At 48.3% G+C, this 57,205-nt stretch carries 56 protein-coding genes and 2 pseudogenes (1 of these 58 running past the window's edge); 32 read left to right on the forward strand and 26 right to left on the reverse strand.

Translation table 11 applies throughout. From position 1 onward, the window contains the following. From AC6I8N_RS26045 to AC6I8N_RS26140, 20 genes are all read left to right on the forward strand, one after another. Nucleotides 1–198, forward strand: the 3' end of a protein-coding gene (locus AC6I8N_RS26045) for a hypothetical protein (protein ID WP_497831708.1). It extends 909 nt beyond the left edge of the window; only the last 198 of its 1,107 coding nucleotides appear in the window; its start codon lies beyond the left edge, outside the window; its stop codon occupies nucleotides 196–198. Between the two features lie 273 nt (nucleotides 199–471). After that, on the forward strand, nucleotides 472–1,479 hold the full coding sequence (locus tag AC6I8N_RS26050; RefSeq protein WP_497831709.1) for an alpha/beta hydrolase: 1,008 nt from the start codon (nucleotides 472–474) through the stop codon (nucleotides 1,477–1,479). Between the two features lie 812 nt (nucleotides 1,480–2,291). Next, nucleotides 2,292–3,005, forward strand: coding sequence for an EAL domain-containing protein (locus AC6I8N_RS26055; protein ID WP_200864676.1), 714 nt, complete (start codon nucleotides 2,292–2,294; stop codon nucleotides 3,003–3,005). Nucleotides 3,006–3,243: 238 nt separating this feature from the next. Beyond that, the gene (yjbE, locus tag AC6I8N_RS26060; protein WP_497831710.1) at nucleotides 3,244–3,519 is read left to right on the forward strand and encodes an exopolysaccharide production protein YjbE; all 276 of its coding nucleotides are present in this window, start codon (nucleotides 3,244–3,246) and stop codon (nucleotides 3,517–3,519) included. 71 nt (nucleotides 3,520–3,590) lie between these two features. Continuing rightward, a complete protein-coding gene (locus tag AC6I8N_RS26065) occupies nucleotides 3,591–4,058 on the forward strand; it encodes a helix-turn-helix domain-containing protein (RefSeq protein WP_497831711.1) in 468 nt (155 codons plus the stop codon). A 98-nt stretch (nucleotides 4,059–4,156) separates the two neighbouring features. Then, on the forward strand, nucleotides 4,157–5,293 hold the full coding sequence (locus AC6I8N_RS26070; RefSeq protein ID WP_497831754.1) for a polysaccharide export protein: 1,137 nt from the start codon (nucleotides 4,157–4,159) through the stop codon (nucleotides 5,291–5,293). Nucleotides 5,294–5,298: 5 nt separating this feature from the next. Beyond that, on the forward strand, nucleotides 5,299–5,730 hold the full coding sequence (locus tag AC6I8N_RS26075; protein ID WP_497831712.1) for a low molecular weight protein-tyrosine-phosphatase: 432 nt from the start codon (nucleotides 5,299–5,301) through the stop codon (nucleotides 5,728–5,730). A gap of 16 nt (nucleotides 5,731–5,746) precedes the next feature. After that, a complete protein-coding gene (locus AC6I8N_RS26080) occupies nucleotides 5,747–7,894 on the forward strand; it encodes a polysaccharide biosynthesis tyrosine autokinase (protein ID WP_497831713.1) in 2,148 nt (715 codons plus the stop codon). A 14-nt stretch (nucleotides 7,895–7,908) separates the two neighbouring features. Further along, nucleotides 7,909–8,850 (forward strand): polysaccharide pyruvyl transferase family protein, encoded by a 942-nt coding sequence (locus AC6I8N_RS26085; protein ID WP_497831714.1) that lies wholly within the window; start codon nucleotides 7,909–7,911, stop codon nucleotides 8,848–8,850. Nucleotides 8,851–8,853: 3 nt separating this feature from the next. Next, nucleotides 8,854–10,020 carry a lipopolysaccharide biosynthesis protein gene (locus AC6I8N_RS26090; protein WP_497831715.1) on the forward strand — a complete coding sequence of 389 codons (1,167 nt, stop codon included), beginning with the start codon at nucleotides 8,854–8,856 and terminating at the stop codon, nucleotides 10,018–10,020. Nucleotides 10,021–10,025: 5 nt separating this feature from the next. Then, nucleotides 10,026–11,174, forward strand: a complete 1,149-nt coding sequence (locus tag AC6I8N_RS26095; protein ID WP_497831716.1) for a glycosyltransferase — start codon at nucleotides 10,026–10,028, stop codon at nucleotides 11,172–11,174. Continuing rightward, nucleotides 11,167–12,420: an O-antigen ligase gene (locus AC6I8N_RS26100; RefSeq protein WP_497831717.1), complete on the forward strand. Its 1,254-nt coding sequence runs from the start codon at nucleotides 11,167–11,169 to the stop codon at nucleotides 12,418–12,420. Before AC6I8N_RS26095 ends, AC6I8N_RS26100 begins: the two co-directional genes overlap by 8 nt. Then, complete coding sequence (locus AC6I8N_RS26105; RefSeq protein WP_497831718.1) at nucleotides 12,417–13,505, forward strand: glycosyltransferase family 4 protein; 1,089 nt, start codon at nucleotides 12,417–12,419, stop codon at nucleotides 13,503–13,505. The genes AC6I8N_RS26100 and AC6I8N_RS26105 overlap by 4 nt, the downstream gene beginning before the upstream one ends. A 6-nt stretch (nucleotides 13,506–13,511) precedes the next feature. Then, complete coding sequence (locus AC6I8N_RS26110) at nucleotides 13,512–14,681, forward strand: glycosyltransferase (protein ID WP_497831719.1); 1,170 nt, start codon at nucleotides 13,512–13,514, stop codon at nucleotides 14,679–14,681. Nucleotides 14,682–14,688: 7 nt separating this feature from the next. Next, on the forward strand, nucleotides 14,689–15,444 hold the full coding sequence (locus tag AC6I8N_RS26115; RefSeq protein WP_497831720.1) for a WecB/TagA/CpsF family glycosyltransferase: 756 nt from the start codon (nucleotides 14,689–14,691) through the stop codon (nucleotides 15,442–15,444). Nucleotides 15,445–15,466: 22 nt separating this feature from the next. Beyond that, complete coding sequence (locus tag AC6I8N_RS26120; protein WP_497831721.1) at nucleotides 15,467–17,140, forward strand: putative phage tail protein; 1,674 nt, start codon at nucleotides 15,467–15,469, stop codon at nucleotides 17,138–17,140. Nucleotides 17,141–17,174: 34 nt separating this feature from the next. Further along, nucleotides 17,175–18,581: a mannose-1-phosphate guanylyltransferase/mannose-6-phosphate isomerase gene (locus AC6I8N_RS26125; RefSeq protein ID WP_497831722.1), complete on the forward strand. Its 1,407-nt coding sequence runs from the start codon at nucleotides 17,175–17,177 to the stop codon at nucleotides 18,579–18,581. Nucleotides 18,582–18,593: 12 nt separating this feature from the next. Continuing rightward, nucleotides 18,594–19,970 carry a phosphohexomutase domain-containing protein gene (locus tag AC6I8N_RS26130; protein WP_497831723.1) on the forward strand — a complete coding sequence of 459 codons (1,377 nt, stop codon included), beginning with the start codon at nucleotides 18,594–18,596 and terminating at the stop codon, nucleotides 19,968–19,970. A gap of 137 nt (nucleotides 19,971–20,107) precedes the next feature. Beyond that, nucleotides 20,108–21,505 carry an undecaprenyl-phosphate glucose phosphotransferase gene (gene wcaJ / locus AC6I8N_RS26135; protein WP_497831724.1) on the forward strand — a complete coding sequence of 466 codons (1,398 nt, stop codon included), beginning with the start codon at nucleotides 20,108–20,110 and terminating at the stop codon, nucleotides 21,503–21,505. A gap of 245 nt (nucleotides 21,506–21,750) precedes the next feature. Further along, complete coding sequence (locus tag AC6I8N_RS26140; protein ID WP_497831725.1) at nucleotides 21,751–22,275, forward strand: hypothetical protein; 525 nt, start codon at nucleotides 21,751–21,753, stop codon at nucleotides 22,273–22,275. A gap of 95 nt (nucleotides 22,276–22,370) precedes the next feature. On the opposite strand, the gene AC6I8N_RS26145 is transcribed toward AC6I8N_RS26140, so the two are convergent. Both AC6I8N_RS26145 and pckA read right to left on the reverse strand, forming a co-directional pair. Next, the gene (locus tag AC6I8N_RS26145; protein WP_497831726.1) at nucleotides 22,371–23,363 is read right to left on the reverse strand and encodes a sugar phosphate isomerase/epimerase family protein; all 993 of its coding nucleotides are present in this window, start codon (nucleotides 23,361–23,363) and stop codon (nucleotides 22,371–22,373) included. A 282-nt stretch (nucleotides 23,364–23,645) separates the two neighbouring features. Next, nucleotides 23,646–25,265 (reverse strand): phosphoenolpyruvate carboxykinase (ATP), encoded by a 1,620-nt coding sequence (pckA, locus tag AC6I8N_RS26150; RefSeq protein ID WP_497831727.1) that lies wholly within the window; start codon nucleotides 25,263–25,265, stop codon nucleotides 23,646–23,648. Between the two features lie 217 nt (nucleotides 25,266–25,482). Between pckA and AC6I8N_RS26155 the strand changes: the two genes are divergently transcribed. Continuing rightward, complete coding sequence (locus AC6I8N_RS26155; RefSeq protein ID WP_497831728.1) at nucleotides 25,483–26,376, forward strand: LysR substrate-binding domain-containing protein; 894 nt, start codon at nucleotides 25,483–25,485, stop codon at nucleotides 26,374–26,376. A 28-nt stretch (nucleotides 26,377–26,404) separates the two neighbouring features. Here AC6I8N_RS26155 and AC6I8N_RS26160 read toward each other — a convergent pair whose 3' ends face one another. The 3 genes and pseudogenes from AC6I8N_RS26160 to AC6I8N_RS26170 all read right to left on the reverse strand — a co-directional run. Next, nucleotides 26,405–27,280, reverse strand: a complete 876-nt coding sequence (locus AC6I8N_RS26160; protein ID WP_497831729.1) for an MBL fold metallo-hydrolase — start codon at nucleotides 27,278–27,280, stop codon at nucleotides 26,405–26,407. Between the two features lie 26 nt (nucleotides 27,281–27,306). Beyond that, nucleotides 27,307–27,606: pseudogene (locus AC6I8N_RS26165) on the reverse strand (zinc-binding dehydrogenase); the annotation flags it as partial. 52 nt (nucleotides 27,607–27,658) lie between these two features. Then, nucleotides 27,659–28,078, reverse strand: a pseudogene (locus AC6I8N_RS26170) (LysR family transcriptional regulator); the annotation flags it as partial. Nucleotides 28,079–28,209: 131 nt separating this feature from the next. On the opposite strand from AC6I8N_RS26170, the gene AC6I8N_RS26175 reads away from it, so the two are divergent. Beyond that, the gene (locus AC6I8N_RS26175) at nucleotides 28,210–28,422 is read left to right on the forward strand and encodes a hypothetical protein (RefSeq protein WP_036627057.1); all 213 of its coding nucleotides are present in this window, start codon (nucleotides 28,210–28,212) and stop codon (nucleotides 28,420–28,422) included. Nucleotides 28,423–28,541: 119 nt separating this feature from the next. Beyond that, nucleotides 28,542–28,688 carry a hypothetical protein gene (locus AC6I8N_RS26180; RefSeq protein WP_497831730.1) on the forward strand — a complete coding sequence of 49 codons (147 nt, stop codon included), beginning with the start codon at nucleotides 28,542–28,544 and terminating at the stop codon, nucleotides 28,686–28,688. A 46-nt stretch (nucleotides 28,689–28,734) separates the two neighbouring features. On the opposite strand, the gene AC6I8N_RS26185 is transcribed toward AC6I8N_RS26180, so the two are convergent. Further along, a complete protein-coding gene (locus AC6I8N_RS26185) occupies nucleotides 28,735–28,923 on the reverse strand; it encodes a hypothetical protein (RefSeq protein WP_497831731.1) in 189 nt (62 codons plus the stop codon). A 514-nt stretch (nucleotides 28,924–29,437) separates the two neighbouring features. On the opposite strand from AC6I8N_RS26185, the gene AC6I8N_RS26190 reads away from it, so the two are divergent. Continuing rightward, complete coding sequence (locus tag AC6I8N_RS26190; protein WP_497831732.1) at nucleotides 29,438–31,051, forward strand: dipeptide ABC transporter ATP-binding protein; 1,614 nt, start codon at nucleotides 29,438–29,440, stop codon at nucleotides 31,049–31,051. 92 nt (nucleotides 31,052–31,143) lie between these two features. Continuing rightward, nucleotides 31,144–32,370 (forward strand): hypothetical protein, encoded by a 1,227-nt coding sequence (locus tag AC6I8N_RS26195; protein WP_497831733.1) that lies wholly within the window; start codon nucleotides 31,144–31,146, stop codon nucleotides 32,368–32,370. A gap of 113 nt (nucleotides 32,371–32,483) precedes the next feature. Here the strand turns inward: AC6I8N_RS26195 and AC6I8N_RS26200 are convergent, their stop codons facing one another. From AC6I8N_RS26200 to AC6I8N_RS26230, 7 genes are read right to left on the reverse strand one after another with little or no spacing between them, the layout of a single operon-like run. Further along, nucleotides 32,484–33,293 carry a sulfurtransferase gene (locus AC6I8N_RS26200; RefSeq protein ID WP_497831734.1) on the reverse strand — a complete coding sequence of 270 codons (810 nt, stop codon included), beginning with the start codon at nucleotides 33,291–33,293 and terminating at the stop codon, nucleotides 32,484–32,486. Then, nucleotides 33,283–34,254, reverse strand: a complete 972-nt coding sequence (locus tag AC6I8N_RS26205) for an ornithine cyclodeaminase (RefSeq protein ID WP_497831735.1) — start codon at nucleotides 34,252–34,254, stop codon at nucleotides 33,283–33,285. Before AC6I8N_RS26205 ends, AC6I8N_RS26200 begins: the two co-directional genes overlap by 11 nt. Further along, entirely contained in the window at nucleotides 34,255–35,253 is a 999-nt protein-coding gene (locus AC6I8N_RS26210) for a 1-aminocyclopropane-1-carboxylate deaminase/D-cysteine desulfhydrase (protein WP_208726820.1), read from the reverse strand. Next, complete coding sequence (locus AC6I8N_RS26215; RefSeq protein WP_497831736.1) at nucleotides 35,237–36,664, reverse strand: M20 family metallopeptidase; 1,428 nt, start codon at nucleotides 36,662–36,664, stop codon at nucleotides 35,237–35,239. Before AC6I8N_RS26215 ends, AC6I8N_RS26210 begins: the two co-directional genes overlap by 17 nt. Next, nucleotides 36,661–37,575: an ABC transporter permease gene (locus AC6I8N_RS26220; RefSeq protein ID WP_497831737.1), complete on the reverse strand. Its 915-nt coding sequence runs from the start codon at nucleotides 37,573–37,575 to the stop codon at nucleotides 36,661–36,663. The genes AC6I8N_RS26215 and AC6I8N_RS26220 overlap by 4 nt, the downstream gene beginning before the upstream one ends. A gap of 1 nt (nucleotide 37,576) precedes the next feature. Next, complete coding sequence (locus AC6I8N_RS26225) at nucleotides 37,577–38,425, reverse strand: ABC transporter permease (protein ID WP_497831738.1); 849 nt, start codon at nucleotides 38,423–38,425, stop codon at nucleotides 37,577–37,579. Further along, nucleotides 38,422–39,915 carry an ABC transporter substrate-binding protein gene (locus AC6I8N_RS26230; RefSeq protein WP_036627143.1) on the reverse strand — a complete coding sequence of 498 codons (1,494 nt, stop codon included), beginning with the start codon at nucleotides 39,913–39,915 and terminating at the stop codon, nucleotides 38,422–38,424. The genes AC6I8N_RS26225 and AC6I8N_RS26230 overlap by 4 nt, the downstream gene beginning before the upstream one ends. Nucleotides 39,916–40,080: 165 nt before the next feature. Here AC6I8N_RS26230 and AC6I8N_RS26235 point away from each other — a divergent pair, with 165 nt between their 5' ends. After that, nucleotides 40,081–40,737 (forward strand): GntR family transcriptional regulator, encoded by a 657-nt coding sequence (locus AC6I8N_RS26235; RefSeq protein WP_497831739.1) that lies wholly within the window; start codon nucleotides 40,081–40,083, stop codon nucleotides 40,735–40,737. Nucleotides 40,738–40,905: 168 nt separating this feature from the next. Here the strand turns inward: AC6I8N_RS26235 and AC6I8N_RS26240 are convergent, their stop codons facing one another. Next, a complete protein-coding gene (locus tag AC6I8N_RS26240) occupies nucleotides 40,906–42,201 on the reverse strand; it encodes a glycoside hydrolase family 10-like protein (protein ID WP_497831755.1) in 1,296 nt (431 codons plus the stop codon). Nucleotides 42,202–42,433: 232 nt separating this feature from the next. On the opposite strand from AC6I8N_RS26240, the gene AC6I8N_RS26245 reads away from it, so the two are divergent. Continuing rightward, nucleotides 42,434–42,742, forward strand: coding sequence for a hypothetical protein (locus tag AC6I8N_RS26245; RefSeq protein WP_497831740.1), 309 nt, complete (start codon nucleotides 42,434–42,436; stop codon nucleotides 42,740–42,742). Here the strand turns inward: AC6I8N_RS26245 and AC6I8N_RS26250 are convergent. Together AC6I8N_RS26250 and AC6I8N_RS26255 are read right to left on the reverse strand one after the other, a co-directional pair. Continuing rightward, nucleotides 42,739–43,398, reverse strand: a complete 660-nt coding sequence (locus AC6I8N_RS26250) for a DUF1345 domain-containing protein (protein WP_497831741.1) — start codon at nucleotides 43,396–43,398, stop codon at nucleotides 42,739–42,741. The two genes, AC6I8N_RS26245 and AC6I8N_RS26250, sit on opposite strands and share 4 nt — an antisense overlap. A gap of 82 nt (nucleotides 43,399–43,480) precedes the next feature. Then, nucleotides 43,481–44,767 carry a methyl-accepting chemotaxis protein gene (locus tag AC6I8N_RS26255; protein ID WP_497831742.1) on the reverse strand — a complete coding sequence of 429 codons (1,287 nt, stop codon included), beginning with the start codon at nucleotides 44,765–44,767 and terminating at the stop codon, nucleotides 43,481–43,483. Nucleotides 44,768–45,057: 290 nt separating this feature from the next. On the opposite strand from AC6I8N_RS26255, the gene AC6I8N_RS26260 reads away from it, so the two are divergent. After that, nucleotides 45,058–45,405, forward strand: coding sequence for a hypothetical protein (locus tag AC6I8N_RS26260; protein ID WP_497831743.1), 348 nt, complete (start codon nucleotides 45,058–45,060; stop codon nucleotides 45,403–45,405). A gap of 510 nt (nucleotides 45,406–45,915) precedes the next feature. Next, the gene (locus tag AC6I8N_RS26265) at nucleotides 45,916–47,088 is read left to right on the forward strand and encodes a hypothetical protein (RefSeq protein WP_497831744.1); all 1,173 of its coding nucleotides are present in this window, start codon (nucleotides 45,916–45,918) and stop codon (nucleotides 47,086–47,088) included. On the opposite strand, the gene AC6I8N_RS26270 is transcribed toward AC6I8N_RS26265, so the two are convergent. Genes AC6I8N_RS26270 through AC6I8N_RS26300 form a run of 7 tightly spaced genes read right to left on the reverse strand, consistent with a single transcriptional unit; the run spans nucleotide 47,029 to nucleotide 53,989 of the window. Then, a complete protein-coding gene (locus AC6I8N_RS26270; protein WP_497831745.1) occupies nucleotides 47,029–47,784 on the reverse strand; it encodes an SDR family NAD(P)-dependent oxidoreductase in 756 nt (251 codons plus the stop codon). The two genes, AC6I8N_RS26265 and AC6I8N_RS26270, sit on opposite strands and share 60 nt — an antisense overlap. Beyond that, the gene (locus tag AC6I8N_RS26275) at nucleotides 47,781–48,746 is read right to left on the reverse strand and encodes a zinc-dependent alcohol dehydrogenase (RefSeq protein ID WP_497831746.1); all 966 of its coding nucleotides are present in this window, start codon (nucleotides 48,744–48,746) and stop codon (nucleotides 47,781–47,783) included. The genes AC6I8N_RS26270 and AC6I8N_RS26275 overlap by 4 nt, the downstream gene beginning before the upstream one ends. Nucleotides 48,747–48,755: 9 nt before the next feature. After that, nucleotides 48,756–50,042: a hypothetical protein gene (locus tag AC6I8N_RS26280; RefSeq protein WP_497831747.1), complete on the reverse strand. Its 1,287-nt coding sequence runs from the start codon at nucleotides 50,040–50,042 to the stop codon at nucleotides 48,756–48,758. After that, entirely contained in the window at nucleotides 50,032–51,360 is a 1,329-nt protein-coding gene (hisD, locus tag AC6I8N_RS26285) for a histidinol dehydrogenase (protein ID WP_497831748.1), read from the reverse strand. The genes AC6I8N_RS26280 and hisD overlap by 11 nt, the downstream gene beginning before the upstream one ends. Before the next feature lie 15 nt (nucleotides 51,361–51,375). Continuing rightward, entirely contained in the window at nucleotides 51,376–52,137 is a 762-nt protein-coding gene (locus tag AC6I8N_RS26290) for an ABC transporter ATP-binding protein (RefSeq protein ID WP_497831749.1), read from the reverse strand. Further along, a complete protein-coding gene (locus tag AC6I8N_RS26295) occupies nucleotides 52,137–52,982 on the reverse strand; it encodes an ABC transporter permease (RefSeq protein ID WP_497831750.1) in 846 nt (281 codons plus the stop codon). The genes AC6I8N_RS26290 and AC6I8N_RS26295 overlap by 1 nt, the downstream gene beginning before the upstream one ends. Before the next feature lie 17 nt (nucleotides 52,983–52,999). After that, on the reverse strand, nucleotides 53,000–53,989 hold the full coding sequence (locus AC6I8N_RS26300; protein ID WP_497831751.1) for an ABC transporter substrate-binding protein: 990 nt from the start codon (nucleotides 53,987–53,989) through the stop codon (nucleotides 53,000–53,002). Nucleotides 53,990–54,598: 609 nt separating this feature from the next. Between AC6I8N_RS26300 and AC6I8N_RS26305 the strand changes: the two genes are divergently transcribed. Then, nucleotides 54,599–54,727 (forward strand): Hok/Gef family protein, encoded by a 129-nt coding sequence (locus tag AC6I8N_RS26305; RefSeq protein ID WP_497831756.1) that lies wholly within the window; start codon nucleotides 54,599–54,601, stop codon nucleotides 54,725–54,727. A gap of 404 nt (nucleotides 54,728–55,131) precedes the next feature. Further along, nucleotides 55,132–55,284, forward strand: a complete 153-nt coding sequence (locus tag AC6I8N_RS26310; RefSeq protein ID WP_497831752.1) for a Hok/Gef family protein — start codon at nucleotides 55,132–55,134, stop codon at nucleotides 55,282–55,284. A gap of 139 nt (nucleotides 55,285–55,423) precedes the next feature. Here AC6I8N_RS26310 and AC6I8N_RS26315 read toward each other — a convergent pair whose 3' ends face one another. Beyond that, nucleotides 55,424–56,095, reverse strand: coding sequence for a FadR/GntR family transcriptional regulator (locus AC6I8N_RS26315; RefSeq protein ID WP_497831550.1), 672 nt, complete (start codon nucleotides 56,093–56,095; stop codon nucleotides 55,424–55,426). An 18-nt stretch (nucleotides 56,096–56,113) separates the two neighbouring features. Between AC6I8N_RS26315 and AC6I8N_RS26320 the strand changes: the two genes are divergently transcribed. Next, on the forward strand, nucleotides 56,114–56,506 hold the full coding sequence (locus AC6I8N_RS26320) for a pyridoxal-phosphate dependent enzyme (RefSeq protein WP_497831551.1): 393 nt from the start codon (nucleotides 56,114–56,116) through the stop codon (nucleotides 56,504–56,506). A 69-nt stretch (nucleotides 56,507–56,575) separates the two neighbouring features. Here AC6I8N_RS26320 and AC6I8N_RS26325 read toward each other — a convergent pair whose 3' ends face one another. Both AC6I8N_RS26325 and relB read right to left on the reverse strand, forming a co-directional pair. Continuing rightward, nucleotides 56,576–56,863, reverse strand: a complete 288-nt coding sequence (locus AC6I8N_RS26325; protein WP_497831552.1) for a type II toxin-antitoxin system RelE family toxin — start codon at nucleotides 56,861–56,863, stop codon at nucleotides 56,576–56,578. After that, nucleotides 56,863–57,102, reverse strand: a complete 240-nt coding sequence (relB, locus tag AC6I8N_RS26330; protein WP_497831553.1) for a type II toxin-antitoxin system antitoxin RelB — start codon at nucleotides 57,100–57,102, stop codon at nucleotides 56,863–56,865. The genes AC6I8N_RS26325 and relB overlap by 1 nt, the downstream gene beginning before the upstream one ends. Between the last annotated feature and the right edge of the window lie 103 nt (nucleotides 57,103–57,205).

Genomic DNA, 57,205 nt, shown 5'->3' on the forward strand with positions numbered 1-57,205 from the left:
GTGACGGAGAGTAACCAGCAGAAGATCGATCGGATTATCGATATCCTGGCGACCGCTCCGAAACTGAAAATCGAACCGGCTCTGCCATTTCCGGACTTTTTCAATGCGATGGTTCAACAGCTGGTGGAAAGCGTACCGAAAGAGGTTGCTGCTAGGGTTGAAGCCGAATGGGAGTCGACTGACTGGCGCAAACGTTAATGAGGGGATTTTCGCTGCTGAACTGTAACGTCTGATGTCATACCGGCAAGAGCCTGTTGATCAGGGTCTTTTGTGGCACGTACTTAACAATTTGTGCCGTATTTTAATCATATTTTTCAAATGATTAGACAAATCCCGTTGAAGTGCGCGCCTTTAATTGTTTGCTATTGAGTAGCGCGCTATGTAAATTGAACCCGAAGCCAACAACGAGCGCACAAATTTATTCACTTAAGTAGTGCACTATTTAATAGCGAGATATAGAAGGGGATCACCATGAAAATTAAACAATCATTATTAGCCATCGCATTAGGCGCTGTATCTGTATCAAGCATGGCGGGAGAGCCACAACCAGAACGTCATGTGCAGGCTTTCCTGAATGCCCTCAACAGCAGCGGCGGCAAACCTATTGAACAGCTCTCACCCCATGATGCGCGTCAGGTGCTGATTGGCGCCCAGAAGGGAGCTGTACTGCCGGCCGCAGACGTGACTGAAAAAACCATCGAAATTAACGGACAATCGCTGAAGTTAAATATCGTCAAACCGAAAGGGGCAAAAGGTACGCTGCCGGTATTTATGTTCTTCCACGGCGGTGGCTGGGTGTTAGGTGACTTCCCAACCCATGAGCGCCTGGTACGTGACCTGGTGGTGGAATCAGGAGCAGCGGCAGTTTTTGTTAATTACACCCCATCACCGGAAGCGCATTTCCCGGTGGCGATCAATCAGGCCTATGCTGCCACGCGTTGGGTTGCGGAACATGGCCAGGAAATAGGCGTTGACGGTAAACGCCTGGCGCTGGTGGGTAACAGTGTCGGGGGGAATATGGTGGCCGCTGTCGCGTTGCAGGCAAAACAGCAACATACCCCGGCGATTCGCTATGACGTGATGTTATGGCCGGTTACAGATGCGCACTTCGATACCGCTTCTTATAACCAGTTCGAGAATGGCTACTTTCTCACACGGAATATGATGAAGTGGTTCTGGGATGCCTACACCACCAAAGAGAGTGATCGTAACAACATTCTGGCATCTCCGCTGCGTGCCACCCGTGAGCAGTTACAGGGACTGCCGCCGACATTGATTCAGACAGCTGAGTTGGATGTGCTGCGTGATGAGGGTGAAGCGTTTGGTCGTAAACTGGATGAGGCCGGGGTGGATGTGACCGTCACGCGCTATAACGGTTTGATCCACGACTATGGTCTGCTGAATCCACTGAGTAACGTGCCGGCCGTGAAAACAGCGCTGCGTCAGGCGGCGGAAGAGTTGAAAACCCACCTGAAATAATCTCAAAGGCCAGGTTAATCACCTGGCCTTCACCTTTTTACCACCACGTAACGCCCTCCCGACAGCCTGATACCCGACAAAAAGTACGACTTTACCGGCAATGAGAGACGGACAACTGTTCTATAGGAAAAGATGATATTGAATGGACAATCAAACGAAGAAGCACAGTTATCCACCTGTTTTTTGCCAATTGATGTGATGACGTTCGGTGAAGAATAACCGTTGATACTTACCTGCCCAGCAGACCGGGTAAGATTTTGCAAAAATGCGTAAGTTAAGTTGTGCTTAATGATTAATTTTAAAGATGTTGTTGTTGCTAATTTAGTCAGTGTTGGTTTTCGCCTTCCAGCCCAGGATGGGCCTGGATTAGTGCCATTCATCAGCATTAATAATGCAGGAAACACAAACTTAATAGTTCAGTAACGTAATTAATATGTCAGTTTTCAAATGCTAATCAATCAGTTAAGGTCGGTTAAAGCAGCGCAAACAGTAAATTCTGCTACAATTCATTAACATGGTTAGCGGAGTGAGTCTTAAGAATTAAGTGATTGTTAGCTAACCGCTAATATCCAACTGTATTTTATCAAAAATTTGTTCCCGCCTGGCTTATGTGACTGATGTTTAGAGCATATTGCCACCAAACGCCTACCTCTTCCTGATTATTCGGGACAATATTCTATTCATTCGATTTAGGAAAGGATCGATCGATCAAAGGTTATTTTTTGATAGGTAAAAACATAGATAAAACCGATCGTAAAGTGTTTATTGATTGGTATTAGTGATCATAGAATGAGAATCATCTGATGTGTGTTATGGAAAACATTCTCATGAATCTCAGCGAAGTCTTAACAGGTAAAGTTATCAGTGGTATTGAAGCGGAACCGATAGTAGACAGAGCAGGGAATGTTCTGGCGGTAAAGATACGTACAGACAGCGCCGCACCAGGGTGGTTTTTCAGGCAGGTTGGGAAACCCGCTAAGGCACAGAAAAAAAAACTGTTGAAGGATCAACTCACGCTTATCGACCTAAAAACAGCATATTTTCAAAATAATAATATTTTATGCTCCATCACTATTGATTTTGATATGGCCGCACTCCTGATACAGGATGAGGAGATTGCTGAGTTAGCCAAATCAAAACCCTTTTTACGTTTAGAGATTTCAGAAGGTTTTCCAAATCTTTCCGATGGGAGAAGCAACCGGGTCTTGCAGGCATTAGCCGAAGAGTACCGCTTGTGGTTGGGAGATTTAGGTTCAGGCGAATCCAGCCTGAGAGCATTGCAGGAAAATCTCTATGACGCCGTAAAGATTGATAATGATTTTTTTAAGATCTACAGCAAGTCAGGCATCTGGCCGGTCATTATCAAGAACATAATGCGATATTGTAAGTTTATTATCATCGAAGGTGTGGAAAGCACAGAGCAATGCCACGCCATCGAAACGGATATTAAAGCGGTACAGGGTGGGTGTTTTAAAAGCGTACGGCTTGAACAAATCGAAAGTTTAAATAAGAAATTCATATTATAACTTTGAGTTTTTAATATACGTCTTTTACACAGCAAAATGGCGGCATTGTCCTGCCCATTATTTTTTGCCAGCGTCGCAAAGGCGTCGCTGCGCCTGTTGCATTGATTATTTATTTTTTTCAGGCTATTGGCGCCAGTAAGCTAAGGGCGGTAGCGTGCCTGAAACGTCAGGAATGAGTGAGTAATAAAAGTGGTAAAAAACATCATTCATTATCGCTAACAACCAAAAAGGTAACATTATGAAAATCACAGCAATGAGTACTTTGTTATTAACCGGTTTGCTGAGTTTGAGTGTAAACGCAGCAGAAGAAACGACAACGCAACAAACAGCCGCCGCACAAAATGTGGGTGCGCCGGCAGGTGAAAGCGCAACCAGTTATGCTGCCGGAACCAGCGTGGTTGTGGGTGTCTCTGCGGTTTCCGCGTTGGCCGCGCTTGCTTTAGCGACGCAGACTAACGATCGCAGTAGCACCGGAACGACCACCACCACCACGACCAGCACCACGGGCAGATAGTTCTAACCAGACAGCGGAGGGCATCGCAAAGGTGTCAGAGAGATATGAGGATAATATCTGATGATTACTATTTGAGTCTGGGTTTGCGGGAAGCATTAAAAGTCCACGAAATCGGACTACAGGACATGACTATTTCGTTAAGTTCTGACCTGAAAACCATCAGACTTTATAAAGACATAAGTGTTTATTCTAATGAGAAGTTTTTTGTCGGTAATTGCCTGACAACCTTTGTGATGAGTTACCAGTTAGATGATGGGCTAACGCCTTTACATCACAAGCTGTATCGACTCATCGCTGAAAGAAAAACCATGTACCTGACTCCACGAGAAATCGATGTTTTGAAGGACTTATTAGACGGGCAAAATATACTCGAAATCTCAAGGAACAGCGGGCTTAGCCCAAAAACAATCAGTGCCCAAAAAAATTCAGGTTTAAAGAAACTGAAGGTCAGTAACTTACATATGTTGCACCGAGATATTTCATCATTCAGAAATCTGTTTTATGGAAAACAACGCAGCCACGCAGGGATGGGTTTCTAAGGGTGAGTGAATGACGTTTCCCTTTACTATGCCTCTTTAGCAAATTGATAAAGAGGCCTTATTTTCTTGCATTTAATAGGATGATAGTTCAACTCATGATGATGAAATTGCCTTTTAGACTATCCGCGATTGCGGTGTCTGCTTTTTTTCTTTCCGCGTGCACCATCGTTCCAGGGCAACATTTATCGACCAGTGATAAAGATGTCGTGGAGCAGATGGATTCGAATACGGACATTAGCAAGTACGTTACTGTTTATCCGTTAACACCAAAATTGATTGATTCGCTGCAACCACAAAAGGTGATGTCCAGCGCCAACCCGCAGCTGGAAGATGAAATCAAAAACTACCAGTACCGCATCGGCATTGGTGACGTATTGATGGTGACGGTATGGGATCACCCGGAACTGACGACACCTGCCGGCCAATACCGCAGCGCCAGCGATACCGGTAACTGGGTGAATACCGATGGCACCATTTTTTATCCTTATATTGGCAAGGTGAAAGTCGCCGGACGCACTATCGAAGAAGTTCGCAACGAGATCACTGAGCGACTTAAAACCTATATTGAAAGCCCGCAGGTTGATGTGAGTATCGCTGCATTCCGCTCGCAAAAAGCGTATGTGACAGGGGAGGTGATACATTCAGGCCAACAGCCGATCAGCAACATTCCACTGACGGTGATGGATGCGATCAATGCGGCAGGCGGATTAGCCCCGGACGCAGACTGGCGCAATGTAGTGTTGACGCATAACGGAAAAGACAGCCTGATCTCTCTTCAGGCATTGATGCAGCAAGGGGATTTACGCCAAAACCACCTGTTGACCCCCGGTGATATTTTGTTTGTACCTCGCAACGACGACTTGAAGGTGTTTGTGATGGGTGAAGTTAACAAACAATCTACGCTGAAAATGGACCGCAGTGGGATGACTCTTGCGGAAGCACTGGGTAATGCCGATGGGGTCTCACAGGAAATGGCGGATGCATCAGGTATCTTCGTGATCCGTCCCCTGAGAAACAAAGATGCAAACGGTAAGATGGCTAATATTTACCAGCTGAACGCAAAAGACGCAGCAGCCATGGTAATGAGCACTGCTTTCAAGTTGCAACCCTATGACATCGTCTATGTTACTACTGCTCCGATCGTGCGTTGGAACCGTGTCATCTCTCAGCTGGTACCAACCATTGGTGGAGTGTATGACATGGTTGATGCCGCACATTATATCCGTGAGTGGTAATCAAGATGTTTGACTCAATTCTTGTTATTTGTACCGGAAATATATGTCGGTCGCCAATGGCCGAATATTTTTTTAAAAAAAAGCTTACTGATTTTACAGTTGCATCTGCGGGATTAAAGGCCGTTGTAAACGAAGCTGCTGATAAGATGGCAATTGAAGTATCTTTTAAAAATGGTCTCGATATTAGCGGGCACGTTGGGTGTCAATTGACTACGAGAATTGCTAAAGAGTACGACATTTTGTTAGTCATGGAACAAAAGCATATAGAGTTGATCAGTGAAATGGCACCAGAGTTAAGAGGTAAGACCATGCTTCTGGGGCATTGGCTTGATAAAAAAGAGATACCGGACCCGTATGGTAAAAGCGAGGCCGCTTTTGACCATGTTTTCAGGCTTATTGAAAGATCATGCGTAAGCTGGATTGAAAAACTTATTTAACGAATCGAGAAATTTTATGATTAACCGGACTGAAGGTAGAATAACCAACGCTATTACTGATGAAATAGATATTGGTAAAATTGCAGGTGAAATATTAGATAGAAAAAAACTAATAATATCAGTTACAGCAATTTTTGCAGTTATTTCAGTTGTGTATGCATTATTCGCGAGTCCCGTATATCAGGCCGATGCATTGATACAGGTAGAACAAAAACAGGGTAACGAAATTCTGGATACGTTGAATCAGGTTCTGCCCACGGGTACTCAACCCTCCGCTCCAGAGATTACATTGCTCCAGTCGAGAATGGTTCTTGGAAAGACGGTTGAAGACCTCAATCTGGAAATAAATGTCCAGCAAGATTACTTCCCAATTTTTGGTAGTGGTTGGGCAAGAATGACTGGTCAGAAAAAAGGCAAACTTGATATAACAAGATTATATCTTTCGCAGGTTGAAGGGAAGGATATTGATGCTGACATAGAAGTTTTAAACAGAAATGAATATAAAATAACTGTAAATGGTGTGGATTATAAGGGGCGTGTTGGTGAGCTTCTGAATAATAAAGCGGTTACCATTATGGTTAACAATATTGACGCTGACCCTGGTACTAGCTTTACTGTAAGTACTGTTGGTTTTCTCAAGGCAATAAATAATATTAAAAAGTTTTACAATGTTGATGATGAGGGTAAAGACACCGGGATGTTAATTCTCACATTAACCGGTGAGGACAATAATAAAATAAAAAGCATTTTAGATAGCATCAGTAACAACTATCTTGAACAAAATGTTGAGAGGCAAGCTGCTCAGGATGAGAAAAGCCTGGAATTTTTAAAGGTTCAATTGCCCAAGGTTCGGGATGATTTGGATAAGGCCGAAGATAGGCTTAATGATTACAGAAGGCAAAAAGATTCTGTTGACTTATCAATGGAAGCACAGACCGTACTGAACCAAATCGTGAATGTTGATAATCAGATCAATGAGTTAACATTTCGCGAAGCTGAAATTTCTCAACTATACACAAAAGACCATCCTACTTATAAAGCATTGTTAGAAAAAAAGAGGACATTGTCGCAGGAAAAAAACAAACTTAACGAAGCCGTAAATGGAATGCCATCAACTCAACAGGAAATTATTAGATTGAGTAGAGATGTTGATTCCGGAAGAGCTGTGTACATGCAACTATTAAACAGACAGCAGGAATTAAGTATTTCAAAGTCGAGCGCTATTGGAAACGTCAGAATTATCGACCCAGCAGTGACTGAGCCTGAACCCGTCAAGCCGAAAAAAATACTCGTGGTGTTAATTGGAACGCTTCTGGGTGGTTTCCTGACCGTGATTTATATTTTAATAAAAATCTTAATCAGGAAAGGAATTGAAAAGCCGGATGATTTAGAGGTTCTCGGCATAAATGTTTATGCAAACATCCCATTCTCAGAATGGCAGGACAAAAATAGTCAGAAATTATTGAAAAGAAGAAGAAATGAAAAAAATAAAAATGAAATTCTTTCACTTGAGAACCCAGCGGATCTCGCTATAGAAGCGCTGCGAAGTCTTAGAACAAGTCTTCATTTTGCAATGATGGAGGCTAAGAACAACGTTGTAATGATCTCAGGGGCCAGTCCCGAAAGTGGGAAATCATTTATCAGTAGTAATCTTGCAGTAATTGTCTCTGAAATAAAGAAGCGCGTATTACTGATAGATGCAGATATGAGGAAAGGTAAATCTCATATCGTTTTAAATAAAGATAATGATAAAGGATTGTCTGATTATCTCTCCGGAAAATCATCAATCAATGAAATACTAAAAAATAAAACGGATAATCTGACTTTTATATCAAGAGGTGCTGTACCACCAAATCCATCTGAACTATTAATGCACCATCGCTTACAAGAGTTGCTGGCATGGGCTTCAGAGAACTATGACCTGGTCATAGTTGATACACCTCCAATCTTAGCAGTAACGGATGCAGCAATAATTGGACAATATGTCGGCACTAATTTGTTAGTTGCAAGGTATGAAACAAATACTGCTAAAGAAATTGAGTTCAGTAAAAGAAGATTTGAGGACAGCGGGATTTTAGTCAAAGGTGCCATTCTTAACGCAGTTAAGAAAAGTACTAATTCTTATTATAGCTATGGTTATAGCTACGACTCGGATAAGAAATAATTTAAGGGTTAAATATGAACCAGCAAAGCCTGAAAGATCAATTACAAAGTATTCTGGCATATATCAAAGATAGAGGCGACGTTATATACCTTGATTATCCTTTACACCTTAATGTCGGTGATTTACTTATCTATCATGGGACGGAGAATTTTTTTGTAGAAAATGGAATAAAAGTCAAAGCAAGAAGGAGTCATGCACGATATTCAATCGCAGATATTAAAAATTATGTTAGTAAAAATACAACAATATTGATGCATGGTGGCGGTAACTTTGGCGATCTGTATCCTGAATACCAAAAGTTCAGAGAAGATGTGGCTAAATGCTTTAAAAATAATGCCGTAGTAATTTTACCGCAAACTGCGTATTTCAGTTCTGAAGAAGAAGAGAATAAATCTGCTGAAATATTCAGGCAGCATAAAAATTTGGTGATCTTTTCGAGAGATACAAGAAGTCTTGAGGTATTTAGAAAGTTCACCGATAAAAGTTACCTAATGCCTGACATGGCTCATAGTTTATGGGGGAAACTCCCCAGAGCTGAAAAAAACAAAGGCACATTGTTTTTAATAAGAAAAGATAAAGAGATTAATCAGCTGCAAGATAAACTTGTTAGCAAAACAACCAGTACGGTTGATTGGGAAGACATATTAAAATCCGAAGATTTTAGAATTAGAATGTTGTGTCGCAAGTTGGATGGGGCAGGGAGTGTATACAAAATAACCTCATTGAAGAGGCTATCTAATTGGATTTGGTTTAATCACACGAAGAAAATGGTAGATAGGTATGCGTTATTTTTTACATCACACGAGAAAGTCGTCACATCGCGAATGCACGGCCACATTTTTTCTTGTCTGTTAGAAGTTCCAAATGGTGTTATCGATAACGCATATGGTAAAAACAGCGGTTACTACAACCAGTGGACTAATAAAATAAGTAATGCGGAGCTATTAGCTGAGTAATCCATGATTGAGCAAATTAGAAGTATTCTCAAAATTCTGAGTGCTAGTTTTGGCAGTGTGGTAGTATCATTTCTTCAGGCCGTTTTGATGACACGACTTTTGAATGTAGATGATAGAGGAATAGTTCAGCTTTTTATTGTTACAACCACCATATTCTCGTCATTTTTCATATCTGGTGCAGGGAATACTATTGCTTTTTGCATTCGGAACAACCAAAAGAAAGGTTATGAGAAACTTCTGGGTTTGCTGACATCAATTTTGTTGCTGGCCATTGTTGTGAGGCTTTTTTTCGAGAGCAACGAAAATAGATCGATTCTATTTGCAGCTCAGGTGGTTTCATTATGTTTTATACAGCTATCATCTGAGCTGTTGAAGTTACAAGATGGCCTTAGATTATATAAAATCTATGTATTTGTGACGCCATTTAGTTTCTTTTTAATTACAGCCTTTTGCTACATAACGCAAGAGTCAATCACTGCCAGTGAAGCAATCATTCTGGCGGTAAGTTCGAATTTAGTAGGTGCAATCACGGGTGTTATATTCATAACGCAAGTAATGAAACTCATCTCCATCAACGGAAAGATCGAGAGAAGGGAGTTTTACAAATATTATGTTAAGCAGTATTTGATGCAGGTTTTTGGTGTTATAACTAATAATATGGATAAATATCTAATAGGGAAGTATATCGGTATTACGCCATTGGGTTTATACTCAACGGCTGCGGCATTTAATACTTTGCCTTTAAAGTTTTACAACACCCTGGCAGATTATTTATTTTCTGGATATATTTATAAAAAAAATCACGACAAAGCAGTGATTTTGACCGCTATTCTTGGAGGGGTTGTCGGTGTTGCTCTCTCCTTTGTACTTTCCAAGATGCTTATTGTATTGGCATTTGGAGAAAAATATCTGTCCTCGCATGAGTATCTGCCATTCATAATCCTTAATCTTTCAATAAATGGATTGGCATGGATACTGAGTCAAAAAGCACTGATTTCTGGTAACCAATTACTCATCATTGGAAGGCAAGCATTAGGATTTTTGCTTTTTATAATAATCTTTTTCTATGGCACAGAGTATGGATTGTGGGGAGCAATTTATGCATTGATTGCCGGAAGCATTCTTCGCCTGATCATCTCAATCATGTTTTTCATTAAAATTAAGGTTTAAAATTGATGCGAATTCTGATGATAAATACGTTGTATTATCCATACAAGGTAGGCGGAGCAGAGGTTTCAGTCAGGCTTTTAGCTGAATCTCTGGTCAAGCGAGGCCATACCGTTAGGGTCTTATCAGTTAATGATCAAGGTGTCAGGATAAAAGAAATTATCAATGGCGTAGAATCGGTATCAGTTGGCCATGAGAGTGTGTTTTGGCCATTTGCAAATAAAAAGTTAAGCATTGTTGATAAGCTGATTTTTCATGCCAATGATTTTTTTAATATTAGAATGCAGAAAAAAATCAAGAATGAAATTGAAGACTTTAAACCTGATATTGCCCATACCAATAACCTTTTTTGCTTTTCGTGTTTGACATGGATGACACTAAGCAAAAAAAACGTAAAGATAGTTCATACTACGCGTGACTACTATATGTTGCATCTTAATGCAGCATTGTTTCGAAACGGAAAGAACATTGATCCTTACGGTTTCGAAGTTAAAATTTTATCGTGGATCAAAAGCCGAATATCTCATCGTGTGAGCACTTTTGTCGGCATCAGTGAATATATGTCGAAAATTCATCGTTCAGCTGGTTTTGCAAACAGAGGCAATCACAAATTTATCTATAATACTGTTACTAAAATGGAAAGGAACAGAAAAGCAGGCAAAAAATTAGTTGTAGGATTCATAGGGAGATTAACTGTTGAAAAGGGGTTGGACCGATTTTGTCAACTGGCCAGAACTACCCAAGAAACAAACGATAACGTCGAGTTTATAGCGGCGGGAGCTATCGAATCCTTGAGTATAGATTTAAAGAATGACTGCGAGCGGTCAAATGTTCAATTGATAGGTTTTATGGGTGTGGAAGAGTTTATCAATCAGGTTGATGCTGTTGTTCTCCCGACAAAATGGAATGAACCATTTGGAAGGATCATTGTGGAACTCGGTCTGGCAGGCGTGCCAACTTTCACGAATCTCACTGGCGGCACGGGCGAAATTGCTGAACTTTTTCAAAGTATTCATGCTATGGATGAATTTTCAATTGAATGCATAATGAAACCAGCGACTTATAAGCTTGATGAAGCTGTTGTTGAAATGTTTTCCTCAGAAAATATCTGCTCACAGTATGAGACTTTATATCAAAAAGTGATTAAACATGCATAATAAGTTAAGTCTAAATGAACGATTTATCTGTGTATTGTTCGTTGTCTCGCTTGTTTTCAGTTCAAGGTCACTCGAGTTATTAAATATTCCTCTCTATTACTTCTTAGAGATAGGTGCACTTGGCCTTGTATTCGTTTTTTTATTTCTTACAGTTTGTGTTAATAAAGAACGTTATAGGTCTGTTGGGTATGATATTTTATTTGTTGCAATAATTATCGTTTCTATGGATGTTATTTGCTCTTTGATGTCATACATAAACTATGGTCAAGGCATTATAATCAGTCTGTTAACCTTTAGAGTGGCGTTTATTACATGTGCAATTATTTTTTTGTTCGCCATAATCTTCCGTGTTAAACAGATAACGGAACACAGTGAATTTTTTGATTATTTAGTAACGCTGATATTCTATCTGTCACTATTCATAACCTTGCTTTGGGTTTATCTCACATACACTCTGAATGCAGAAGAGTACTACTTAACAAGTGGGAATCTACTTGTAGATACGAGGAGTGATGGAAGTTACAGATTTAGATTTGATATATTTTTCCCATTCATGCTTTTGTGTTGTGGATGGCTAAGACTAAAGACAACTAATAAGAAGTTGATAAATTTAGGTGCGATGTGTTTTTCAATTATCTATATAGTTTTTTATTATCAGGGACGTATGTTCATCCTCGCTATGATTATAGCGATGGGGTTATCGATGATTAGGCCCGCAGTTTATAGACTGAGGTATGTGTTGATATTAGTGCTTGCTTTTATAACCACAGCGGCATTCCTTATAATATATTTTACATATGATCAACTTATAAATCTTTATCAAACGCTACTTAACGACTTTAACTTGTCAGATAGTTCATCGTTGACCAGACTGAAAATATTTAGAATGATGGGTGATAACTTTCTGAATAATTTTATCATGGGGAATGGGTATCTTAGCAATCAAGGGGATGCGAGTTTTTCTAATGTTAAATTCAGCCCTCTGGATGTTGGGTTGTTGGGGGTGGTTTATACCTATGGTTTTATCATTTTCATTATCGGATTTGTATGGTTTAGCCATTTGTGGTTGAAATCATTTGGAAAGAATAATAGTCAGATATTTACTTTTCTTTTTACAACTTTATTCATTAATTCAATCTTTACTGGGGGGTTGTTTTTTAGACCTTACCAAATACTTGTTATGATGGTTTTTGTCTATTTGTTTGGAAAAACACGATTTTTAAGCATTTATAAGGAGAAAGGATGAAAGCTCTGGTTTTCTTAGGGTTAAGACATACCATTTTAGCTAAACAGTGGGAGTCAGAGTATGCATTAGGGATGAGAAATGACACGATGCTCTATGGATACGGAAACGCAGCGACAGAGGGTTTTTCTGTCGAATATTGTTCCTTTTCAAGAGTTGAGAGAATATTCTTCAAAGAAAATAAAATAGGTAAAATTTATCTTTATCTTTTAAAATTACCAATTTTATTAATGAAATATGATGTTGTCTGGACTCATTTAGACAGAGATGCTCTCTTCATAGCCAGATTAAAAGGAATCCCGTTAATTGGCAGGTTGTTTTGTAAGCATATAGCAAATTTTGTTTGGTTAATCGATCATACGCAAAAATTCGATTCAAATAAAAAAAAGAGAATTTCAAAGAAGTTAGGAAAAATAGATAAGATTTTTTATCTGTCTAAATCTGAGGAGCAAGAGTTCATCACCCACTATAGAGTCCCGAATGATAAGTTACTTTATACTCGATACGGTATAAATTTCTCTGCATATGGTCCTCTAGCAACTGGAAGCAAACCGCATAATTTCAACTATAGAAACTATATTCTATCTGTTGGTACCGACGAGCATAGAGACTTAGACTTGTTGGATATTGTTGCCGGGGGGAACCCTGAAAAAAAGTTCATCGTATGTTCTGGTAGTCCTGCTCACCAATTAAAGAAGTTTAAAAGTAATAATATTGTGTTGATGCGAGCAAATTATAATGAAATGGTTTATTTGTATCGTAATTGCGAGATGGTAATTATCCCCTTGAAATTCAACTTTCATGCGAGTGGAATAACAACACTTCTCGAAGCTGCAGCTGCCAGGAAGCCAGTAATAATAAATTACACACCTGGTCTTGAAGATTACGGCATAGACAATGAAACGTGTTTGTTTGTACCTATTGGTAATAAAGAGAAATTTAATGACAGTATCAATCTGCTCTGGTCTAACAGTGCTTTAGCCGAGAAGATTAGCAATAACGCCTATGAATATCTCAGAGATGAATTCAATACTCACACTTATTCCAGTATATATATTGAAAATAGCATTAGTTTATTTAAAAAATGAGGTTCTATGCGCGCGCTCTTTTTAACTACGGTACTACCTTACCGTGCAAGCTCTGGTGGTGAATCAGTAAGCAAGAATTTGATCTGTAAGATGTCTGAACTGGGTGTATATGTTGATGTTGTTGGCTATAAGAGAATGCATGAGTCTACAGAGAAGAAAGAAGAAAATTTTCATAGCGTAGATGAACGAATTATAGAAACTAGCGGTAATAAGTTTCAAACCATAAAGTGGCTCATCAGCGCTATCGTCTCTAACAAGTCATTCTCAGTAATTAAGTACTACGGAAAGTCTTACATCAATAAAGTGAATGAACTAATAAAAAAGAATTCATACAACTATGTTTTTATTGATCACACTCAGATTTTATGGATGTTGGATTATTTGCCTCCGAACTTAAAGGTTATTTTTATTAGTCATAATGTTGAAAGTGATTTGTATTTCGATCTTTATAAAAAAAGTCAGGGTGTTATAAAGAAAACAATTTTTTTGAGAGAAGCAAAAAGTATCTCAAGACTAGAAAATAAAGCCATATCTAAATGCAATCAAGTGTGGTCATTAAGTAGTGATGATTTGATGTTTTACAAAAATCAGATCAAGGTTAAAGATGAAAAGTTAGTGTTGTTCGAACCCTTACCGATGATTGTTCCTAGAAAAAAGTCACTAAGAACGCACATAAATTGCGATATTTCGATCATAGGTACCTGGACATGGAGTGCAAATTCTAAAGGATTGGAGTGGTTCTTCGATCAGGTATACCCAAAACTGCCAGATGACATAACTATTCATGTCGCAGGGAAAGGAGCACAGTGGTTAAAAGACAAGTATTCTAACGTTTCATATTTGGGCTTTGTTCAGAGTGCAGAAGAGTTCATGCTTTCTTCTCGAATGGTAGTCATACCATCAGTGTCCGGAGCCGGTGTTCAAATTAAAACTTTAGATGCAATTACCTTGGGGGTGCCAACTATCGCTTCACGGTTCGCACTTAGGGGTATTGAAGATGCACCTTCATATGTAAAAAGTGCTGCTGATCATGAAGCCATGATTAAAGAGGTTAAGAATGTATTATCATCACAGCTTGGTGATGAGGAACTTATAAATTGTAGTGTTGAAGCGAGTAACTGGTATGAAAGAAAGAACACCAGACTTAAAAAAATCATCTTAAACAGTCTATCTTAAGGTTATTATGATTAACAAATCTGAATTTAATGGCCTGACCATAAATGACGTCTCTTTACGGCACTTTGTTGATATCGTTCAGGCCAATTTAATAAGTGATGAAGATAGATCAATCAAAGTTGTAGTTACGCCTAATATTGACCATTTTCAACGATTAAGCAGAAATTCTGATACGGCTTTTGTAGAGGCTTATGAACGTGCAGCTTTTCGTTTATGTGACAGCCGTATCGTGAAGATTTTATCTTCTTTAAAAGGTAATAGGATAAATAATGTTGTTCCTGGTAGTGACCTCACCCGTGAAATAATAGCTTCAGAATGGATAAAAAACTATCGTGTAACTATCATTGGCAGCGATTCTGTTAGTGTGAACGAATTAAAAAAACAATATTCGCTTTCAAAAATAGAACATCATAATCCCCCTATGGGCTTTACCAAGAATCCTGACGAAGTTGAGAAATGTGTGGATTTTATACATGAAAGTAATCCTGATTTGGTTTTTTTGGCTGTAGGCTCTCCCGCTCAGGAAATTGTTGCCTGCCGACTGTTAGATAAGTATCAAAGAAAAAATAATGCTAATTTTTTTGTTTTTTGTATCGGTGCATCTCTCGATTTTCTTACAGGCAAGCAAAAGAGAGCGCCTGCATGGATGCAGAAATTAAGTCTTGAATGGTTGTTTAGAGCATTTAGCAATCCGAAAAGATTACTACCTCGTTATATCAAGAATTTTAGTTTTGTTTTGCGCTATTTAATTTCCACCCACTGAAAGATTTTTCTTGGGGCTCCTTATGGAACGTAGAAAGGCTTTCTTGAAAGGTGCTGCTGCAGTGGCTGCAGTCTTTGGCGTGTTAAGAACGTCGGCATCTGATTCTTCTGTTCAGCCATCATTACATCATGATTTAGAGATAAAAAAAGAAATAAAATATGTTTTTTTTAATGATATTGATGAGTTGAGAACATTTGAACCTTCAGATGAAAGAGTCCAGGCTGTTCTTCATGAATATCGGAATGGTAGTGGAAAGGGAGGAGGTGTTTTCTACTATGATAAAAATGACAAGGTGAGTAAGGATGATAATGGAACAGTTATAGTAATTAATAATAAAAGATGGAAGAGGAAATTTGACGGGAACTATCGTCCGGAGTTTTTCGGTGCCATTGGAGATGGTAAAACGGATGATACTAAAGCATTACAGAAAGCGCTAGATGCTGCCATAAATCACAAATTGATCCTTTCTTCATGTATTTATAGATCAAGAAACCTTTATATTAATGGACCGTTAATAATTCAAGGTGCTGGCAGAAGGGTCGAAGCGGCCTTGGTTCCCCTTCCGGATACATCAGGGAATTTTATCTCAATTAACTGCCTTGAGTCACCAACCTTCTATGACCTCACTATTTCAGCCAGAGCAATCACCCTGGAAAATAAACTGACGGGAGTATTCATATCGTCGAACAATACGAAGAAATACTCCCCATCAATCATTATGTATAATTGTAATATCAACAGCTTTACTGGTAATTGTTTATACTCCTCCCATGGCAGACATATGGGTGTCATTGAAAATTGTCAAATTGAGTACTCATGTCTGGATTCAGTGGTTATTAATGGTGTTGATTGGAATATTTCGCATAGTTCGATTGGTTACACAAAGAATGGTAATGGAATTGTTATTACACAGCCGACGTATCGAATCGCTAATTGTGATGTTTATTTTAACAGTGAAAATGGAGTCCTGCTTCAGAGGAATGCTATAAACGGATATTTTTCTAATAATGTAATTAATAGTAATGGGAAGACGGCTATATCTATAGAGTCTGTTTCTCCTAATACCCAAGGGCATATCATTGCTGGTAATTTTTTCTTCAATAATTCAAGGAAAGTCAGTGGGGTATATTCTAATGTCTTTTTAGCGAAGAACGTTGTTGGTGTTAATCTAAATGGAAATACCCATTATTCTTATTCTAAAAAAAGCGAAAGACCCAGATTCCTTTTGGAGTTAAGTGAAGGAGCTGACGCTGAACTTCTGACAGACTTATATGACAACACTAGTTATAGTGAAAAAGTGGTCAGCGTAGCAGATTCAACACTGAATGGAGAGTCTTTGTTCCAGATTTCAAGCACGAAGAAAATTAACAAAATTGTTCAATCTGGACGTGGTGATGCTTTCAATGTCACAGATCTTGAGGGTAATGATGTTTTCAAAATTAATTCATTTGGTTCAATATCAATCTATAACAAGTCTAAAAAACCTGTTGTCATTGAGGTTGATCAGAATGCACAAAACCAGATGAATTTAATGTCAGGATTTTCAGTAGGTGAAAAAGAAACGGAAGGTAATGATGGCTTGTCATATGTGAAAATTGGTCGATTTTTTTTGTGGGATGATTTGGGTGATTCTTTAAGGATAAGTAAATCAGAACCTAAAAACCTACTAGACGGCATTCAACTTTATAAACTTTAACTTATCGTTCGATAATTAATTCATCGAGGTAAAAATGATACTTCCCGTTGTCATGGCTGGCGGAACAGGTAGTCGTCTTTGGCCTATGTCCAGAGAAACCTATCCTAAACAGTTCCTGCGTCTAAGTGGTGAGTTATCAATGTTGCAGGAAACGATCGTGCGTCTAAATGGCCTTGATACCCACGCCCCTTTGTTAATCTGCAATGAACAGCATCGTTTCCTGGCCGCTGAACAATTAAGACAGATTGATCTACCACATAGCGATATAATTCTTGAACCTGTTGGAAGAAATACTGCACCTGCAATCGCTCTTGCTGCACTTCAGGCCGTTAAGAATAATGACGATCCCCTGTTGCTGGTATTGGCTGCAGATCATGTTATAGAAGATAAGAATGCATTTCATGATGTAATAAAGAAAGCGCTACCCTATGCTCACGACGGGAAATTGTGTATTTTCGGTATCGTCCCAACGGCTGCTGAAACGGGTTACGGTTATATCCAACGGGGTGAAATGTATAATGATACTCCAGCTTTTGGTGTTCAGCGGTTTGTAGAAAAACCTAACTTAGAAACAGCTAATGAATACTTTATTAGTGGAGAGTATTACTGGAACAGCGGCATGTTTCTCTTCAAAGCCAAACGGTATCTCGAAGAGTTAGGTAAGTTTCGCCCGGATATTTTAGAAGCCTGTAATAAATCCATGTCGAAACTTAACAGGGATAATTCGCAAGATTTCATTCGTATTGACACCGAGCAATTTAGAACATGTCCGGAAGAGTCAATTGATTATGCTGTTATGGAAAAGACATCCGATGCTGTTGTTATTCCACTTGATGCTGGTTGGAATGATGTTGGATCGTGGTCAGCCTTATGGGAGGTTAACTCCAGAGATGAACGTGGGAATTGCTTAACAGGAGATGTCTTCGTTTCAGATACTGAGAACTGCTATATAAATACAGATGACACTTTCGTTGCCGCCATTGGAGTTGAGAATTTAGTAATTGTTAATACTAAAGACGCGGTACTTATTATTGATAAGACGAAGGTTCAGGACGTTAAGAAAGTTATTCAACATCTGAAAGTTCACAACAGAAAAGAGTTCAGACTACATCGAGAATCTTATCGCCCCTGGGGCCGCCATGATGAGGTTGTTACCGCTCCGCGATATCACGTTAATCGTGTAACCGTAAAACCAGGTGGGAAGTTTTCATTACAAAAGCATCTACATCGTGCAGAGCACTGGGTCGTTTTATCCGGGACGGCTGAAGTGACCTTAGATGACAGAGTTTTTTTACTTACAGAGAACCAATCTACTTTTATTCCCCCTGGAGTGGTTCATATGTTGGAAAACCCAGGGAAGATCCCTCTGGAATTACTGGAAATTGAATCAGGTTCTTACCTGGGCGATGACGACATTATCAGATTAAAAGCTCATTACTAAACGAGAATAAAAATGACTAAAAAAATGACTTGTTTTAAAGCGTATGATATCCGCGGAAAACTGGGTGAAGAGTTAAATGAAGATATAGCTTACCGTATCGGCCGAGCATTCGGTGAATATCTTAAACCGGAAACGGTTGTACTCGGTGCAGATGTCCGTTTGACCAGTGAAACGCTCAAATTAGCTTTAGCCAAAGGATTAATGGATTCAGGATCGAATGTTATAGACTTGGGCATGACTGGTACTGAGGAGATCTATTTTGCTACCTCGTGGTTGAAAGCAAGCGGTGGTATTGAAGTTACTGCAAGCCATAACCCGATAGATTATAATGGAATGAAACTTGTTCGAGAGAATTCTAAACCCATCAGTGGTGACACTGGTTTAAAGGAAATCCAACGACTGGCCGAGGTAAACAATTTTGCTGACGTGAATCCTTTTCAACGAGGTTCTTATCAGCAACATTCTGTCATGGAATCCTACGTCAACTGCCTTCTTGATTTTGTTGACCTTAAAAACTTCACTCGCCCATTAAAAATTGTTGTAAACAGTGGGAATGGTGCTGCTGGGCAGGTAATTGACTCCCTTGAAGAACGTTTCCAAAAGTTCTCAATTCCTGTCGATTTAGTTAAGGTACATCACTCACCCGACGGCACTTTCCCTAATGGGATTCCTAATCCTTTATTGCCAGAATGCCGCCATCATACTAGTGATGCAGTCATTGCCAATCAGGCTGACTTCGGCATTGCTTTTGATGGTGATTTTGACAGATGTTTTTTCTTTGACCACCAAGGCAACTTCATTGAAGGTTATTATATCGTAGGGCTTTTGGCCGCTGCATTCCTGGAGAAAAATCCTGCTGCACGCATTATTCACGACCCCCGTTTAAGCTGGAACACTGTTGACATTGTTACCAGAGCGGGAGGGGTTCCTGTGATGTCGAAAACCGGACATGCATTCATCAAAGAAAGAATGCGTAGTGAAGATGCCGTATATGGTGGAGAGATGAGTGCTCATCACTATTTCAGAGATTTTGCATATTGCGATAGTGGTATGATCCCCTGGCTTCTGGTTGCTGAATTAGTTTCATTACGTGGTTTATCTTTAAATGCTTTAGTCGAAGAGTGTGTTAATGCTTACCCTGCATCAGGCGAGATTAATAGCACTGTTTCTGATGCTCCTGCTGCAATCAAACGTGTACTGGATCTGTATCAATCAGAGGCCAATGTTGTCGATCATACTGACGGCATAAGTTTGGAGTTTGATGACTGGCGTTTCAATCTACGCAGTTCAAATACTGAACCTGTAGTTCGTCTCAATGTTGAGTCAAGAGGAAAGCCTTCTTTGATGCTTTCTAAAACTGAAGAGATTTTATCTGCGTTAAGGCAGTGATAATAATACTAATTGTAAAGTCACACTTCATATTTATCGCGTATTCATTGCACCTATATTAATAGTAAATAGGGTAGGCGTCCTCTTTTTTGTTTTTCCAGTGAGGACGCCATTTCATCACTAATGAGATCCATATCATGACAACATTACAGCATGTAGCTTCCCCCAAACCCAATGTATCATTGATATCTATAGTGCAACGCATATCGGATGTGCTAATCATATTTGTGGGTCTTTATATTGTCACCTCATTTAATAATCAACCCTTTTCTGCCCAATCGCAGTTAATCGCGATGGCTGGTATTTTTATCTTCCAGACGATCAGCGGAATCACTGACTTTTATCGTTCATGGAGAGGAGTGTCTATATCACTAGAGATTTTCACTGTTTTGAGAAATTGGTTGTTAACATTAAGTTTTACATGGTTTATTAGCAGGCAAGTACCAACTTCTTCTTTTATAAATCTTCTTTTCGCACATTGGTTTATTTTAGTTTCTGTCGCATTTGTTGCAAGTCGTACTGGTATTCGTTTACTGGCAGGTATGCTAAGAAAATATGGATATAACACGCGACGTGTTTGCATTGCCGGTAGCATGCCTGCTGGTATCGCGCTACTAAAAAGTTTCGAAAAATCACCATGGCTCGGCTTCGTTGTAAAAGGTGTTTATGATGATGCTTTCTCGAATAACCTTGATGGTGTCCCTTATGCCGGCAACATCTCTAGTTTGGTAAATGATGCGCGTGAAGGGAAAGTTGATCGTGTTTATATTGCAATGAACATGAAAGATGAAGCTCGTATCAGTGAGTTGGTGAGACAGTTGACCGATACGACTTGCTCTGTTTTATTGGTACCTGATGTTTTTACTTTCAATATTCTGCAATCGCGTACAGAAGAAATTAATGGTGTTCCTGTTGTGCCATTGTTCGATACACCTTTTATAGGAATCAATCGTATTTTTAAGAGAGTTGAAGATATTCTGGTGTCTGGATTTGTTTTGCTTCTTATTTCACCTGTATTATTAACTATAGCTTGTGCCGTCAAGTTAACGTCTCCAGGTCCTGTTATTTTCCGACAGACTCGTTATGGAATGGATGGCAAACCAATATCTGTATGGAAGTTTCGTTCTATGTCTGTAATGGAAAATGGTAGCGCTGTTACACAGGCGACAAAAAATGATCTCCGTGTTACACCTATTGGTCGTTTCTTGCGCAATACCTCGTTGGACGAATTGCCGCAATTTTTCAACGTATTTTTTGGTCACATGTCTGTAGTTGGTCCACGGCCACATGCTGTTGCGCATAATGAGCAGTATCGTTTTCTTATTCAGGGGTATATGTTGCGTCATAAAGTTAAGCCAGGTATTACTGGACTTGCTCAAATAAAGGGATGGCGTGGCGAAACTGATACTCTTGAGAAAATGCAGAAACGAATTGACTTTGATCTTGAGTATATTCGTATGTGGAGTGTCTGGGTAGATTTGAAAATAATCTTTCTGACTATATTCAAAGGGTTTATCAATAAGGCTGCTTATTAATAATCATGCCCAAACTTTACTTGATGTGAGGTGATATCATGTCAAATCTACGTGCCTGGTCATTAGTTGTGGGGTTTTGTGCCACAGTTTGGTTTACATTAATAGTATTGCTCTTAACAGGCTTGCATTACTTATAAATATGGCCATTTGCAAATTTAATTCGAATTTTACAGGTAATCAGTGTTCCCAATTACAACTGATTAGCTGAATTTTTATCTCGCAATGATATATTTAATGGTGACATTGTGATAAAAAAAGATCTATTTCTCATGCAGCTACATAATAAGTTTATAGGTTCTGCAATTGATGGCTTGTTGCATAGTATCAATCGCCCAAGGCAATTTTATATTGTTTGTGATATTCATCATTTTTTGGTTTTATTGAGTCGTGGTGATATCAATTCCAGAACAAAGAATGTCGTCTTGATTTTCAATAATGAACTGGAAGTTTTCATTCTTCAGTCAATCTGTAATGTCTCTTTCTTCGCTCTTGATGTGCGGAGTTATGATATATTCGATTTTTTTAAAGGTACTAAGGAATTCAAGAAAGTAAAACCCTTCAAGGAAAAAGACGACAGCGCAAGAATGCGTGTTTTTCTGCTTATTCTTCGCGGCTGGGACGATGAACGAATTTGCGAGACATTACTCATTACACTTAAAAAATTACGAGAGTACAAATCACAGCTCACCTATACCTTCTTTGAAAAAAGAAGAAACCTGTTTTATCTGACTCTTAACGGCTTTCTACAGACAGAAGTCATGGCAGCATAATGAGTATGTCAGGCGGCTCTTAGTAGCCGCCTGCTCACCATTCACGGATTCTATGTAGTAAACCGCTTCTTCTTGGTAATAAAACCGTTATCCCATCACTCCTCAATAGCCGTCAGCAGCGCATTCTGAATAATCCTCTGCGCCAGCAGCGGATTCTGCTCCACCTGTGCAGCCTGCAACGCCACAATATCTAACTTATCCAACGCACGATACACATGCTTCAGAAACCGAATCGACAGGTTAGCTGCTTCCACATTATCCTCGCGGAACGGGAACTGATCCAACTGCCAGACACCCTGCCAGTTATTGATCTTCAGTACGTAAAAGAACTCGAAGATCTCCGTCATATGTACCGTTCCCACCACCAGGTCATCATCCCAGCCGCGTAGGTTATCGTTCACATCCATGCCGAACAGGCGGCCATGATCGATAATCAGTTGCGCGGAACCGGCAGGGGACTCTCCGGCAAATAAGGCATGACCGAAATCCAGCAGGATACCCACATTATCCAGCCCCATTTCCTCAATACCCAGTAATGTACGTGCAGCTGAGTCCCAGGTCATTTTTACCCGAGGCTCACGCGGTTTGTATTCAATGGCAAATTTAACATCAGGGTTCGCACTCGCCAGCTCGCGCATGCCATCAACCGCCAGTCGCCAGAGATTTTTATGGTCGACCTGGAATGGATAATCCCAACCATCCTGACCTGGCCAAACCTTGACATAGTTAGCCCCTAATTCGCGTACTACACTGGCGGCTTCATGCATCAGTTCAAATGCCTGTTTGCGCAAAGTCGGGTCCGGGTTAGTAAATGCGCCCCGTGAAAAACGGCGTAAGTAAATCTCGGGGGTAACACCGATAGCTTTTAAGCCCGCGTCCGCCAGGGCCTGTTTGACATCGCTGACACTGACACCTTCAGTAAAAGGATAGGGGACATCAACATACGATAGATCTTCTACGGTGCCAGCGATGCGAATCTGTTCCAGCGTACTCAGCGCGGGTCCATAACCATCCACCGCATAGCGGTCAACATAGTTAGCGAAGTGCCATAAGCCCGCGCCAAATTTTGGGTAGTTCCAGGTACTCATAAGATGTTCTCCTTAAACCTTAAAATGATCATATTGAGAGAGTCGCTACGAATACTGATGCCGTAATTCAGATGCTCTGAATATATATTCACAAGTGGTTATATATTCTATTGTGCGGGTATTGTATGGTTTTCATCCAGCCTGAAAGGTTGAAATTGCAGAGGGAATCACAAAAATTCTGAGTTCAGCTGGGGATATGAATGAGGGAATTCGTGGGGCATACAAATCGGCAAAAATCTGCCTCTACCCGCCAGTGCTTGCGTCCTGGCGGGTATCGTTTAACTACTCTACACTCGGCCCCGCCAGTGCAATACGGGCACCTTCCGGGGTTTGCGCATATTGACTGAAGTTAGCAATAAACAGGCTGGCGAGTTTGTCTGCTGCATCGTGCCATTGTTCCGCGCTTGCCCAGCCGTTGCGTGGGTCAAGCTGGTGAGACTCCACCTCTGGCACAGCATCCGGGATCAGCAGGCCAAATACCGGCAGGGTGTTATCACCGAGAACGATACTGTCGTCCAGAATGCCACGAATAATATTGCGGGTATCTCGCAGAGAAAGTCGTTTACCTTCGCCATTCCAGCCGGTGTTGACCAACCAGGCTTCAGCACCGCTTTCCGCCATTTTCTCCGCCAGCACTTCCGCGTATTGTGTCGGATGCAACATCAGGAAGGCGGCACCATAGCAGGCAGAAAAGGTTGGGGTAGGTTGGGTAATACCACGTTCCGTCCCGGCCAGTTTAGAGGTAAAGCCAGACAGGAAGTGGTATTTCATCTGATCGGTCGTCAGTCGTGATACGGGCGGTAACACACCAAAACCGTCTGCCGCGAGGAAAATCACTTTGGATGGATTGCCCGCACGGGAAACCGGTTTAACGATGTTTTCAATATGTGCCAGCGGGTATGAAACACGGGTGTTCTCGGTTTTGCTGCCGTCGGCATAATCGACTGAACCATCTTCACGAACCACCACGTTTTCCAGTAACGCATCGCGGCGAATAGCACGGTAAATCTCTGGCTCTGCCGCTTCGCTCAGATTGATGGTTTTGGCATAGCAGCCGCCTTCAAAGTTAAAGACACCTTCGTTATCCCAGCCATGCTCATCATCACCAATCAGCTCGCGCAGCGGATCGGTGGAGAGGGTGGTCTTACCGGTGCCGGACAGACCGAAGAACAAAGCCACATCGCCCGCTGCGCCACGGTTGGCGGAACAATGCATAGAGGCGATACCGCGTTGCGGCAGAAAATAGTTCATCACTGAGAACAGGCCTTTCTTCATTTCTCCGCCGTACCAGGTGCCGCCAATCAGCTGCATCTTTTCGGTCAGGTTAAACGCGACGAAATTTTCAGAGTTGAGACCCTGCGTCTGCCAGTTCGGATTGGTGCATTTTGACCCGTTCATCACAATAAAATCAGGTTCAAAATTTTCCAGCTCTTCTGCTAAAGGCGGGATAAACATGTTTTTCACAAAGTGAGCCTGCCAGGCTACCTCGGTAATAAAGCGCACCGCCAGTCTTGAGTCATTACTGGCACCGCACCAGGCGTCCACCACGTAAAGTTGCTTGCCAGATAACTGGTTTGATACCAGATGACGCAGCTCAGCCCACACCGACGGGGAAAGTGGCTTGTTATCATTACGGCCAGTACCCGCGTCAGACCACCAAACGGTATCTCTGGTTAGCTCATCACGGACAATATATTTGTCCTTCGGCGAGCGGCCGGTAAATTCACCGGTATCGACCGCGACCGCCCCGGAAGCAGTCATGATGCCGCGTTCATAGCCGTTAAGCGTTGCCGAGGTTTCATGTGCGATAAGCAGGTCATAATCGGGGTTGTAGATCACTTCGCTTACGCGGGTGATCCCTAAATCTGACAGGGCTGTTTTAATCTTCTCAGAGCTGGACATGTTATACCTGACTGATTGCTGGCTGAATATTGGGCTGCATAGCACTGCGGCCGATAGTTTGTTTGATAGTTAACTGAGCTGTTAATGAAATGGCGCAGTTCAGTTATGCAACTGTTCAGGATACTAGCACCAACATTCAGATGCATTGATTGCATAATTTCTATATGCCATGCATAATTTGCATGGCGACAAATAAGATTTTGTGAGAATCAGCGCGATGGTCAGTAATCTGGAAGTGAAGTGGTTTTATGATGTTATCGCTCTGGAAGAGACACGGAGCTTCACGTTAGCCGCTGAAAAGCGCAACATTTCCCAGTCTTCATTCAGCCGTCGTATTCAGTCGCTGGAATCAGCGATTGGCTTCGCCATTTTCGACCGCAGCGTTAATCCATTGCAGCTTACCCGCCAGGGTAAAAGTTTTGTCGGTTACGCGCGCAATATGCTGGATGATATGGATTACCAACTGAATCGGATCAAAGGACTGGACAATTTCCGTCAGAGTATCAAATTCGACGCCGCTCCCTCACTGTCGGTTTTGTTGCTTCCGACGTTAATTGCCGGTTTTGCCGATAGCGCTGAAAGGATTCACTATGTTGAATCCATCAACGTGGATGAGGCGGTATATAACCTCAAAGAAGGGAAAAGCGACTTTATTCTCACCTTCTACAACGAAGAGTTTATGAATTACCCCTTTATCCACCACAAAATATTCGACTCATTTTTGCATCTGGTTTCACCCTGTGATGTCGACGGCAGACCGTTGTTTCGGCTCAACGACGGCGGGTTGCCATTGATGAAATATGCCAACGACAGTTATATGGGCCGTCAGGTGAATCAGGTGATCGATAAAATCCCTGACAATACCTTTACCCTCAGCTTCGTCTCCTCGATGAGTGAGTTGCTTAAACGTATGATTGTAAACGGGCATGGGGTGGGGTGGTTGCCGCAATATTCGATTCAGCGTGAACTGCGTGAGGGCAAGCTGATGATTCTGGATGGCACCTTGTCGTTACCGATCTCGGCCTATGTGTATCGGTCGGGCGCGAGGCTGAATCTGGCAGCGGAACGTTTTTGGCAACATATTAAATCGCAGAATATCCGGCTGGTGTAGCGGCGCGATTTATCGCGCCACCCATTATTTAAATCACCGGTGACCAGAGGTCATAGTTGAGTGCGAAGCTATTGCCCTCGCGTACCACCTTACCGGTAGTTGGCAAGTTAAAATGCATTCCGCTGACGGCAAGGTTGTCACTGGCGGCGCGATCCAGCAGTTGGCTGCGAACCTGCGCGGCAGCGGCGGGATCGCTGTCAAACGCGATGGTGACCTCAGGTTGTGTTACCTGGATATGTGGGAAATGCACAATATCACCCCAAATCAACAATGATGCTTTCTCATCGCCAAGCAGATACCCGCTATGTCCCGGTGTATGCCCAAACAGCGGTACGGTCTGAATGCCCGGTAAAATCGCTTCCTCGCGGAAAGGCACCAACTGTTGGTGGTAAGCGCCAAACGCATTACGCGCCAGCTCAAAATAGGGACGAAACCCATCCGGGGCGCTGGCCGCGATGGTTTCATCACGCCAGAACGCTAACTCCTTTTCATGCACAAACAGCTGCTGCACATTCCGAAATAGCGGCGTCTGCAAAGGCGCCGCGAGCCCGCCAATATGATCAGGATGTGCATGGGTCAGCAAAATGGTGTCAATCTGGAGTGGGTCGATCCCTGCTGCCGCCAGCGCCACCGGCAATCTGCCGCCCCAGCCTTTAATTCCGCCAGCACCGCTGTCGATCAGGATGGTACGCTGCGCGGTCTGAACCACATACACGTTGATGTTGATGCGCGGGGCGACCGGTGCACCGCGTCGCTGGAGTAACGCCTCGGCTTTTGAGCCATCAATGCCTGATAGCAACTCAAAGGAAACATCGAGATAGCCATCACTCAGCATGGTGACGAGCATATCGCCGACTTGTTTACGATTAATTGCCGGTGCCTGCCAGTTTGGTTGCATATTCATTCAGTAGTCCCTGATTTCAGTGTTTTTCAGATAGTCACAACAATCTTGCCCACCTGGCCGTTCGCTTCCATATAGCGATGGGCTTCTGCAATCTCATCGAGACTGAAGGTTTTCTCGATCCACGGTTGCAGCTTGCCGCTACGTAACCCCTCAAGCACGAAGGATTTTGCACGCGCCAGTCTTTCTGCATCAGTCGTGATTTTAAACAATTCATAGCCGCGCAGCGTGAGGTGTTTACCGAGAATATCAAATACCGGGACAACCATATCGCGACTGTCGAGTGCCCCATACTGGAAAAACATCCCCCGGGGTGCCATTACCTGGGTGAAATTCCGTGACGTTGTCACCAGTAGTCGTAACCACACCTGCGGCTTCATAGCCAGGGCGAACCAAACAATCGACGCCTTCGGCGATCAAGTCACTCCTTTTGTCTGACGATCCCAGTACCACCTCAATCTCAGGATAGCGGCTGATGAAGTTCGGCAGATGGGGATGAGCAGCGTGTTGGCCAGCGCGAGCGGGACATCCAGCCGGAGTCGACCACGAGGTGATTGAGTGGCAGAGAAACTGGGCATCATATCGTCCACATCGGTCAGCAGCAGTTTGGCGCGCTGATAGAACGCATCACCTTCGTCGGTGACGTTGAGTTTACGGGTGCCCAAGTTCAGCTTCCAACTGCTGAATCGCTTTACTCACCGCAGGCCGGTGTAATTGCAGGACATCGGCCGCTTTGGTGAAGCTGCCCAGCTCCACCACCTGGGTAAAGATCTGGATAAATTCGATCATATTGGCACGCATGATTTAGCCTGGTCCTTGTGCGCTCAGCATTTGTCGCAATCTGGTGTTCACTTTGCCTCACTTCACGTTTTTGTCAGCCAGGCGTTGGGTAAATTCTGGGTGAACCAGAATCTCTGATAAGGGTATGTAAAATGAAAAAAGTAACATTTAGCGCCCGTCCAAATCCAGCAGGGGTAACTAAAGCGATCCTTTCCGTGATGGCGGCAGAAGGTTGGGAATTACTCGATGCGCAACATGCAGCTGAACCAGGTGAGATTGGTCAGTTAGATGATGTGACGGCTGAAAGGCTGAGAAAAGCCATTGAGGATGCGGCGGGGGATAAAGTGAGAATCGAGGAAGAGTAAACGGATGCGGCTTTCTGTTGTTAAGCGAAAGTCGCATCAACCTTCAAGGAGAACGAAACAATGGCAACCGTCACATGGGACATCACGTCCAATAAATTTCCTGTAGTGGTGATAAAAAAGTGCGAGAAATTCTCGGCTGGGATATGGCAGTCACTAAGCATGCTGTAGATAGTGGCAAAATTGAGAACATTGACGAGGCGAAAGCGCACCAAATTGCCGATGTGCTTAAAGAAGAAGGGATAACAGATATAAAAATCTCTGATTGATCTCCGTCTCCTCTCCCTGACGACAGGTCAGGGAGAGGGCTGACCACTACGGCTTCACGCGATATTGCACGTTAACGACGGTGGGTTGAAATGCCGTGATAATGGATTGTGTAGCAGAAAAAGACGATGAGAGCGTGGCCTGAGCCATATAGAGTTCCTTCCGGACGACCAACAAGACAGCCGTGGCCGTCACAAGGATAAGGGCGGTGATAATGATCACCGTCTGCTGTTTCATTGATACTCCTCCTTGTCTTTCGACAGGTAAGAGGCTACCTTTATGTTGCTTGGCATAAAGGGGGCCTCAGGTTGATGGATATTAACCTGGGGCTTTTCTCTTTCTGCCGTCAGCGAAAGCAATGCTTAAGACAGAAAGTCTCAAGCACCCGCCGCGAGTCTACTTATTCCCTGTCACAGCTGCAATTAACAGAATGCGCGAAATTCAGACGATTTTTTACAAGAACTTATATTTTTTATCATTTAAATCAATATGATGAAAAAATATAAAATAATATGATTTATTTTGTCGAGAGAAGTTATTTGTGGGCAATTTCTCTGTATAAACCATCAGAAATGATTGTCACATCACAATTCGGTGATTAACCTCAAAATAATGCCGATTTACTCGTTTTTATTCCTTTTTTCTGTCACGCCCTTATATTCATGACTTTGGGGTCATAACCTAACGTTCTTGTTAGCTTTTGTCTCAGGATATATCCTGTATTTTTCCGCTTTTACGGACCGATAGCCTTATGAATGCAACGACGCGCCTCCTGTCTGTGGAACACCTCAATCTGGCAACGGAAGACCAACGTCTGCTGGTGGACGATGTTTCGTTCCATCTCGATCAGCGGGAAATTGTGGCACTGGTAGGGGAGTCCGGCTCCGGTAAGACACTCACCTCGCTGGCATTGATGAATTTGCTACCGCCGGGCGTACAACAAACCTCGGGTATCATCCGTTTTCAGGGAGAGGAACTGGATGCGAGGCGCACCGCCACATTACGCGGTTGCCGCATCGCGACGGTGTTTCAGGAACCCATGACCAGCATGAACCCTACGCTGCGTATTGGTGAGCAAATTGCCGAAGTACTGGTACGTCATCGGCAATTCAGCTGGAAACAGGCACAGCACGAAGCGGTGGCATTGCTGGATCGCGTCGGTATCGTCAACCCGGCACAGCGCGCGCGCCAGTATATCCACCAACTTTCAGGTGGCATGCGCCAGCGTGTGATGATTGCCAGCGCCATCAGTGGGCAACCGGATGTGTTGATCGCCGATGAGCCAACCACCGCGCTGGATGTCACCATTCAGGTACAAATCCTGTCATTGTTGCAGGAGTTGCAGCAGGAGATGGGGATGGGCATGTTGTTGATCACCCACGATCTCTCGGTGGTGGCGCGTTATGCGCATCGGGTGTGCGTGATGCAACAAGGGCAGCTGGTTGAACAGGGGGATGTACTTAGCACCCTCGGGACGCCTGCGCATCCCTATACCCAAAAACTGATCAATGCTTCTTTATCACATCTTCCCCCCACGCCTCCGGTGCGTGAGCGTCAGACACCGTTGCTGACACTGCGTGACATCTGTAAAAGCTATTCAACGCCGGGACGCCTGCCGCTGATGCCGGGCAAGCGCCAGACGGTGCTGCATCCCACCAACCTCGAGATTCAGCCCGGAGAAATTGTTGGTCTGATTGGTGAATCTGGCTCCGGCAAAACCACCCTGGGCAGTGCAGCAATCGGCCTGATCGCCGCCGACAGCGGCGAGGTGTTATTTGAAGGGAAGCCGTTGAAAGGTCGCCAGTTGAATAGCCTGCGTCGCCACAGCCAGATTATCTTCCAGGATCCCTACGCCAGTCTGAACCCGAAGATTACCGTGGGAGAACAGATTGCCGAGCCGTTACGTGTCTGGCAGCTACGGCACGGGGCGGCGATCAACGCGCGTGTTAATGAATTGCTGACGCTGGTGGGTTTAAAACCGGAACATGCAGATCGTTTACCCAGCGCCTTTTCGGGTGGACAGCGTCAGCGTATTGCGATTGCCCGTGCGTTGGCGATGGAACCCAAACTGCTGGTGGCGGATGAGGCGGTCGCCGCATTGGATCTCTCGGTGCGTGGGCAAATTCTGTCTTTGTTCAGCGAGTTGCGTGACAAACTTGGCTTGTCTGTGTTGTTTATCAGCCACGATCTCAGCGCGGTTCAGCAATTGTGCGATCGTGTCATTGTGATGTATCACGGCAGGATTGTGGAATCCGGCGCGACCGCTCAGGTGGTGGAACAACCTCAGCAGGACTATACACGTCAGCTGCTGGCTGCCGCGCCCAATGTACAACAGGCGCTGTCCCAGCGTCAGATCGCACGATAAATCGTGCCGCTACGTTCAGCATGGTACCGCCACCATGCTACTGAGGGGGCTTCATCATGGTCGCTTCCTGGTTGATATTCATGGAGGAATAAATGCTGATTATCTCATCTTCATCTGGACCCGCGTCCTCCTGCACGGAACCTGTCGAGCTATCAGCGGGAGGCGGCGCACACTTGGGGCAACAGGTAACCAACACGAATAACACGAATCTCACGCCTTCAACTAACGTGCCGAAAGAACATGAGCTGAAAGGTTGGAACACGTTCCGGTATGAGAGTTTTAAACATACCATCGGGCCTGACCGGCAGCCACTCCTGTCTGAATGCATTCCGGTTCAATCGGAAATGGAAAAACAAGAACAAATAGAAATCCTGCTCTCCATACTCCTCGATCAATCTCTCCCTCCCGGAAATATGGCAGAGCCTACAAAAAATATATTAATGAAAATAATCAATTCAATAACTGTAAATGAAGCCGGAACAGTACGTGAGGGATTTTCACCTATATTTACGCGTGGCGATGTTGCGAGTGAATCCTTATTCATTACCGCATTGGATCGAGAATATAAAAATACGGGTGCCAATAATAACGCCTGGGTACAGGAACTAAAAAGCACATTGAAGGAAATAGGTTTGCCCACTTGGGAGAATGACAATAAGTTCAATGCGTTGCGGGTAGAAGTCGCTAAAAACTCGCTGAGCAGGCTGTTATTTGCGGCTAAAAGCCCTGCATTTTTAGAGGCAATACGTAACGAGGATACTGCGAAAGTGGCACTGCCTGATGAGTCGGGGAAAGTGGAACTGCCTGATGAGCTGGCTGATCCGTTAAATAATCCACATCTGGAACAAATGCGGCCTGAAATTGAGGAGACCCGAAGACAACTCAGGGCCGCAGAGATAAAAAAGGCGGAAGACGAGGTCGCAGAGATAGAAAACGCGAAAACAGACCTATTGGAAAACATGAAGAACGGTAATAAAGTTACCATGCCCGATGTTAAAAAAATTGTTCATACAAAGACTAATTTTTCTGAGTCAGGTAAAAACAAATTAAAGAGAGAGCTGAAAATAATAGTCTATGTGCAAAAAGCAGTTAATGATAAAATAGCTGCAATGATAGAAGAGGAGACGGACCCTCTACTTAAAAATGAAGATGCTCTTATCGCGTCGAGCTACGATATCGATGAAGTATTGGATTCAGAAACGGTTTTGAAATTGAAGTTGACAACGGAGGAACGAAAGGAACAATATGCTCGATTAAAAAAAGAGCAGGATGATACGTATAATAATGATCACGGGCAGAGCCCTTTAATAAGGGAATAAGGGAATAAGGGAATATGAGTAAGGGAGCCTTTGAAGCGCGGATGAGTTTAGTGTTTCATTTTTATAGTTCATACAATCCATGCTTATTCGACGATAAATTACACTGTGACGAATTACACGATGGGCAGTTCATCATGTTCCGCCCATTCATGCCAGGAACCCACATAAATCGCCACTTGCGGATAACCCGCCAGTTTTAATGCCGCCAGCACGGTGGCGGCGCGTGCGCCGCGATGGCAGTAGACCTGCAACTGTGCACCCCGTGCCAAACCTGCCGCTTCAGCTCGCTGGGCGATTTCAGCAGCAGTACGAAAGCGGCCATTTTCCAGCACATCTTCCCAGAACAACAGGCGGGAATGAGGGATACGCCCAGCGCGATGGCAGCAATCGTGCACGAAGCTGCCATCAAATTCTGACGGACGCCGCGCGTCAACGTTGAACACCGTTTTACCATCAGCGTTGATGACCTGTTGACGGCTGCTGACCCAGCGGCTGTCCCAACTTACGACAGCGTGTTCTGAATCTTGTGTGACGGTGTAACTTAATCCCTTGCCCGGCTCCAGGACGTCACCTGTCTCCCGCCAGGCATCCAATCCGCCATCGAGAATCAATGCATCGTCCCGACCCAGCAGCCAGGCAAACCAGGCACCGCGCGGCGATCGCATCCCCACCTGCTGTTCAAAAAACACCGGCGTTGCGGCCGGATAGCGATCAAACAACGGTTGCAGCGCGGCAGCAGCATCGGCTGCCATCGCCGCCAACCCGGCAGGGGTGCTGTCGGCGATAAAGTAATCGTAAACGTTGCAGTGCTGCGCACCGGGCAACGTATTGGCTTGCCATTCGGCAGCGTCACGCACATCAATCAATAAAAAATGTTCGCCGCGTGACTGTCTCAGCCGCAGCGCACTGGCCTTAATGATCATGCGTGACTCCATTAAATAATGTTTGCCAGTTTCCAGGCTGCTGCTGCTCGGCCGCTGTCAGCACGCGGGCGGCGAGGGCGATATCGAAAACGTTCAGCCCGAAGGAGGAGAAGTACACGCTATCGTTAGCGTCAGGTCGCCAGCCATCTAGCACCAGCGAGGTGAGATCGGCCGCGACTTCGTGCTCGGCGAATTCCCCCGCGCGGAACATCTGGAACAAACTTTTGGCGCTGCGCTGGGCGAAATCGCCCCATGCATCCACCACCACCTGGCGGCTGGCTTTGATCGCGGCAAAGCTTACCTCGTGATAGCCCACCTGGATTATCAGACGGCCCGCACGTACCGCTGGCGCATCGACAATGGGTTGCGTCGCGCTGGTACAGGTGATCACCGCGTCATACGGTTTTGCCAGTGCCGCGTCGAGATCGGGCTCGGGGGTGATGCCGTTAAGGCCAGACATATTTTCCGACGTGCGATTCCACACGCCGATTTGCGACAGCGTCGGAAACAAGGTCTGCAACATACGCAGATGCGCCCGGGCGTGAAAACCGGCACCCAGCAGTAACACGCGTTTTACCGCACGGGGCGCGGCATATTGCAATGCCAGCGCGCTGACGGCAGCGGTACGCGCGGCAGTTAATGCGCCACTGGCAACCAGGCCGCGTGGCACGCCACTGGCGGCATCGTTGATCAGCGTTACCGCCAGGGCGGCAGGTAGCGCATCGGGTCGCTGCGGGCGGTGGGCGGTCCACTTGACGCCCGCAGCGTTAAAATGTCCGCCAACCCTGGCGGGAAGTGCATAGGCTTTGCCGAGCGGTGTCGCGAGGTCGATATGGTTTTCGGCAGGCATCTGCGTTTCACCGGCGCGCATTAACGTGACAACGTCACGCACATCGGCCAGCGCTAACGCCGGATCGTCGCCGCCGAGCAGCGCCACCGTGGCTTCGTCCAGCACGCGCATTTATTGCTCCAGCAGCCGGTCGGCAAACGGATAGAGCGCCGGAGAACCACCGCAATGCACGAACGTCACGTTGGCACCTTGCGGAATACGCCCCTGTTTAACCAGCGATATCAGGCCGTGCATCGCTTTGCCGGTGTAGACCGGATCGAGCAACACGCCTTCCTGCTGCGCCAGTTGGTAAATGGCGTCGATACCGCCGGCTGATGGGATGCCGTAAGCTTCACCGACATAGCCATCTTCAATCCAGATATCGTCGGGTTGCCACTGTTGCGGCCATTGCAGCAAATCAGCACAATCCTGCGCCATGCCTGAAATACGCGGCTGGAACCAGTCGGCTTTGGCACTGACGCTGATGCCGATCACTTTTGTCTCAGGCCAGTAACGGCGCGTGCCAACGTGCAGTCCCGCGAGGGTACCGCCGGAACCGGTCGGTGCTACCACAAAATCCGGCACCGGGGCGGCGCGCTCAGCAAGCTGCGCGCTGATTTCCTCAACCGCACGTACATAACCCAGCGCGCCGAGCGGTGTGGCACCGCCCAGTGGGATGATCATCGGCTTCTCGCCGCGGGCGCTGGCCGCATCGGCGTGCGCCTGCATCGCCCCTTCGATCTGGGTGAAATAACCGTCCGGGTCGAGGAATTGCACCTCGGCTCCGAACAGCTTATCGAGCAGCAGGTTTCCCTGCCAACTGGCAGGCGGGTTGCCGCGCAGCACCAGTACCGGACGCATACCAAACTTACGCGCCGCCGCTGCTACCATGCGGGCGTGGTTTGACTGATGTCCACCGGTGGTGATCACCACGTTGACGCCGGCCTGGCAGGCCTCTGCCATCAGGTACTCCAGCTTACGGACTTTGTTGCCGCCGCCGCCGAAGCCACTGTAGTCATCACGTTTGATGGTGAGATTTATGCCTAATACCTCCCCAAGCCGCGGTAGCGGCTCCAGCGGCGTGGGGAAGAACCCCAACGGCACGCGTGTAAACTCATCGACTGTCTTCATTAAAATTACCTGTAATATTTTGTTTTAGTACTTCTCTGGTGTTTCCCTGGTGTGGCGCGACCCGACCAAAGGTCGAGTCAGAAAATGCGGTGAGCCACAGGCTCAGTGACTGCTGGAAGCGCTCCAGTCCAGTCAGGGTGACAAATTCGTTTACGGCGTGGGCGTTGCCGCCGTGCCCCAGGCCGCCAATTAAAAAAGCGGGGGCGATGGCAGTGAAGGCATACGCCGGGGCGCAACCCGGTGCCCACGGCCAGATTTGCGGCTGTGCGCCCAGCGTCTGATAGCTGGCGATCAGTTCATCGACGCCGCTGGCGTGGCGACCGAAACGAATTCCCGGATAGCGATCAACCAGTTCCAGCCGGGTGCCGGTCAAATCCGGCTGTTCAAGGCGCTGCTGCGCGGCTGCAATCATCGCATCCTGATCAAACGCAGGCGGGATACGGAAAGCCAGTTCGGCGCTGGCTCGGAACGGGATCACGCCACGACCACCGACCGGATCGCTGTGCAACTCGGCCAGCGTCAGCACGGCGCTGCCGAGCAAGGTTTGCAAACAAGTGACCGCGTCACCGGTAATCATCAGACGCTGGCTGCGGCGGAAGTGCAGCTCATCATCGATGCTGAACGACTGCGCCAGCGTTGCCAGCAGCGCGTTAGCCTCGGCATCCGGCGTGATGTAGCCCAGTACACCGCTGTCAGCGGCGGGGGCGATGGCGTCCAGTGCCTGCACCAGACGCCAGGCGGGATTGGCTATCCATCCGGCGTTACTGGCGTGAATGGCGGAGGAAGGCCCGCCCCATTCGCCGCCGTTGACGCTTAAGCGTCCGGTGGCGAGGCCGGTAAAGCCGAGATAGACGCGAGGTGCGCCGCCGCCATATTCGCACAGCGACGGAAACAGCACCGCCTCAGCCGGTGCCACCGGACAGGGCTGTTGCGCGAGGTAACGCCGCAGCGTGCCGCTGCCAATTTCCTCTTCGCCTTCCAGCAAGATTTCGAGGTTGACCGCCAGCTGGTTGTTCTGCAACAACTCCCGCAGCACAATCAACATCCCCGCCACCGGGCCTTTGTTGTTCTCTGCACCGCGTCCGACGAACACATCGCCTAAATCGTCCCAGTGGCAGACGCCACCGACGAAGGGCGGCACATCCCAGCCCGCGTCATCCGCAGGCATCACGTCGTACATGTTGTACAGCACCACGGTTTTGCTGGCACCGGTATCAATACGGACATGCACCACCGGCGGCTTGTCGGCTGCCTGGCTGGCAACCGGATAAATCACGCGGGCGTTCAGGTGCGTCACCATCCAGGATTCGAGCCACGCGGCCAGGCCGTGTTGCGCGTCAAGCTGTCCCGACACGCTTGGCCAGCGTGTCAGTTCACTCAGCAGTTCCAGGGTGGCGTCGAGTCGGTTCACAGGCGGATCCTCGGGTTCAGCACCAGATACAACAGGTCGATCAGCAGATTAATCACCACAAACACCAGCGCGGCCAGCAGGACGATCGCCTGTACCAGCGGGAAGTCGCGGTTTTGAATCGCCTGAATCGCCAGGCGACCAATACCCGGCCAGGCAAAGATAATTTCTGTCACCAGCGCGCCGCCGAGCAGCGAAGCGAAGTACATACCCTGCACCGTCACCACCGGGATCAACGCATTACGCAGGCCATGTCGCACCACGATACGCCACTGACTTAACCCTTTGGCACGCGCGGTGCGGATATAATCCTGTTGCAGCACTTCCAGCAGGCTGGCGCGTGTCAGACGTGCCACTGCGCTCATATAAAAGGCACCGAGGCTGACGGCGGGCATAATCAGCGCAGTGAAACTGCCGTAGCCACTGGAGGGCAGCCATTGCAGATGCAGGCTGAAAAATAAAATCATCAGCAGTCCGAGCCAGAACACCGGAATGGCCTGACCACTGAAGGCCACCAGGCGGCAGATCAGATCCCAAAAACTGTGCGGGCGCAGGGCGCTGATAATGCCGAGCAGCAGGCCAAGCAGGGAACTCCAAACCAACGCGCTGATGGCCAGTAGTGCCGTCGCAGGCAGACGTTCACCGATTAATGCCAGCACCGGCTGGCTGTAGCGCAACGATTCACCAAAATCGCCTTGCAACACGCCACTCAGGTAGTGGCCGTACTGCCACAACAGTGGGCGGTCGAAGCCCATGCTGTGACGAAAGGTATCAATCTCCTGCTGGCTGGATCCGGGGGGCATCATCAGCGCAGCCGGGTCGCCGGTCAGGTGCAGGCTGAAGAAAATCAGCAGCGATACGCCGAATAACACCAACACCGATTGTCCGAGGCGATTGAGTAAAATGTTCAGCATATTAATCCAGCCTCGTATGGGTGCGGCGCAGCAGGGCGTCGCCCAGCAGGTTGCAGCCAATCACCAGCGCGGCGATCACCAGACCGGGATACAGCACCAGCCACTGTGCCAGCAACATATACGAACGACCTTCACCGATCAGATTGCCGAGGGTGGGCGTCGGCGGCTGAATGCCCATGCCGAGAAAACCCACTGAGGCTTCCAGCACAATCAGACGCGGAATATCCAGTGTCAGCAGCACCACCAACGGGGTGAGCAGATTAGGCAGGATATGACGTAACAAAATACGCAGTGGCGAGAATCCCATCGCTTTCACCGCCTGGATGTATTCCAGCTCGCGAATTTCCAGCGTTTTGGCACGCGCCACACGGGCGTAGATCGCCCAACTGGTCACCCCCATGATGACGATAATGTTGGTGGTGGACGTTCCCATCAACGCAATCACCAGCAGGATCAGCAGGATAAAGGGCACCGCCAGTTGGATATCGATCAGGCGCATAATCAGGGCATCAACCCAACCGCCGGCATAACCGGCAATCATGCCGAGCGCCACGCCGACCACCGCACCAATCGCGGCGGCTAGCACTACCACCAACAGCGACAGGCGCGTACCGGCGAGGATGCGGGAGAGCAGGTCGCGGCCCAGTTGATCGGTGCCGAGCAAATGGCCGCCAGTGCCGGGCGGCAGGAACATCTCGGTTAGCTGGTTGGTTAACGGGTTCGGCAATGGCAGCCACGGAGACAGCAACGCCGCCACGATCACCACCAGCAGCAGCGCGCTGCCGATGATGGCATCACCGTAAAAAATACGGCGTGGCCGACGTTGTAAGGCTGCTGCCGGGGTAATCATTTCAGCCTCAGATCAAACAGCGGGATACGGGCATCGACACGGCCTTTAAAGGTCAGTGCGTCGCTGTGCGCATACAGCGTGTCTTCGCGATACAACGGGATCAGCGGCTGCTGTTCAGCAACGCGTTGCTGAATCTGTTGCAGCAGCACTTTACGTTTCGCGGCATCCACCGTCTGGCGGCTCTGATCCAGCAACTTATCCATTTCAGGATCGTTCACCGTTGAGTAGGGTTCGCCGCTGTGCAGAATCGGGAACAGGGCGGCATCGGCGTCCAGTGTCTGGGTCGATCCCCACGCCAGCATATACATCGGGGCTTGCTTCTGCGCCGCGACCTGCTGGGTATAAACCGACCATTCCGGCACTTCGAGCTGGGCTTTCACGCCGATCGCTGCCAGATCCTGCACGATCGCCTGGGCGACATCCGCGCTGGCGATATAACGACGTGGTGCCTGGAAGCGCAGGGTAAAGCCATTCGGATATCCGGCCTGCGTCAGCAGGGTTTTAGCTTTGGCGACATCCTGGGTGGTGGCGGGTACCGCCAGATAACCGAAATCATTGGCTCCCGCCATAGTACCGGTCGGCGTGCCGTAGCCATGCAGCAACTGCTGGGTATACGCCTGACGATTCAGCGCCAGCGACAGTGCCTGACGTACACGCACGTCGTTCAACGGTTTTTCGTTGTTTTTCAGACCGAGATAGATGGTTAACCCACCGCCTTTGACCTGCTCCAGCGCAACGCCAGGGCGATTTTTCAGCGCAGGCACCAGATCGGCAGGCACGCTTTCCACCAGTTGGACTTCCCCGGTCAGCAATGAGGTGATACGGGCGGTGGCCTCCGGGATCGGACGCCAGGTGACGCGGTCAATGGCAGGTTTGCCACGCCAGTAAGCGTCATTGGCGACCATCACCACTTTTTCGTCCGGGATAAAGGTATCCAGCTTGTAAGCTCCGCTGCCAATCGGTTTGCGCGCGAATTCGCTGGCTCCCACTTTTTTCACATAAGCGGGCGGGACAATATAGGTCGGATAACGGCTCATGCGGGTTGGCAGCAGCGGATCCGGACCGTTAGTATGAATCAACAGCTGATAGTCGTTGACCACCTCGACCGATTTAATGGTGCGGATGTAGGAGATGGTCGGTGCGTGGTTGGCGGGGTCAAGAATGCGGTCAATGGAGAATTTTACCGCCGCGGCATTGACCGGCTCGCCATCGGTGAAATTCACCCCTTTGCGCAGGTTAAATTGCCAGGTGGTGTCATTGATGGCTTTCCAGTCGGTCGCCAGGCCCGGTTGCAGCGACATATCATCGGCGCGACGTACCAGGGTATCGAAAATATTATCCACCAGCGTGGCAGCTTCTTTGAGAAAGCCGGGATCCATAGCCGTGGCTGATGCGGGTTGGGCGATGGTTAACTCTGCCGCCTGCAAACTGGCGGGTAACAGGGCAAAAAGCAATGCGGTGGTAGCAAACTTCACTGCAGGTAGTCTCATAAACTTCATCCCAAAATGCATTCGGTAACGTAGTGAAAAGAGTGTTGCTGTGTTGATCGTGCTTCGCTTGTTTTGTAATACATGATATATCCTATAGCGGGACGTTTTGGCAACAAAACATTTAAACTTCTTACCATTTGCACAATCCGGGAAAGGAAAAAACGCATGATTGAGATGGAAAAAGCACAGCGACTCAGCCTGACCGCCCAGGTAGAAGCCACGCTGCGTAGCGCCCTGATTGTCGGTAAGCTCAAGCCCGGCGCGCGCCTGGTCACCCGTGATCTGGCGGCCCAGCTGGGTACCAGCATCACGCCGGTACGTGAGGCGTTACTGCGCTTAGTTTCCGCTGGCGCACTCAACGCAACCCCGGCGGCAGCGTTTTTGGTCCCGGAAATGACACTAGAGCGATATCAGGAGATCACTCTGATACGTAAGCAGCTGGAAGGGTTAGCGGTGCGGATGGCAACACCGAATATCACGAAAAAACAACTTTCTGAGCTAAAAAAATTGTGCGATCGCTTTATGCAGGCCAAGTTGAGTGGGGAGGTTGAAGCTGCGTTGGAGGCCAATCGTGCTTTCCGCTTTACCCTGTATGGGTATGCAAAAATGCCCACGTTGTTGCTGCTGATTGAACAACTGTGGGTGCAGATTGGGCCTTGCCTGAATTATCTCTATCCGCAATCGATGGAAATGGCCAAAGCACATAATTACGATCACCTGCTGGAGGCGCTGCAGACCAAAGATGTGGTGCTGGCGGAGCAGGTGGTGATGAAGGCGATTGATGACGGCGCGGCGATTTTGCTGAGGACGTATTTTGTTTGATAATTTTCTGGGGCGCGATAAATCGCGCCGCTACAAAAAAGCTAAAACTCGTCATTGAACCGACACCCAACTATAACCGTTCAGGTTTTCCAATACCCTGCGACGGATTCTCATGAGCTGCTTTGATCAGTTCTCTGACGCGTTCAAACAACGTTAGTACAAGAAAACTTAACTCCCCCAGCGGCTACGCAGATAATTCACGGCCTGCTGCGTTTGCGGCTGATTAAGGTAGTTTTCTCTGAACAGAATCGTGCCGCTGATTTGCGGCAGTGATTCATTTAAATCCAGCTGTTTTTTCAACTCCGGCACACCGCCGTTGACCGTCCAGTCAGGTTCACTCTTTGAGGGTTCACCCACTTTATACAATGCCACGCCGATATAGAGGCGGGTATGCGTCGGTTTCACCACATTCGCCCACCAGTTTGCCAGCACATCATAACGCGCCGCCTGACGTGAGAACGGCCAGTAAATTTGCGGGGCAATATAATCCAGCAAGCCCATTTGTACCCACTGACGGGTGTCGGCAAAAGCCTCATCATAAGCTGCCGCCCCTCGGGTATCGGAACCGGAGGGATCATGCGACAGGTTGCGCCATACGCCAGCCGGGCTGACGCCAAACTCGACACTGGGTTTCAGCTGTTTAATGGTGCGAGACACCTGCTCGATCAACAATTGTGTATTGTGACGTCGCCAGTCGGCTTTGGACGCAAATCCCTGACCATATTGGTGGAACGTCTGGCTATCATTCAGGGCAGACCCCGGAGATTCGGCGTAAAAATAATCATCAAACTGCACCCCATCGACCGGATAATGGCTAACCACTTCCGCTACAATGCTGGTGATCCAGTCGCGTGCCGCGGGTATGCCAGGGTCAAGCACAAAACGATCGCCAGCAGTACGGATCCAGTCACGATGCAACACAAACACACTGGCAGGATGAAGCGACAGGGTGGCGTTCAGTTCAGCCACGGTGGATGGCTTGGTGTTGACTGAGACGCGATAGGGGTTAAACCAGGCGTGCACTTTCATGCCGCGCTTATGCGCTTCGTCCAGAATAAATTGCAGCGGATCATAACCAGGGTCGGCCCCGATCTTACCGGTCAGCATATCGGACCAGGGCAGAATTTTAGAAGGCCACAGCGCAGTACCATCCGGTTTTACCTGGAAAAATACGGTGTTGATACCCAGGCTCTTTAACTTATCCAGTTTATCTGTGAGCGCTTTTTGCTGCTGGCTGATGCGGCTGGCGGCACTGCTGGTATTCACCGACGCGACCGGCGGCCAGTCAAGGCGTGAAACGGTTGCCAACCAGACGCCGCGCATCGGTTGCTGATCGGTTACCGGTTTCGTCGGTAAAGGGGGCTGCGCAACGGTCGGTAGCGGGGTGACCAGTGATTTTGGCGGTTGTGACGTGCAGCCAGCAACTGCCAAAGCGACCGCGACAAGCCAGCCACTCCTTTTCAGCGAGAGGGTGATGATAAGCTCCGGTTATTCTGATGATCCTGTAAAAAGGACATTTTCTGAGTTAGGCGATCAAAGTCAAGCCGGGCGCAATGCTTTTCGTACATGGACAAATTCTGCACAGTTTTATGTCCACTTTGTACAGGCTGAGGCATGGGCAGAGGTGGAGTTACCGGCACGCCGGTAGCTCTCTTGTATATGTAGTCCATCAACGACAAGATTAAGGACAAATACGATGAGTGATAAAAAAATGATTTCAATCGATCAATTCAATCCTGAGGAGCGGTTGGCGGTTGAAGAGGTGTTAAGGGGATTGGTGCAAAAGTATCGCCAGCGCACCGGTAAGGAACCCGATGTGAAAAAAGAGAAGGAATTCACCACCGAGGCACGACAGCAAATCATGGCGCTGAAGCAGGCTAAAGAGAAAGCGCTGGCAGAGAAAGCGAAAAAGAAACCGTTGAAAAAGAAAAAACCGGAGTCGCAGGCGGCCAGTGAGGTCAGCGACTTCAACTGGTCGGCCTCGGTGATGAAAGGGCGACGTTAACTCAACAATCCCGCGCCAACATTCACCGACAATCCAAGAATCGCCAGATTAAAGACAAACGAAATCACCGACTGAAGCAGCGCAATCTGGCGAATGTCGGTGGTGCCGGTAGCCACATCGGCGGTTTGTGCTGCCACGGCGATGGTGAAGGAGAAATAGAGAAAATCCCAGTATCCCGGATTGTCCGGTTTCTCGGGAAAGATCATCGGAGTGACCTTATGACTTCGGTGCAAATAGTGATGATGGGCGTAATGCAGGGCGAACGATGTTGGCAACAATGCCCATGAAACCACCAGGGTGCTGGCCGTCAGCAGCAGATGTAACACGCGCGGCGTGCCGGTAAGGTGTTTTAACGAGGGCAGCTCGATAAGGATAGCCATCAGACTGACCAGACAACCCAGCGTCACCAGGCTTAGCACCAATGTCGCGCTCTCATCCTGTTGTCTGGCGATCTGCGGAATATCTTTCACGTCGGTACGAAGCATGCGTAGCCAGACGAGGATCAAATACAGCCACGCCAGTACATTCCAGCCAATCAACAACCGTTGCAGATAACCCAGTTGAGTGGGAAGCAAAAAAAAGCACAGTAGCCCGGCGGCAATAGACACCAGAAAACGCAATCGGGTGCGTAGGTGAGTTCGGAAAGAAAAATCCATTGTTATTATTGCCCGACAAAATAAGCGTATAGATTAACTATAGGCGTGGAGGGCAGCGTAGTGTGTCCCTCCACGCCGACAATCACACATCCAGCCGATGAATTACATTTACAAACTCGTGCACACCGCGATTAATCTCTCGCAGGCTGCGTGACAAATCGCTGATTTTATCCTGTTCAGACACCACAAAATGCTTAACCTCATCCAGCTGGTGATACATCTGCTGGATCAGCCGTGCATTTTCCTCCACGACCTCGGTGATTTTATGTGTGGCGGTAGCGGTAGAAGCCGCCAGTCGCCGCACCTCGCCTGCGACAACGCTAAATCCACGTCCGGCCTCTCCCGCTCTGGCCGATTCGATGGCGGCATTCAGCGCCAGGATATTGGTTTGTGAGGCAATCAGGTTAATGGAGGCGACCACTTCGCTGATACTTTTCGCTGACGCGCTCAATTGCGCGCCGATCTCAGTGGCGGCGTTAACCTGCACCGACACCAGTCCGGAATTACGGACAGTCTCTTCAAGTACCTCGTTGGCGTTATGGGTAATTTGTGATGTCTGTTCTGAAGTGGTGACTGCGATGTCTGCCACCCGTTTTGCTGCCTCGACGCGAGCGGTGATATCCGAGGCGATTTTGATCACCTTGTAGACCTTGCCGTCAGCGTCGAATACCGGATTGTAGCTGGCTTCAAGCCAGATGCGTTCACCACTGGCGGTTTTACGTTCAAAGCGACCGACAAAGTGCTGACCCTTGGCGATTTTCTGCCAGAAATCCGGATTTTCACGGTAAAAATTGTCATAGCAGAACAAACGGTGATGTTTGCCGATAATCTCCGGCAGGGTATAACCCATATGCGTAAGGAAATTGTCGTTAGCAGTGAGAATATGGCCGTCGGGAGTGAATTCAATCACGGCCATAGAGCGGTCCAGCGCCGTGATTACCGCTTCTTTTTGCTCCAGTTCCTGGTGTCGCGCGGTGATATCGCTTGCCACTTTAATCACCTTGTACACCTTGCCTTTATCATCGCTGACCGGAAAATAAGTGGCGCTGAGATAAAATCGCTGATGCTGATGGTTAAAGCGTTCGAAAATACCGGTTACTGACTCACCTGAGGCGAGCCTCTGCCAGAAGTGGCGATATTCCGCCGTGTGGGTGTAAGCAGGGCTACAGAAAATCCGGTGATGTTTGCCCTGAATTTCTCCCAGGTTGTAGCCGGTAACATCGAGAAACTGCTGGTTGGCGCTGAGTATTTCGCCATCGGGCAAAAACTCAATCCATGCCACATGTTGTTTGATCGCCTCAATATCCTTCGCAATGCCACCATCTCTGGAAAAATGCAAAAAAGAGCCCGACTTTTTAACACCAAACATAAGACACCCCAGGAGGTTATCGTTATCCCGATTAATAAATCGCCTGCCGCGTATGACGGCTGCGCATGATTTTCCCTGCCGGACACTTGATCATCCGCCTGACATGGCGAAAGAGGGGTCTCTGCTGCGCAAAGCGCGCAGGCCGGGATGTGTTGATCGTCCTTTGTCTGGTGTTGTGTAAACGAACGGAGAGTAAACTGAAAACATCGTCCCACATTTCAGTATCGGCAGAAAACACAGAAACTTCATGAAAATTTTAGAGGCATTGGTGGTGATAAGCATTGATTATAGTGAAAGTTCTTACTTTTCTGGCTGAGGGAGAACCCGTCAATTTTAATCCAGGCAGGGATGCTGACCATGAGCACAATTACCCGTTCGCTCACGCAACTTCACCATCTGACACAGGAGATAGTGAGATTTCAAAAAGCCTCAATATCGCTCACATCAATAAAAATCGGGAGATGGATTTTATTAAAGCTTCTGGAGAGAAAAGCCTGGAAGATGCCGTTAGTAAATTTCATACGGACGTCGATTTCAAGAAAGCTGTCAGAATTAATAATGCTGATACAATATCAATATTAGCAATGGAGTTGCATTACGCTTTTCTAACTTTTTCGGATAATGCTGCTGGTACATGAAGTGACAGGACTTGCAAAAAAATAGTGTCGTTACGTAAATTCTGAGAGAAACGCAGGGGGATTGGGCGAGAGATTTTGCGTAGCGCTGGCAGGTGTGTTCCGGTTATTCCGTAGCGGCGCGATTTATCGCGCATCATCCAGCGATGGTGACGTAAAACCTGCGCGATAAATCGCGCCGCTACGGGAGAGGTGGTATTCCGGGATTAACGGGATATCGTATTTAACATAATCATGATTATGTGCACTTCCATATAGAAGCAAAGCTGACTTAGCCGTTATCGGACAGCATTATATTGCCGCTACTTCTTTCCGCTTCCAGAAGTCATTAATCAGAAATGGTTACTTTTTTCCAGGGAAAATTAAGCTTGTGTGTCACTGTGAAATACGCGGGTAAATAGAAATGGGGTTATGTTACCTATTATCATAATAAGTTTTTTATATGACACGATCGTTAAATTAACCCTACTTTAACAATACACACTTATCTCGATCATAAAAATGGATGTCATAATGTCTGTGGTCACATGTTCCCGTAGCTCTCATGCCTCTGTTGTTTTCTCAGCGACCGACAATAATGCTTCTAAATTGCGTTCATTGACCTTCGTGGCCAATACCGCAGACGCCCAATATTCTGGTGCCAGGATTACACGGCAACGATCGTATTCATCTCCGGCCCAAATCAGCGGTTCATTAACCGAGTCGCAAGCTACCGGAGGCAAGGACTTTATTGTTATTGATATACCAGAACAGGAAACTGAACTGCCCGCTGTTCAGTCTTCTCATCTGTTAAGCAATATCGGTAATGTTGCCGCACGTAGCCTGGCGTCGGTCGCGGTGTCTACCGGGGTACGTGAAGTGGTCAGACGCGTGGTGCTCCCGGCGGTGGCACCTGCCACGCTCAGCGCATTGGCGGTTGGCTGCGGTACGGTATCTCTGGTAATGCAGGGGGGATCCCTGGCCTGGGATTGTTATCAGGGAAGACAGACCACGCAAAACGTTTGCGCGCGTGTGGGAAGCATCCTGTTGGCAGGCGGTTCGATGATTGGGTTGGTATGCAGCGGCGGATTGTCCCTGGCGGCGGCACCCTTAATCTCTGCGGTGGTGGTGTATGTCCCGATCCGGGATTTCATTCAATATTTTCTGCCACTGCGTGACAATGTCACTTCAGAGGTGGATTTTCGTGCTGTTCTCAGCGCAGCGGCAGCGTATGCCGTCAACCAAACGGCCGTCAGTCTGGGGATGATAAAGTTTGCCGATGTGCTGGAACCGCTGCTTGGCCCGGTCACGGCCAATATCGCTGCCGTGACCAGCCTGAATTTTCTCGGCGAAACCGCAGAAGAGTTAATCACCCGCCACATCAAAGCCTGGTACGCTGGCGAGCCAGACTTGCGGATAGATTTGCATCCACGTTGCGCCGAGGAGATTACCTGGCAAAGCGTATGCGAAACCTTTACCGATCCGGTTGCTGGCCGGGCCTCATTATTCACGGCAAGTTTTGCTAACTCCTTTGCCATCCCCGGCGGTGATCTGGCAGCCAGTGGCGCTGTTGGCCTGACGCTGGGGGTGGGTTTTCCGCTGTTCACCTATAGCGCCGATCATCCAACCCCGTCGACTCCTGTGCTGTCAAATCGCCGCGAGATAACCACCATCGACATAGATTACCTGTCCGGTGAGATACTTTGACGCATCGGAGCAGAGGAAAATGGCGGTGCCAACCAAATCATCCAGTTCACCAAAGCGGCCAAGCGGAATTTTTTGCAGCATCGCGGCGCACCAGACGCTGTCTTCATAGAATTCGGCGGTCAGATCGGTGCTGAAATAACCTGGCCCGAGGCCATTTACCCGAATCCCCTGCCCGGCCCACTCCGTTGCCAGCGTGCGGGTTAGCCCCGCCAGCCCCGATTTCGAGGCACCATAGGCGGCCGCTCCGGGCACACCGACTTCGCTGGTCAACGAACAGAGATTAAGGATCGCCCCGCCGCGCCCCACCATACCGCGTGCGGCAGCCTGAGCGACGAAAAACGCGCCTTTCAGGTTGGTATCCATGATGCGTTGCCACAGCGCTTCATCGACGTCGAGCGACGGGCACAGTTGCTCAGTCCCGGCGTTGTTGATCACCACATCAAACGGCGGCAGGCGGGCAAAAAAATCGCGGATCGCCTGTGGTTGTGAGACATCCAGCGGCCAGGCTTCGGCTTGTGGATCGATCTGGCGCAGCGCGATCAGCGCGTTATCCAGCGTGGCCGCATCGCGCCCACACAATGTTACCTGTGCGCCCGCCTGCGCCAGACCCGACGCCAGCGCAAAGCCTATGCCGCGTGAGCTGCCTGTCACCAGCGCGCGTTTTCCCTGGAGCGAGAATCGTTCTAATCCTTTCATGGGGTGATCACCGTTTTTAACCAGGGGCTGCGACCAGCAATCAAATGTGGGTAGATGTCCGGCACGTCATCAAGGCCGATGGCAGGCGCGACCAGCGTCGCCAGTTTATCCGCCAACTGTGGCAGCAAGGCCAGCGCCTGGCGTTGTTCATCACGAAAAACGCTACACCCCACCAGGATGATTTCCCGCTCCACCAGGCGGTTCATATCGAAATCCGCTGAATGGTGGAATAACCCCACCAGCGCAACCCGTCCCCCGCTGCTGATCTCTTCCACCAGCTGGCTTAATACCGCATTGATCCCGGTGGCCTCCACGGCAAAATCAAACGGGCCGGGTGGCTGCAACGGAATCAGGTCTGCCAGCCGCTGGAAACGCTCGGTGTTCGGCTCAACCAGTTGCACCTGGCAATGCGCCACCTCATGCAGCAGCAAGGCGACCAGCCCGCCGATGGTGCCCCCCCCGGCGACCCGCACCCGCGCCCCAGGCGCAAGCTGCAACTGGTTCACCACCCGCAGCGCCACGCCCAGCGGTTCGCTGAGCACTGCAATCTGCGGCGGTAAATCGTCTGTCACCCGAAGCAATCCGTGCGCCGGTAACAGGGTTTGCTCGGCGAAACCGCCATCGCACACTTCCCCGACAAAGCCCAGCTTCTCGCACAGGTTGAAGTGCTGCCGGGCACAGGCCGGGCACTCACCGCACCAGACGCGGGAGTCCGCCACGACCCGATCGCCCGGACGAAAATCGCTGACGTCCGGGGCGCAAGCCATCACCTCGCCCATCAACTCGTGCCCCGGTGTCACAGGCAGATGGGCAAACCATTTGCCGGTACGGTAGTTATGCAAATCGGAACCACAAATTCCCGCTGCCAGCACACGAATCTGCACCTGACCTGGCGCCAGCGTGGGGGCGGGAACCTCCGCCACGCTCAACTGCTCAATGCCTGCTAACCGCACAGCTTTCATGCCGTCTCCTTACACCAGTTGATTGATCCAGCGATTGAAATCATCATCCCCTTCACTCCCCAGCATCACCGCCAGCGCCAGTCCCAGCGAGGAGGTCAACGGCGTATGCCCGCTACCGCCGCCAGCCCGCAGGTCCAGTACCAGCGTCGGACAACAAAACATCGCCAGCCGCACCACCCGCTGCCAGTTACCCGGTAACCAGCCTTTCTCACGCAACCTCGCCAGCAGCGGCCGCCAGTAGTTCTCCCCTTTGCTGTCAAGGAACGCAGCACGCAACGGCGTCAGTTGCCAGTTGTGGCTGACATGCAACGTATCGCCACGGCGTACCACCGTGGCCTGATAGCGCCCGTCGGCCTGCCCGGGTTCATACAACCACAGCGGATGGGCAAAGATGTTATGGAAGGTGGCTTTCACCTCCGCCAGCAATGCCGGAATATGGCTGCCGGCGAAGGCGGGATCGAAACTGACCAACCGCGGTTGTTCGCCCTGGGTGTCATACCAGACATTGGCGTTGTGCGCATCGCCATGCGCCACGACCACACCATGCTGCGCCAACGCAGCCGGGGCCAGCAGTTGCCCGGCTTCGAGAAACAACTGACGCAGGCTGTGAGCGTAGCGCACCCCGTTGATCTCCCACTGCAACTGGCTGAGGGTTTGCCATGACAGCGTCTCGCCCGCGAGGATAAATTCTTTATCGACGTAAAAACGCTGCACGCGCCCGCCCAGTCCGGCCGGTGCATCCGGTGAAATCAACCGGTGCCAGAACAGCTGATGGATGGGTTCCGCCACGACCTCATCTACGCTGCCACGTTGCAGCGTGGGCAGGGTTTTTTGCAGAATATCGCGGTCAGCGTGTTGCTGTGCCGTGATCACCGCCGCCTGCAACGCAGGATCGTCTCCCGCCTCAATTTCCCGACAGACATCCGCCAGTCGCCGATCGTTACGCAGGGTGTAGAGCAAAATCTGTCGCCCCGGCTCACCGCAGGCGTAACAGGGGACATCCACCGCGAAACCATGCTCGCGCAGCAATTCGGCACGGTAGTACTCTTCAATGGTGTGTTCTTCGCTCTCTTCATGGTGATACTTGAAAAACAAGCGGCGACTGCCATCAAGGGTAACGTGGCCGTTCAGCGAATTGAGGCTGTATTGATCGCGGTTGATCACCACATCACTGGCTGTCCCCCCCGTGACCTCACTGATCAACTGGGTGAGTTTCTGTTGCGCCCCCTGCCAGTCACCCGCGCGGGCCAGGGTACGCGCCTGCGCGGCCAACGGTTGCCGTGGTTCAGCGGTCATCCTTCTCTCCCATCAGCGTTTTACGCAGGTCGGACACCGCCAGTGCATGACCGGGGAATCCTTCATACAGCGCGAAGCGATGGGCTTTGGTTGCCAGTGCATCGTAACCCGCCGAAGTAACATAGCCGACCGAGACACGTTTCATATAATCAAACACCGACAGCGGCCCGGCGGTTTTCGCTGCACCGTTGGTGGGTAACACCGCATTCGGGCCGAGCACAAAGTTACCGAGGGTTATCGGGGTGTGCTGCCCGAGCAGGATTTCTCCGGCGTTACGAATCTGCGGCATGACCGCCAGCGGTTCACGCGCCAGAATCTCCAGATGCTCCGGCGCGTACTGATTAACAAATTCAACCGCCGTGGCGAAGTCTTTGGTCAGCACCACGCCGCCATGTGTGCCGCACAGCACCGCCTGAGAAAACTCCGCGCGTTTCTCACTCTGCTGCGCCCAGTAGTCAGGCAGCGCGGCAATCGCCTCTTCCGCCACGCGGCGGCTCGAGGTGACCAGATACGCCGAAGAATCCGGGCCATGTTCGGATTCAATCAGCAAATCTAACGCGGCCAGCGCGCCATCGACGCTGCCATCCGCCAGGATGATGCTCTCGCTGGGGCCAGCCGGGACGCCGGGATCAATCAGATGTGTCAGTTGACGTTTCGCCGCCACCACCCACGGGCTGCCGGGGCCGACAATTTTCAGGCACTTCGGCACGCTCTCCGTACCATACGCCACGGCTGCTACGCCCTGTGCGCCGCCGCATTTATAAATTTCGGTGATGCCAACCAGTTTTGCTGCGACCAGGGTGGCGTCATCCACTTTGCCATCTGGTCCCGGTGGCGTGATCACCACCGGACGCGGTACTCCCGCTACCACCGCCGGGATGGTGGTCATAATCAGCACGCTGGGAAACGAGCCTTTCCCGCGAGGCACGTAGCAGGCGACGGCATCGATTGGGACGTGGCGATCGCCCGCAAACACGCCTGGCTGCATCTCCTTCAGCCACATCTCTTCCGGTTTTTGCGCCTCATGAAACTTACGCACGTTCTCCACCGAGAAACGAATCGACTCGATAACCTCCGGGTCCATTCGGGCAAAGGCGGCATCAAACTCTTCAGGCTCAGCGCGAATCGAGAAATGTTCCGGTTGCACCCCATCAAATTCACGCGCGAAGCGGATTAGCGCCGCATCCCCTTCGTTTTTCACCGCCTCGATAATCGGCGTGACGCGCGCAGCAAAGAACGAGAGATCAGACTCGGTGCGTTTAAAAAGCGCCTCCGGCAGGGTGTCGGCCTGGGTTAAATCGTGAAAAGTTACGGACATCGTGGTTTCCTTAAGTCAGTGGGTCGCGAGGGGCTGACGAATGCGTGACAACACCCGGTGCTGCAAATCAATGAACTCGGGATCGCGGCTCATTTCTTCATGTCGTGGTCGGGGGAGATCCACCGGGAAGGTGCTGTCGATAACGCCCTGTCCCATTACCACGATGCGATCGGAGAGCCACACCGCTTCTTCAATGTCATGGGTAACAAACATCACCGTCAGGCGATGTTTTTCCCAGATTTCAATCAGTAACTGCTGCATCTGATGGCGGGTCATGGCATCCAGCGCGCCAAAGGGTTCGTCCATCAGCAGAATTTTCGGGCGATACGACAGCGCGCGCGCAATCGCCACACGTTGTTTCATGCCACCGGAAAGTTCACCCGGCCAGCGGTCACCGGCATTCTCCAGCCGAACCAGTTCGAGATGTTGCTGGGCAATCTCACGGCATTGCTTTGCCGGGGTGCCCGCCGCCTTCAGGGCAAACTCAATGTTTTGCCGCGCGGTTAGCCACGGCAGCAAGGTGTAGGATTGAAATACCACGCCGCGATCCAACCCCGGTCCGGTGATGGATTGCCCATCCACCAGCACATCTCCGCCTTCGAACTCCTCTAACCCGGCGGCAATCGACAACAGGGTACTTTTGCCACAGCCGGATGCGCCGACAATCGAGACAAATTCGTTATCGTTCAGGGTTAAATCAATCCCATGCAGCACTCGCCGTTGGGTTTTGCCCAGTGGGAAACTTTTTTCCAGTTTGGATAAGGTCAGCGTGGCCATCAGGAGCGCCTCCGGTTGTAGCGGAATAACACGCGTTCAGCCGCGCGCATCAGTTGGTCGGTGATCAGGCCCAACAATCCCAGCAGCAGGATGTAGCCGATAATGGTGTCGGTCTGGAAGTAGCGCTGGGACACCACGATGCGGTAGCCGAGGCCAGAGGTGGAAGCCACCAGCTCTGCCAGCACCAGCCAGGTCCATGCCCAGCCCAGACTGATACGCAGCGCATCCCAGATAGCGGGCAAGGCGGCGGGTAACACAATGCGCAGCAGGATTTTGCGATCGGGCATACCCAGGGTGCGCCCCAGACCAATAAAATCTACCGGTACGCGTTTCACCGCATCCATCATCATCAGCACCTGCTGGAAAAAGGTGCCGATCCAGATCACCAAAAACTTCTGCACATCGTCGGTGCCGGTCCACAAAATGGTCAGCGGTACAAACGCCACCACCGGCATATAGCGGATGAAATCCACCAGCGGTTCGAAAATGGCTTTGAACAGGCCATAACACCCGGCCAGCACACCGATCACAATCGACATCAACGAGGAGATCATAAAAGCAATGGCGATGCGATAAAGGCTGCTCTGCACATCGCTCCATAAGGTGCCGTCACTGGCTAAGCGCACCATGCGTTGCCAGACCTGATCAAGGCCCGGCAGAAAGATCGCCGGGATCGTGCCGTTCCGGGTTGCCAGCCACCAACTGATCAGCAACAGCGCAAATACCGCGACGGCGATGCTGAGAAACTGCCCCCGTGAGGGGGCGCGACCAATGGTGAGCAGCGACCAGCGACGCCGCCGTGCATGAGAGGGACGGTTGACGGCGTCCAGTTTTAAAGAACTCATTACGCCTCCGGGGAGGATTACTGTGCGTTAACGAAGCTGGCGTCAATCACCTGCGCGGGTGTTACCGGTTTGCTGATAATCCCGGCTTCGGTTGCCGCTTTCAGGACATGCGGGAAGGTGGTGGTGCTGTATTCGCCGCCCAGTACCGCTTTGTTCTCCGCCAGGGTGTAATATTTCACGCCATCAAACGCGGTGTTGAGATCCTCGACGCTGGCGCCTACCGCTTTAGCAATAATGGCGCGATCCGCCGGGGTGTTGGCCTGATAATGCGCCACGGCAGCATCCCAGGTTTTAATCAGGGCGGCAATCTGGCCGGGTTTGTTTTTGATCACGTCATCACGTACCACCAGCACGTCGCTGATTAACCCCGGGTCAGATGCACCGCTGTAGAGCATCTTCAGGCTGGAATCCCCCTTCATCGCTACCGAAAGATAAGGTTCGTAGGTCACCGCGACCGGGACGCGTTTAGCGATCAACGCGCTACCGGCAGACGACGCCGGCATCGGCACCGGTTTGATATCACTGTACTTCAGACCCGCCTTGGCCAGCGCGCTGCGCAGCAAAATGTCGCTGGTGGTACCTTCTTCATAGGCGACCTGCTTCCCTTTCAGGTCTTTTAACGAAGTGACATCTTTGGAAACCAGCATTGCATCGGCGGTCTGACTGCGGTCCAGTAACAGGACCACTTTGACCGGCAGCCCGGCGGAGATCATGCCCATGGCGGTGTGTGTGGCAATGTTGGCGGCATCAATCTGACCACTCGCCAGCGCGGCGTTAATATCTTTATCTTCCGCGAAGTTAATCACCTCAACGTTGTCTAATCCCTGCTGCTTATACAGGTTGTGTGCGGTGGCCACATGCCATTGGCCGTAACCCAGCCAGGGTTCAATCCCCATCTTTAACGTGCCTGCTTCCGGTGCCGGTGCGGCCAGGCTACTGGCAGACGCGATCAAACCAAAGCAACAGGCCGCCGCAAGGGTCGTTTTCAACGTACGCAGAGATAGCATGCTGATTTCCTTCTGGTAAAAAGTTAAGAGTGATTGTTGTCAGAGCATGTATATACAACTGCAAGCAAATTAAGTGCCAGGATTACAGCCCGCTACAGCAAGACCAACGCGAGATGTTGCACGAAAGTTGCGCACCAATGGAGAGCATTGCACAGTTTTCAGTCAGCGCAAACAGGTTGGCTGGCAATGTTAGTGATAGCGCAGGGAGCCCGTCATGTCTGGGGGGAATTTGATTTTGCAGATAATGTGAAATGAACTGACAGATTTTCATCCCTGATGGGAGGCAAATAACAAACTTCGTATGCAATTATAAAAGACCTGATTTTATCATAAATTCAACCACCTGATTTAAAACAAAATTTTCGTTTTATTATGTGTTTTTACGATAAATCGTTACTTGTTCGTGGAATTGATGTTTAACAGACAAAAAACGTATTGTCGCGGTGGGTGCTTGAGGCTTTCTGCCTTAAGCATGCAGTTGCTGATGGCGGAAAGAGAAAAGCCCCAGGAAGATTATCCATCAACCTGAGGCTGCCCTTGATGCCTAGACAACATCAAGGTAGCCTCTTACGCGCCGCAAGGCAAGGAGGTACAAGCATGAAACAGCTGATGACGAGGAAAGTCTTCATCATTGTGATCCTTATCATTCTGGTGACGCAGAAGAATCTTTGCGAGATTCGATTGCGAACCGGAGTCGCGGAGGTCGCTGTTTCAATGGCATGTAGCACTCTGAAGTAAGATGTCACCACGGCGGGGCTCGCCCCGCCGTTTTGTTGTTGTCAGGCAAGGCACTCAGGCACCCTTCTTCATTCTCTCCTGATGGAGATCCCACTCACATTTCTCATATGGAGCCTAAAAAACAAGTGACAGTTTATTAATTAATTTGTCATTGATTTTTATAAAAATATCACAGGATATCTTGTAAAAATGAGGGCGATGTTATGCATTCGGGTAATTGATGTGCTGGCAGGGAATAAGTAGACTCGCGGCGGGTGCCTGGGGCTTTCTGCCTTATGCATGCCATTGCTGACGGCAGAAAGAGAAAAGCCCCAGGTGACTGTAAATCAACCTGAGGCCTTATCTTTATGCCTGAACAACATAAAGGTAGCCTCTTACATGCCGCAAGGCAAGAGGTAACAACCATGAAGCAGCATACGACGATAATGTTTGTCACCCTGCTGATACTGGCGGTGACAGCCGTCATCCTGGTCTCGCGTAAGGATCTCTGTGAAATACGGTATCGCACCGCAGTAACGGAGGTTGCTGTTTCGCTGGCGTGTGAAACCTCGAAGTAAGGGCCACAACGGCGGGGTTCACCCCGCCGTTCCGGTTGTTGTCAGGCAAAGGCCTTCAGGCACCCTTCTCACCCTCCGGTAGCGGCGCGATTTATCGCGCAATTACCGGAGAGTTGTCGGAAAAACAGCGCGATTGCAGTTACCCATAAACACTTAATGACGCCAAAATCCGGGTAAAGTAGTCATCCGCCCGTTTCTGGGCCAATTTACCATCGCGTGCCTCCAGAGCTTCCACCAGCGGCGTCAGCTCCCGTAACGTTTGCTCGCGCACGATGTCGCTTACCGCCGAGTGCAACGAATGTTGGCCGTCATACTGCACCGCGCGACGGTCGGCAATCACGTTATCGAAGATCTGAATCAGGAAGCGGTTACGCGTTGCGGCAAACATCGCCTGATGCACCGCGTAAATATGTTCTTTATATTGCAGCCACTCCTGCGTCTCACGAATGCCCTGCAAATGGTGGCGCATTTTGGCAAAGTCTTCTTCGGTCGCACGGGCAGTGACCAGCGTCATCATCATCGGCTCGAACAGCAGGCGTCCTTCGAGGATCTCGCTGTAAGTCGGCACTTCTTTGTGCCAGGCGGCCACCGGGCGGTCGGTGTCGCTCAACTGTTGGTTCAGGTTTTCCGACAGGTACGAGCCGCTACCCACCTTACGCGTGACTAATCCCTGCGTCGACATCATCGCCAACACGTTGCGAATGGTGCTGCGTGAGGTCGCAAAGCGGCGCGCCAGCTCACGCTCGTTGGGTAATTTATCCCCCGCTTTTAAATCCCCCTCACGGATGGCCTGCATAATTGAGCGGTACACGCTCACGGCGGCGGCGGTTTGATTGCTGGCGTGGCGCAGGCGGCGAAGTTGTTGAAACCGGGCATTCGTATTATCGGCGTCGAGGCGGCAGGTTGCCCGATGATGTGGACCAGTCGCCAACAGCAGCAAATCGTCAAACTGGAGCAGGTGGAAACCATTGTGCCGATCCTCGCTGCTCGCTCAACCGAAGCGATTAACTTTGCGCTGGTGGAACAGTACGTTGATGAGATCGTGCTGGTGCCGGAAGATCAGGTCGAGGCATCGGCGCGTGAAGTCTGGGCAGCAACCGGCCTGGCGATTGAATTGGGGGCCGCAACAGCGGTGGCTGCGGTGACGCGTCAGCTGTTTAGCCTCAAGCCGGATGAGAAAATTGCTGTGGTACTGTGCGGCAGTGGCACGAATGGAATTTAAGGGTCTTAATTAAAACTCTTAATAAGAAAAAAAATCAATAAGGGCTTTATATAAAGCCCTTTATTTGTTTCAAAGGATACGTTTTACGGCTTCAGAATATACCTCTGACCGTTCTCTTTTCCCGACTGAAACGACAAAAACAACAACCTTTTCATCAATGACCTGGTATACAAGTCGATATCCTGAGGATCTGAGCTTTATTTTGTAGCAATCAGGTATCCCACGAAGCTTATTTGCTTCAATTCTAGGTGAATCAAGCACTTCGCTCAGCTTCTTTTTAAACTGTTCACGTACCGTCGAGCCCAGCTTTCGCCATTCCTTTAGTGCCCGCTCGTCAAAATCCAGAAGATACGCCATCAGAGATCATCCAACGTCACTCGTACGGGTTTAGGACTGCGTAACCGCTCTTTAACAATCTCAACGAGTTCGGCATCTTCATCACTGAGAAGTGTTTGCTTGAAAGGCAAACGTTCATTGTCGGCTATATATTCAAGCATGAGTCGAAGCGCCTCAGAAGGGGTTACACCCATTTTTTCCAGCGCTGCATAGGATCGAGCTTTTAGCTCATCGTCGATACGTAGATTAATACTACCCATTTTGAGCTCCATAATGTAATTACAAATGTCATTACAATTATGGCGCTGCTCAATCCATAAGGCAAGCAATCTGTGACACAGGGAAAACCAAGAGCATTATTTT

It is taken from the genome of Pantoea sp. X-Soil-TKNS-1279, assembly GCF_059730565.1.

Excerpts from the sequence above, each read along its gene's own strand:
- AC6I8N_RS26305 (WP_497831756.1), top strand. The coding sequence starts at position 54,599 with ATGACGAGGAAAGTCTTCATCATTGTGATCCTTATCATTCTGGTGACG.
- AC6I8N_RS26145 (WP_497831726.1), bottom strand. The coding sequence starts at position 23,363 with ATGAGTACCTGGAACTACCCAAAATTTGGCGCGGGCTTATGGCACTTC.
- AC6I8N_RS26270 (WP_497831745.1), bottom strand. The coding sequence starts at position 47,784 with ATGAAAGGATTAGAACGATTCTCGCTCCAGGGAAAACGCGCGCTGGTG.
- AC6I8N_RS26295 (WP_497831750.1), bottom strand. The coding sequence starts at position 52,982 with ATGAGTTCTTTAAAACTGGACGCCGTCAACCGTCCCTCTCATGCACGG.
- yjbE (WP_497831710.1), top strand. The coding sequence starts at position 3,244 with ATGAAAATCACAGCAATGAGTACTTTGTTATTAACCGGTTTGCTGAGT.
- AC6I8N_RS26250 (WP_497831741.1), bottom strand. The coding sequence starts at position 43,398 with ATGGATTTTTCTTTCCGAACTCACCTACGCACCCGATTGCGTTTTCTG.
- AC6I8N_RS26310 (WP_497831752.1), top strand. The coding sequence starts at position 55,132 with ATGAAGCAGCATACGACGATAATGTTTGTCACCCTGCTGATACTGGCG.
- AC6I8N_RS26055 (WP_200864676.1), top strand. The coding sequence starts at position 2,292 with ATGGAAAACATTCTCATGAATCTCAGCGAAGTCTTAACAGGTAAAGTT.
- AC6I8N_RS26275 (WP_497831746.1), bottom strand. The coding sequence starts at position 48,746 with ATGAAAGCTGTGCGGTTAGCAGGCATTGAGCAGTTGAGCGTGGCGGAG.
- AC6I8N_RS26235 (WP_497831739.1), top strand. The coding sequence starts at position 40,081 with ATGATTGAGATGGAAAAAGCACAGCGACTCAGCCTGACCGCCCAGGTA.
- AC6I8N_RS26175 (WP_036627057.1), top strand. The coding sequence starts at position 28,210 with ATGAAAAAAGTAACATTTAGCGCCCGTCCAAATCCAGCAGGGGTAACT.
- AC6I8N_RS26220 (WP_497831737.1), bottom strand. The coding sequence starts at position 37,575 with ATGCTGAACATTTTACTCAATCGCCTCGGACAATCGGTGTTGGTGTTA.
- AC6I8N_RS26210 (WP_208726820.1), bottom strand. The coding sequence starts at position 35,253 with ATGAAGACAGTCGATGAGTTTACACGCGTGCCGTTGGGGTTCTTCCCC.
- AC6I8N_RS26075 (WP_497831712.1), top strand. The coding sequence starts at position 5,299 with ATGTTTGACTCAATTCTTGTTATTTGTACCGGAAATATATGTCGGTCG.
- AC6I8N_RS26195 (WP_497831733.1), top strand. The coding sequence starts at position 31,144 with ATGCTGATTATCTCATCTTCATCTGGACCCGCGTCCTCCTGCACGGAA.
- AC6I8N_RS26115 (WP_497831720.1), top strand. The coding sequence starts at position 14,689 with ATGATTAACAAATCTGAATTTAATGGCCTGACCATAAATGACGTCTCT.
- AC6I8N_RS26160 (WP_497831729.1), bottom strand. The coding sequence starts at position 27,280 with ATGAATATGCAACCAAACTGGCAGGCACCGGCAATTAATCGTAAACAA.
- AC6I8N_RS26225 (WP_497831738.1), bottom strand. The coding sequence starts at position 38,425 with ATGATTACCCCGGCAGCAGCCTTACAACGTCGGCCACGCCGTATTTTT.
- AC6I8N_RS26290 (WP_497831749.1), bottom strand. The coding sequence starts at position 52,137 with ATGGCCACGCTGACCTTATCCAAACTGGAAAAAAGTTTCCCACTGGGC.
- wcaJ (WP_497831724.1), top strand. The coding sequence starts at position 20,108 with ATGACAACATTACAGCATGTAGCTTCCCCCAAACCCAATGTATCATTG.
- AC6I8N_RS26085 (WP_497831714.1), top strand. The coding sequence starts at position 7,909 with ATGAACCAGCAAAGCCTGAAAGATCAATTACAAAGTATTCTGGCATAT.
- pckA (WP_497831727.1), bottom strand. The coding sequence starts at position 25,265 with ATGTCCAGCTCTGAGAAGATTAAAACAGCCCTGTCAGATTTAGGGATC.
- AC6I8N_RS26095 (WP_497831716.1), top strand. The coding sequence starts at position 10,026 with ATGCGAATTCTGATGATAAATACGTTGTATTATCCATACAAGGTAGGC.
- AC6I8N_RS26255 (WP_497831742.1), bottom strand. The coding sequence starts at position 44,767 with ATGTTTGGTGTTAAAAAGTCGGGCTCTTTTTTGCATTTTTCCAGAGAT.
- AC6I8N_RS26230 (WP_036627143.1), bottom strand. The coding sequence starts at position 39,915 with ATGAGACTACCTGCAGTGAAGTTTGCTACCACCGCATTGCTTTTTGCC.
- AC6I8N_RS26190 (WP_497831732.1), top strand. The coding sequence starts at position 29,438 with ATGAATGCAACGACGCGCCTCCTGTCTGTGGAACACCTCAATCTGGCA.
- relB (WP_497831553.1), bottom strand. The coding sequence starts at position 57,102 with ATGGGTAGTATTAATCTACGTATCGACGATGAGCTAAAAGCTCGATCC.
- AC6I8N_RS26120 (WP_497831721.1), top strand. The coding sequence starts at position 15,467 with ATGGAACGTAGAAAGGCTTTCTTGAAAGGTGCTGCTGCAGTGGCTGCA.
- AC6I8N_RS26205 (WP_497831735.1), bottom strand. The coding sequence starts at position 34,254 with ATGCGCGTGCTGGACGAAGCCACGGTGGCGCTGCTCGGCGGCGACGAT.
- AC6I8N_RS26110 (WP_497831719.1), top strand. The coding sequence starts at position 13,512 with ATGCGCGCGCTCTTTTTAACTACGGTACTACCTTACCGTGCAAGCTCT.
- AC6I8N_RS26155 (WP_497831728.1), top strand. The coding sequence starts at position 25,483 with ATGGTCAGTAATCTGGAAGTGAAGTGGTTTTATGATGTTATCGCTCTG.
- AC6I8N_RS26080 (WP_497831713.1), top strand. The coding sequence starts at position 5,747 with ATGATTAACCGGACTGAAGGTAGAATAACCAACGCTATTACTGATGAA.
- AC6I8N_RS26280 (WP_497831747.1), bottom strand. The coding sequence starts at position 50,042 with ATGACCGCTGAACCACGGCAACCGTTGGCCGCGCAGGCGCGTACCCTG.
- AC6I8N_RS26325 (WP_497831552.1), bottom strand. The coding sequence starts at position 56,863 with ATGGCGTATCTTCTGGATTTTGACGAGCGGGCACTAAAGGAATGGCGA.
- AC6I8N_RS26125 (WP_497831722.1), top strand. The coding sequence starts at position 17,175 with ATGATACTTCCCGTTGTCATGGCTGGCGGAACAGGTAGTCGTCTTTGG.
- AC6I8N_RS26245 (WP_497831740.1), top strand. The coding sequence starts at position 42,434 with ATGAGTGATAAAAAAATGATTTCAATCGATCAATTCAATCCTGAGGAG.
- AC6I8N_RS26185 (WP_497831731.1), bottom strand. The coding sequence starts at position 28,923 with ATGAAACAGCAGACGGTGATCATTATCACCGCCCTTATCCTTGTGACG.
- AC6I8N_RS26300 (WP_497831751.1), bottom strand. The coding sequence starts at position 53,989 with ATGCTATCTCTGCGTACGTTGAAAACGACCCTTGCGGCGGCCTGTTGC.
- AC6I8N_RS26090 (WP_497831715.1), top strand. The coding sequence starts at position 8,854 with ATGATTGAGCAAATTAGAAGTATTCTCAAAATTCTGAGTGCTAGTTTT.
- AC6I8N_RS26050 (WP_497831709.1), top strand. The coding sequence starts at position 472 with ATGAAAATTAAACAATCATTATTAGCCATCGCATTAGGCGCTGTATCT.
- AC6I8N_RS26070 (WP_497831754.1), top strand. The coding sequence starts at position 4,157 with ATGATGAAATTGCCTTTTAGACTATCCGCGATTGCGGTGTCTGCTTTT.
- AC6I8N_RS26105 (WP_497831718.1), top strand. The coding sequence starts at position 12,417 with ATGAAAGCTCTGGTTTTCTTAGGGTTAAGACATACCATTTTAGCTAAA.
- AC6I8N_RS26100 (WP_497831717.1), top strand. The coding sequence starts at position 11,167 with ATGCATAATAAGTTAAGTCTAAATGAACGATTTATCTGTGTATTGTTC.
- AC6I8N_RS26200 (WP_497831734.1), bottom strand. The coding sequence starts at position 33,293 with ATGATCATTAAGGCCAGTGCGCTGCGGCTGAGACAGTCACGCGGCGAA.
- hisD (WP_497831748.1), bottom strand. The coding sequence starts at position 51,360 with ATGTCCGTAACTTTTCACGATTTAACCCAGGCCGACACCCTGCCGGAG.
- AC6I8N_RS26265 (WP_497831744.1), top strand. The coding sequence starts at position 45,916 with ATGTCTGTGGTCACATGTTCCCGTAGCTCTCATGCCTCTGTTGTTTTC.
- AC6I8N_RS26130 (WP_497831723.1), top strand. The coding sequence starts at position 18,594 with ATGACTAAAAAAATGACTTGTTTTAAAGCGTATGATATCCGCGGAAAA.